Consider the following 44940-nt stretch of genomic DNA (forward strand, 5'->3'; position numbering starts at 1 on the left):
TATGGCGGCGCGCATCGCCCACCATCTGCTCCCATTTCGCCCATTGGTTTGACAAGATGACGATCAATAGAAATGTCAGTCGTGCCGGGACCAGGTTCAGGACATCGTCCAACCGCGCAGCTGCCCATCCGAAATCACGGTATTTATCCGTGCGATAGCCGACCATGCTGTCGGCGGTATTGATCGCCTTGTAGACCAGAAGCCCTGGCAGGCCACCCACCAGAAACCAGAAGGCCGGCGCGATGACTCCGTCGCTGAGGTTTTCAGCCGCGCTCTCGATCGCGGATCGGGCGACCTGTGCTTCGGTCATGTCCTTGGTGTCGCGTGACACGATCATGGCGACCTTCGCGCGCCCATCGACCAGCGAGGTCTGCAAACCCTCGCCAACAGCGCGAACATGTTCCACCAGCGATTTTTGTGCCAACAGCACAGCGCAGATGATGGTGCCGATGATCGGGCCAAGCAAAGACAGAAGCCCCCCAAGCCCAGCGGCACCTGCGACCAGCAGCGCGGCAACAGCTGTGCCCTTAAGGCGACGGTACGAGCCATGGTTCAGGCGGTCGTCAAGCCACCCGATAAGTTTACCGATCATAACGGCGGGGTGCCGGACGCGCGACCACAGCCAATCCGGCTCGCCCAGTGCCGCATCCAGACACATCGCACAGATCAAGATAAAGGCGGTGCTCACAGGGCCGCCTCAAGCCGCGCCCAGCCATCTGCCGGTGGCAGGCCAAGGCGCAGATAGGTTTGCGAATAGGGGAATACACGACTCCAGATATGTGCGCGGGCCAGACGGTCTTGCCAGGCGCTGGCGTCGTTGACCTGATAGAGCCGGAACAGGCTGGTGCCGCCGATCAGCTGCGCGCCTTTCTGCGTTACCATCCGATCCATCCGGGCGGCATCGGCCGCCAAAAGCAGGCGGGTCTCGTCAGCCCAGGCCGTGTCGCGCAGCGCTTGCTCTCCGATCCGCAAGGCGGGACCTGAGACCGCCCAAGGCCCGGTCAGATCGTTCAAACGTGCGATTAGACCGGAGCGTGCGATGGCAAATCCCAGCCGAACCCCCGCCAGCCCCCAGAACTTGCCAAAGCTTTTTAGCACGATAACACCGGGCCGGTCGGCAAGATGGATCAGCGAGGCATCGGGCGTGACGTCGCAAAAGCTCTCGTCGATAATCGTCAGGGGGGCATCCACATCGCCCACGCTCCAGATGCGCCCATCTGGGTTGTTGGGGTGCACGATCACGCGTGCCTCAACTGGGCCGGAGTTCTGTAGCGCCCAGCCCTGCGCGGCAAAGGCGGCGGCATGTTCGTTATAGGTCGGAGTGGTAATCTGAACCCGGCCGGTTGCAGCCAGCGCAGGAATGCGGGCGATCAGAGCAGATGCGCCGGGTGCAGGCAGGATCTCTGCACCTTCGGGAACAGACCAGAAACTGCGGGCCGCATCGGTCAGCCGTTCAAATGCGCCATGGTCTGGCAGTTCCGTCCAATCCGATGGGGTGAGCCCGGCAACCTCGTAGGGAACCGGGTTGATTCCGGTGGACAGGTCGATCCAATCGTTGCGCTTGCCGCCATAGACAGACATGGCCCCATCCAGCCCACCGCCATGGTCCCGGGCGGCCCGCGGATTCAAATCTCTGTTTTCGCGCGCCATCGGGCCCCTCGCCGGAATCACCAAAATTTGCTTGTTTCAAGCGGATTTCTGCCGGTTTTACAAGCAAATCCGCGTGATCAGAGGTGTGCTCAGGCCTGGTTAACACTTTGTTAATGAATTCGCGTGAACACAAACCTTAGGGGTCGGCACCACTCACCAATATAAGTGCCGAGGTTGTTGATGATGAATGTACTGATTGTTGAGAGTAACCCTGATTTAGGTCGGGTCTGGAAAAGGCATCTTGAGCGACAGGGTGCCGAGGTCACGCTTGTGACCGGGCAAGAGGATGCGATCCTTGCCCTTTATGGTGCCGAATTTGAGATCATCGTGATGGATCTGGTGCTGGAAACCGGTAGCGCCTTGGCTGTGGCTGACTTTGCCAGCTATCGCAGGCCCGAGGCCCGGGTGATCTTCGTGACCAACACCACTTTCTTTTCGGATGGCTCGATCTTTGCCCATAGCCCGAATGCCTGCGCTTATGTGCAAAGCGGCACGCCGCCAGAGGATCTGGCGGCGATGGTTGAGCATTACGCGGCGGGGCGCTGATCGCGCCCATGGGGCTCCAGATAGTTCAGGATCGGGTTCGTCGGGATGATCCGGTGCGGGTTAATGCTCTCATGGCTGTAGTGATAGTGGCGCACGATATGGTTTAAGTTCACGGTCCGCGCGACACCCGGCCACTGGTACAGCTCGCGGGTATAGGCCCACAGGTTGGGATAGTCGATCAGACGCCGCCGGTTGCATTTGAAATGCAGATGGTAGACCGGATCAAACCGGATCAGCGTGGTGAACAACCGCCAGTCGGCCTCGGTGATGCGGTCGCCCATCAGATAGCGGCTGGTGGACAGCCGGTCTTCGAGCCAGTCCAGCGTGTCAAAGAGCGGGCCAACGGCTGCGTCATATGCCGCCTGGCTGGTGGCAAAGCCGGATTTGTAGACCCCGTTATTGATGTCGGAATAGACGCGGGCATTGACCTGTTCGATTTCGTCACGCATCGCCTCGGGCCAGTAATCATCGGTGTTCCCGGTGATCCCGTCAAAGGCCGAGTTGAACATCCGGATGATTTCCGAACTTTCGTTTGAGACGATGGTTTCCTGTTCCTTGTCCCACAGGATCGGAACGGTTACGCGCCCCGAATAGGTCGGGTCAGCCTTGGTATAGATTTGGTGGGCATAGTCCATTCCGTACAGTACGTCGCCCGCCGCCCCGTGTTCGTCGGTTGCAAATGTCCATCCCTTGTTCAGCATGTCTGGGTGTACAACCGAAACCGGGATCAGATCGGACAGCTCTTTCAGTTCGCGGAATATCAGTGTCCTGTGGGCCCAGGGGCAGGCATGGCTGACATAAAGATGGTACCGGTCAGGTTCGGCTTTGAAGCCGCCCGTGCCCGAGGGTCCGGCGCTGCCATCAGCGGTCAACCAGTTGCGAAATTGCGCCGCGCTACGCTTGAAAGCGCCGCCTGTGGATTTGGTATCATACCATGTGTCGTGCCATTTGCCGTCGACCAATAAGCCCATGCTTGGATCCTCCGTAATGCGGTTTCCCGGAACATACGCTTTGAAGGGGACCGATCCTATGCGAGCCGCCGCGCATTGTGCCTGCGTTTTCGCACAGGTTGGAATGGGATTTCCGTGCAACAGGTTTGGATTCGACCGCGTTGAGTGATCGGCTTCACTGGATTTTTACAGTCTACGTTCCAAAATAGAGTCCGCTGCGGGGGAGTTTTGATATGAGTACCTATGTTTCCAAAGAAATCAGCGCCGAATTGGATGCTGCGCGAATCGCGAGTCTGAAGAAAACCAGCCGACTTCGTGTCGAATTGGGTGACAATACCTACAAAATTCTCCGATTGTGGAAGGATGGCTTCACCGTAGAGGCCGCGACCACGCCTCGATTGCGCGGTTTGGTCGATATCTACGATGGCGCGCGTCACTTATATCAATGCCTGATCATTGCCGATGAATGTGAGGCAGGCGAAATGCGTTATGAATTCAAGCGCAGCACGGCCGCCTCCGACAAGGCCCCATTGGATTTCTATCGATCTCCGGACGCGCCCATCGCGCTGCTTGGAAACAAGGACTAGGCTTTTGCCCATCGGGTCTGCCGATGGGCATCCCGCTATTGCAGATCGGAAAACGCGTGTTTCAGCCGTTTGCTGGCCTCTTCGACACGCCCGCGTTGCGTCGCAAGATTGAACCGCTCGAATGTCTCTCCACCCGCACCAAAGCCGGGGCCGGGCGAGGTGGCGATTTTTGCATCCTCGCGCAGACGTCGGGTAAATTCTGCGTGGTCCATTCCGGTGCCCGAGAAATCAATCCAAGCCAAATAGGTTGCCTGTAGGGGCATTGACCACAGGCCAGGGATTTCTGCGATTGCAGCGTCAAAGATTTTTCGATTGCTATCAAGATGGGCGATCTGTTCATCCACCCAAGCGGCCCCTTCAGTCGAATAGGCAGCGGTGATCATTGCGACTCCCAATGCGCTGGGATCATAATCCAGTGTCTGGATTCGGCGACGCATCGCGGCGCGCAGATCCGGGTCGGGGATGATCATATTCCCCGTCCGTTGACCGGCGATGTTGAAAGTCTTGGACGCTGCCGTCAGTGTCACGGTCCAGGGCCGCGCATCCGGCGCGGCGACATCCATCGGAACAAAGGTCGTGCCGGGATAGACCAGATCGTGGTGAATCTCGTCCGAAACCAGAATAAGGTCGTTCCGTTCCGCAAATGCCGCGACTGCGCGCAATTCCTCTGGCGTCCAGACCCGGCCCGAGGGGTTCTGAGGCGAACACCACAAAAGCATCTTCTCGGTTCCATCCAGCCGCGACTGCGCGTCTTCCAGATCAAGGCCATAGCCGTCGCCGTCGCGCATCAAGGGGCATTCCACCACGCGCCGACCCGACTTTTTCACCTTATGTGCAAACTCATGGTAGACGGGTGTAAAGATGACCACTCCGTCGCCCGGACTGGTCCAGACATCGAGGCAGAGCGCAATCGCATTTCCCAGACCCTGCGACGTCAGAATCCAATCAGAATCGATCTCCCACCCGTGGCGGTTCTTCATCCACCATTGGATGGAATTCAGGTAGTCCGGGTGCATCCAGGAATATCCGAAAACACCGTGATCCGCCGCGTTACGCACAGCGTCGATCACACAAGGCGCCGTAGAATAGTCGGAATCGGCCGTCCACATTGCCAGACCGTCATCCGGCGAAAGGCCATACAGCTTTTCAAGCTTGTCCCATTTCGAACTGTTAGTGCCGCGGCGGTCGATCAGGTCGTTGAATGTCATATCTGCTCCATCTGTCCGGATGAAAGCTAGCCGCAAATTCGGCAGGTGCAAGGGGGGCGTTGCGGCTTAGGGCGTGATGGCCTAAATCAACCTCATGAAACGCAATATACTGATCCATCCCGACCCCCGCCTGAAAAAGATCTGCTCTCCCGTAGTGGATCTGACGGACGAATTGCGCCAGCTGGCTGATGACATGCTTGAGACGATGTATGATGCGCCTGGTATCGGGCTGGCAGCGCCTCAGATTGGGATGCTGGACCGGCTGATCGTTATGGACTGTGTCAAGGAAGAGGGCGAGGCTCCACGCCCGCTGATTATGTTCAACCCCGAAGTGGTCGCATCGTCGGACGAGACGAATGTCTATGAAGAAGGTTGTCTTTCGATCCCCGAACAATTCGCCGAAGTCACGCGCCCAAAGATCGTGGACGTGGCTTGGATCGATCGTGATGGTAACGCGCAGCGGGAAACATTCGATGGCCTTTGGGCAACCTGTGTCCAGCATGAGATTGACCACCTGAACGGGAAGCTGTTCATCGATTATCTTAAGCCTATGAAACGCCAGATGATCACCCGAAAAATGCAAAAGCTGAAACGCGAGCAGGCGCGCGAATGACCGTTCGTACCTGCCTGCCATGGCCTGATAAGCGTCTGCGGACTAAAGCCGAAGATATCACCGAAATTACTGACGAGGTTCGTGCCATCTGGGATGACATGATCGACACAATGGAGGCGATGCCCGGCGTCGGCCTTGCCGCACCGCAGATCGGCGTGATGCTCCGGCTGGCGGTGGTCGATGGCTCGACCGAGAGGGGGCGGGCTGTGCGGCTGGCAAACCCTGAGATCCTGCACAGATCGGTCGAATTGCGCGAGCATGAAGAAGCCAGCCCAAACTTGCCTGGCGTGTCGGCCAATGTGAAACGTCCCCGGGCTGTGACGGTAAAGTTTCTCAACGAAAAAGGCATCATCGACCGCCGTGACTTTGTCGGGATCGAAGCCACCAGCGTGCAGCACCAGATCGACCATCTAAACGGGCAGATGTATTTCGACAGGCTCAGCAAGGTCAAACGAGACATTCTGCTGCGCAAAGCTAAAAAGCTGGGGTAGGCATGCGGCTGATCTTTTTGGGGACACCCGATTTCTCGGTTCCGGTGCTGGACGCGCTGATTGATGCGGGGCATGAGGTTGCCGCCGTCTACTGCCAGCCTCCGCGCCCAGCGGGCAGAGGCAAAAAGGATCGTCCAACCCCCGTTCATGCTCGGGCCGAGGCATTGGGACTGACCGTTCGGCATCCGGTCTCATTGAAATCAGCGGAAGAACAGGACGCCTTTGCCGCGTTGAATGCGGATGTGGCTGTCGTCGTGGCCTATGGTCTGTTGTTGCCACAACCGATTCTGGATGCGCCTACGCAGGGATGTCTGAACATTCATGCAAGCCTGTTGCCGCGCTGGCGGGGGGCTGCGCCGATCCATCGGGCGATCATGGCGGGTGATGCGCAAACCGGTATTTGCATCATGCAGATGGAGGCTGGTCTGGATACCGGGCCAGTCCTGTTGCGGCGGGCCACCGACATTGGTGCGCAGGAGACCACAGGGCAGTTGCATGACCGGCTGTCTGAAATGGGCGCTTCTCTGATCGTCGAGGCACTGTCCAAACTGCCGAACCTGACGCCCGAGCCTCAACCCGACGTCGGCGTGACCTATGCCGCCAAGATCGACAAGGCTGAGGCGCGTGTTGACTGGGCCAGACCCGCGGTCGAAATTGACCGTCAGATCCGTGGCCTGTCCCCCTTTCCCGGCGCCTGGACCGAGATGAATGGCGAGCGGATCAAGCTGCTTGGTTCCAAATTGGCCGAGGGGCAGGGTGTTGCAGGAGAGGTTCTTGACGACCAACTGAAGGTTGCCTGTGACGATGACGCGATCGAGCTGCTGCGCTTGCAACGGGCGGGTAAAGGGGCGCAGGATAGGGAAACTTTTCTGCGGGGGTGGCCGATTGCCGTTGGTACCCGCCTGTCATCGGAGTAGGCCGCCATGTTCATGATCCTGATGGGGACTGTCGTTATTGCTGGGATTGTCGGCTATCTGTCCGAGAAATCCGGCTTTACCCATAATGGCATTCTGCAGTCGATCATCATCTGCGTAGGTGGTGCATTCCTGTTCTATTTCGTGCGCATCATGTTCGGGGTCAGCTTTGGCCCGCCCGGTCTGGATGCAGTGCTGTCCTCGATCGGGGCGCTGATCATCGTTCCGACCCATTGGAGGAAGTGACATGCCCGTCATCGCCCTGATCGTCATCGGCGCCGCTGCGGGTTTTCTGGCCACCCGCCTGATGCGGATTGAGGCAGATATTCCCACCACCATGCTGATCGGTATCATTGGTGCCTTGGTTGGTGGGTTTCTCCTGCGGGCATTGCTCACGATGATGGGCTGGCTGTCCGGGTTTGTCGGCGCTGTGCTGGGGGCGCTTCTGGTGATCTGGATCTGGCAGACCTATATGCGCCGCTAAGCCTTGATCAAGGCCGACTGCGTGGCGGGCGGCTTTTGTAGACGGGCAGTTTCCAGCCGAACAGCAGCGATCCTGCCCGCAATGCCCAGCAGATCAGGGCGCAGGCGGCAAGCACGGTCAGCTCCTCGAACCCCATCCGTTTGGCAATAACGGCCGCTACCGAGCCTGCAAGGGCGCAAGACACATAAAGCTCACCCTGTTTCAGCACCAGCGGAACCTCGTTGCAGACCACGTCCCGCATCAGGCCGCCAAAGCATCCGGTGGTGACACCCATCAATACCACGATCGTGCCGGATTGGTCCAAGGATAATGCGACGCCCGTGCCGGCAGCTACTGCAATGGACAGGGCGAAACTGTCCAACCAAACCAGCCAGTTATATCGGCTTTCGACCAGATGGGCTGTAAAGAACACAAGCACCGCCGCACTGCAGGCCATCAGGACATAGCTGGGCTGGCCAACCCAGAACACCGGATTCCGATCCAACAGCAGGTCACGCACCGTGCCGCCGCCAACGGCGGTCAGGCAGGCGATAAAGGCAAACCCTACAAGATCAAGCTGCGCGCGACTGGCGACCAATGCGCCAGTCAGCGCAAAAACCAGAACCGAGGCATAATCGAGCAGGTCCAAACCGCTCATGTCTGTGCCTTCTTTGGTTTGAATGGGGCCATGCCTGCGCGGGCAAGTTCATCGGCCTTTTCGTTTTCCGGGTGACCCGCATGGCCCTTGACCCATTCCCAAGTCACATCATGGCGCATCTGCGCCTCATCCAGCCGTTGCCACAGATCGACATTCTTAACCGGCTTCTTGTTCGAGGTCTTCCAGCCATTCTTTTTCCAGCCGAAGATCCAACCGGTGACGCCGTTTTTCACATAGGCGCTGTCAGTGATTACGGTGATTTTAGAGGCACGTTCAAGCGTTTCAAGCGCGCTGATCGCGGCCAGCAGTTCCATTCGGTTGTTGGTGGTTTCAGCTTCGCCGCCGCTCAGTTCACGCTGTTTCAGGACGGTGTCGCCTTCCATTGCACGCAGCAACACGCCCCAGCCACCCGGGCCTGGATTGCCGGAACAAGCACCGTCAGTATAGGCAAACAGTTCAGGCATGGGCCAGCACCAGAATGAAGCCATCGTAAGAACCCGCCAGACCTTCGCCGATCCCGGTCCTAATCCCGTCGATGGTAAAGCCGGCATCTGCCAGGGCCTCCTCGATCTCTGTCTGCGAGAAGTAGCTATAATAGCGATCCAGATGATCGCGATGTTCGCCCGTGCCCAGTTTGAGGCCCAGGAAAAAAACGCCCTGCGGTTTCAGCGCCCGGTGGATGGCCGCCAAATGGCGTGGGAAATCCTTGCGAGGCGCGTGCAGCAGCGAGAAGCTGGCGTAGATGCCGTCATATGCGGCCACTTCGGTCACGTCGTCGAAAGTACCCAGATGCGCGTCCACGCCATTGGCGCGCGCATAGTCAACAAAAGCGGGCGTCGCATCCAGCGCATGCACGCTCAGGCCCTGGCGTAGAAAGAACGCGCTGTCTGACCCGGGGCCCGAGCCCAGATCCAACACATGCCCCTTACCGACGGCATCGGCAAATTCCTGACGCGATGTCAGCTGCTCCGGTGGTAGAGGAACCTTGAGGTATTCGGCCACGTTGTTGGTATAGGCGTTGATAGTTTTGGGATCGCTCACAGATAGACTCCGACGGCAAGGCAGGCCAATACGACTGCGGTCAGCAAAATGCGCAACCGCATCCACCAGACCGGTGTAAGCCGCCAATACGAAAAGATGGCATCCAACATCAGTAGCCCGCCAAACCCCCACATCAGATTTGTGCCAGTGCTGACAGGCCCGCTGCCGGTTTTGAGAAAGGCCCACAGGGCGGGTAATGTGGACAGCGCATAACAGGTCGCGGCCTTGCTGCCAGAGGTTTTACTGGAAAACCCCCACAGCACGCCGGACATAAAGCTGAGGATGATCGCCCCATAATACAACTGGATATACGGACCGACAAAACGTGCGCCCAGCGCCTGTCGGCCCCAGTCGTTCAGATCGCCGTTCAGATAGGTCAGCGCGCCCCAGATGAAGGGGATCAGCCCGGCCAACCCCAGAAACAGCGGCGCCCTTGGTATGCCGCTCATGCGGGTTGGCGCAGGACGCGCGGGACTTTGAATTCGACATTCTCGGTCGCTGTTTCAACCATTTCGACCGTCACATCGTAATGCTGCCTGAACGCATCGATAACTTCGTTGATCAGAACCTCGGGGGCAGAAGCGCCTGCTGTCAGAGCGATCGAAGAGATACCTTCGAGTGCGCGCCAGTCGATGTCGGTCGCGCGCTGCACCAGTTGGGCATAGCTGCATCCAGCGCGTGCCGCGACCTCGACCAAACGGCGTGAGTTAGATGAATTCGGCGCCCCCACAACCAACAGGGCATCGGACTTCCGGGCCACAACCTTGACTGCTTCTTGCCGGTTGGTTGTAGCGTAACAGATATCTTCTTTGTGAGGGCCGACGATAGATGGAAATCGGGTCTGAAGCGCTGCAATGATATCCTTTGTATCGTCAACCGACAGGGTCGTCTGAGTGACAAAGGCCAGTTTGTCAGGGTCGCGGACCTGGACGTCTGCGACGTCTGCAACGGTTTCGACCAGCAAAACCTCTCCTTCCGGTAGCTGTCCCATCGTTCCGATAGTTTCGGGATGGCCCTTATGTCCGATCATGATCATCTGCAGCCCGGCTTCGGCGTGGCGCTGTGCTTCGACATGGACTTTGGAGACCAGCGGGCAGGTGGCGTCGACATAGACCATCTGGCGCTGCGCCGCCGTCGCGGGTATCGATTTGGGAACCCCGTGCGCCGAGAATATTACCGGGCGATCGTCGGGGCAGTCTTCCAGTTCATCGACAAAGATCGCACCTTTGGCGCGCAATCCATCGACCACGAATTTGTTATGGACAATCTCGTGCCGAACATAGACCGGGGCGCCCCATTTCTGCAGCGCCATCTCGACAATCTTTATGGCCCTGTCGACACCAGCACAGAACCCGCGCGGGGCGGCAAGATAGAGGGTCAGGGGGGGCTTGGTCATGTCGCGTTCTCCTTACCGACACAGGTAAGTCTTTTCACGGCCATGGTCCAGTCAGGACAATGTCATTGATCCGACATGGTTCAATGCTAGCCAATAGGTGTTTTCAGCACCTGATCTTTGTTTAAAAAGCGCGGCCAGGGTTTCCCCTGACCGCGCTTATTTTCAACCGAGTTTGCTTTGGGGCCAGGTTATTACCCGCCTGCGGCAACGGTGCGCGGTTCCATCGGCATTTCGCGCGGCGGGCGACCGATCACGTCGCGGAGATCTTCCAGCTCGATGAAGTTGTCGGCCTGGCGGCGCAATTCGTCCGAGATCATGGGTGGCTGGCTGCGGATGGTCGACACCACAGAAACGCGTACCCCCTGACGTTGCAGGCTTGCAATCAGCGGGCGGAAATCCCCATCGCCGGAAAACAGCACGATATGGTCTACACGTGGTGCAAGCTCCATGGCATCGACGGTCAGTTCGATATCCATGTTACCTTTGACTTTCCGACGCCCCATGCTGTCGGTGTATTCTTTTGCCGGTTTCGTAACCATGGTGAAGCCATTGTAATGCAGCCAATCAACCAGTGGACGGATGGGCGAATACTCGTCATTTTCAAGTAGCGCTGTGTAATAGAAAGCTCTGAGCATCTTACCGCGGCGCATGAATTCCTGGCGCAGCAGTTTATAGTCAATGTCAAACCCCAGTGCTTTTGCGGCTGCATAAAGATTCGAGCCGTCGATGAACAGCGCTAGCCGTTCGTCTTTATAAAACATAAATAGATCCTTCCGGTACAAATCAGCGCGCTGCGTGTTACGTGAGTGAGGCTTGGGAAAATACAGCGCATTGATATCCCCATAATTAGGGGTTTTATGGTGTATCGCAAGTATGCAATTCGCCGAATATAGGGAGTAGGATGCGCAAAACCACCTCAAAAGCAGTGCTTGCCCTCGGCGCAAATCTCAAAGTGAGAGGTTTTGAGCCCCATCTGACGCTACGGCATGCCATTGACGCGATTTTGCGCCAGGGGCTGTTGATTCGGGCTGAAAGCCGCTTTTATGCGACCCCTTGTTTTCCTGAGGGCGCGGGCCCGGACTATGTGAATGCGGCCGTGTTGATCGAGACTGAAAGGTCACCCTTTGAGTTGCTGCAGATATTGCATGGAATTGAACATGATTACGGGCGTGAGAGGATTCAGCGCTGGGGAATGCGGACGTTGGATCTGGACCTGGTCTGTTACGATGATCTGGTTCTGCCCGACCGCGAGGTTTTTCAAAGCTGGTTATCTCTGCCACCCGAAGATCAGAAACAGCAGGCGCCGGATCAGTTGATCCTGCCGCACCCAAGGGTACAGGATCGTGCGTTTGTGCTTGTTCCCATGGCGGATGTTGCCCCGAACTGGCGGCATCCGATACTGGACCAGACCGTCATGGAAATGCTTGCGGGGCTTCCTTCGGACGATATTGCGGCAGTTACCCCGTTATGATTGGTGCATTTGCAGCATTTCCTGCTTGTCAAGGCAGGGATTCGCCCTTAGATAAACCTCTTCCTGACATGGATTCAGTAACGGAGAGCGCCCCATGGCCCGCGTGACGGTTGAAGATTGCGTAGACAAGGTCCCGAACCGGTTTGAACTGGTGATGCTTGCCGCCCATCGTGCGCGCGAGATTTCCGCCGGTGGTCCGATCACCGTTGACCGTGACAACGACAAAAACCCGGTTGTTTCTCTGCGTGAGATCGCTGACGAGACTCAAAGCGCTGATGAGCTGCGCGAGCGGCTGATTGAGGCCAACCAGACCCAAATCGAGGTCGACGAGCCTGAAGAAGACCAGATGGCGCTGCTGATGGGTGCGGAAACAGACAAGCCTGCGGATGACGACATGTCCGAAGAAAAGCTGCTGCGCGCTCTGATGGAGGCTCAAGGCCAGGGGTAATCCCCACAAATGAAGGTGCGGACCGGATGATTTCTGCTGAAGACCTGATTGCGCTGGTCCGCAACTACAATCCAAAAACGAATGCAGACCGCATTGCCAAGGCGTATGAGTTCGGCAAGCAGATGCATGATGGGCAGTTCCGCCATTCTGGCGAGCCCTATTTCACCCACCCCGTTGCCGTTGCCGCCATCCTGACCGAACAGCGTCTGGATGATGCGACTATTATCACGGCGCTACTGCACGATACGATCGAAGACACCAAGGCCAATTACGGCAAAGTGTCTGAGCTGTTTGGCGAAGAAGTCGCCAAGCTGGTTGATGGGGTCACCAAACTGACAAACCTTCAGCTGTCCAGCCGCGAAACCAAACAGGCCGAGAACTTCCGCAAGCTGTTCATGGCGATGTCCAAGGATTTGCGGGTCATTCTGGTTAAGCTCGCAGACCGTCTGCACAATATGCGCACAATCAAGGCGATGCGGCCCGAAAAGCAGATCGTCAAAGCGCGCGAGACGATGGATATCTACGCGCCGCTCGCAGGCCGTATGGGTATGCAATGGATGCGGGAAGAGCTGGAAGACCTCGCTTTCCGCGTTCTCAACTCTGAAGGCCGCCAGTCCATCATCCGCCGCTTCATCACGCTGCAGCGCGAAACGGGTGACGTGATCCACCGGATCACCGGCGACATGCGGCACGAACTTGAAAAGGCCGGGATTGAAGCCGAGGTTTTTGGCCGTGCCAAGAAACCCTATTCGATTTGGCGTAAAATGCAGGAAAAGGACCAGGGGTTCTCGCGTCTGTCCGACATTTACGGGTTCCGCATCATTACGCAAAGCGAAGAAGACTGCTATCGAACCCTTGGAGCGATCCACCAGCGTTGGCGCGCCGTACCGGGGCGGTTCAAGGATTATATCAGTCAGCCGAAATCGAACGGTTATCGGTCGATCCACACCACCGTTTCAGGCCGTGACGGCAAGCGGGTCGAGGTTCAGATCCGCACCCGTCAGATGCATGATGTCGCCGAAACCGGCGTGGCCGCGCACTGGTCCTATCGGGATGGCGTGCGTTCGGAAAACCCCTTTGCCGTCGACCCGGCTAAGTGGATCGCCAACCTGACTGAACAATTCGACAGCGAAGAGGATCACGAGGATTTCCTCGAGGCAGTCAAGCTCGAGATGTATTCGGACCAGGTCTTTTGTTTCACGCCTAAGGGGGACGTGGTGAAACTGCCGCGTGGTGCGACGCCGATTGACTTTGCCTATGCCATCCACACGCGCATCGGGCACGCCTGTGTAGGGGCCAAGGTTGATGGTATTCGCGTGCCACTTTGGACCCGGATCAAAAACGGTCAGTCGGTGGATATCATAACAGCTGACGGTCAGACTCCCCAAGTCACGTGGTTGGAAATTGCCGTCACCGGCAAAGCCCGTACAGCCATTCGTCGCGCCCTGCGCGAGGTTGACCGAGAGCGGTTCATCAAGCTGGGCAAAGAACTCGCGCGATCGGGATTTGAACATGTCGGGCGCAAAGCGACCGACAAGGCGCTGGACACTGCTGCCAAGCATCTGCGCCTGAAAGACCGGCATGAGCTGCTGGCGCGCCTGGGCAGTGCAGAACTAACTGCCCATGATGTGGTCAGCGCCGTCTACCCGGAACTGACGCAAGATGATGGTGATGCCATTCCGATGCGCCGGGCCGTGATCGGTCTTGAGCCGGGGCAGAAGTTTGACCGCGCCCCTTGCTGCCAGCCATTGCCGGGTGAACGGATCGTCGGGATCACTTATCGCGGCAAAGGTGTTGTCGTGCATGCAATCGACTGTGATCGCCTGAGCGAATACGAGAGTGAGCCCAAACGCTGGGTCGATCTGCACTGGCACTCGGGAACTCACCCGGCTGTTTACGGGGCAACGATTGATGTTACGATTGGCAATGACGCAGGTGTGCTGGGTCGCATTTGTACATTGATCGGCGAGAAAAAGGCCAATATCTCGAACCTAGAATTTGTGGATCGCAAACCGGATTTTTACCGCCTGCTGGTCAACGTAGAGCTGCGCGACCTTGAGCAGTTGCATTCGTTGATGTTGATGCTTGAGGCCGAAAGCGATGTTGCAGCGGTTGAACGTTTCAGAGACAGAGCTAAATCCGCAGTTGCGGCTGGCTGAGAAGGGGTGATCAGGAGTGGTATTCAAGCGCCGAGATCGACGCTCGCCTGTCCAGATCGCATCGGAATTCGTCTATCCTCGTGGTGGCTGGACCCGGGCCTTTCACTATGTGAAACACCGCGTCCGGCGATTGCCGGATTCACCTGAACGCATCGCCCGCGGGGTAGGGTTTGGAGTGTTTGCGGCCTTTACACCTTTTTACGGGCTGCATTTTGGCATTGCCGCCCTGGCTGCGCGATTGTTCAACGGCAATATGCTGGCTGCACTCAGCGGTACGTTTTTCGGAAACCCTTTGACCTATGTGCCCATCGGGGTGGTTTGCCTTCAGACCGGGCATTTCCTGTTGGGCACCGAGTTTGAAGAGGGCGACACCCATGGGCTTATGGGGAAGTTTGCCAATGCGATCGGTGATCTCAAAGACAACCTGATTGCAGTATTCACTGACCGGGTAGCTGACTGGCACGGGCTGGGAATTTTCTACGACGAGGTTTTCTTTCCGTACCTGATTGGCGGCATTCTTCCCGGATTGCTGGCTGGGGTGGTTTGCTACTATCTCAGCCTGCCGCTGGTCCACACCTATCAGCAACGGCGTCGCGACAGGATCAAAAAGAAGTTTGAAGAAATCAAACGTCTGGCTGAATCCGAGGCTGCCGTTCCAGAGTCAAACCAACTAGGCTCGAGCCAGGATTTGGGAAAGGAATCAAAGGATGTCTGAGAACCGTTTGCGTCTCGGTGTGAATATCGACCATGTGGCCACAGTGCGGAATGCACGTGGTGGGGTCTATCCCGACCCTTTGCGCGCGGCCACGCTGGCCGAGCAGGCCGGTGCAGATGGCATTACTGCCCATCTGCGCGAAGATCGCAGGCATATTTCGGACGCAGATATTGACGGGTTGATGGAGGTTCTTTCGGTACCTCTGAATTTTGAAATGGCAGCCACGCCCGAGATGCAACAAATCGCTTTGCGCCATAAGCCGCACGCGGTCTGCATCGTCCCCGAAAAGCGCGAGGAACGGACCACCGAAGGCGGGCTGGAAGTCGCGCGCGAAGAAAACAAACTGGCCCATTTCATTGCACCTTTGCGTGATGCGGGCTGTCGCGTGTCGATCTTTATCGCCGCCGACCGTCGCCAGATCGAGGCCGCGCATCGCATCGGCGCCGAAGTGATCGAACTGCACACAGGCGCCTATTGTGACGCCCATGCCGAAGGCAAACTGGATGAGGCAGCGCAAGAGCTGGAAGGCCTGCGCGACATGTCCGCCTTTGCCCATTCGCTTGGCCTCGAAGTGCATGCCGGACATGGTCTGACATACGACACGGTCAAACCTGTCGCTGCTTTTCCCGAGGTGCGCGAGTTGAACATTGGTCACTTTCTGATTGGCGAATCGATCTTTTTGGGCATGACCCCCGCCATTCAGGAAATGCGCCGCCTGATGGATGAGGCGCGGGGATGATAACCTCGGGTTTCATAGCAATCTGGATCGCCTGGTTGATGGCCGGAGGCTCACCCGGTCCGGCAACCATGGGCATCGCCGGAACTGCAATGAACGAAGGCCGCCGCGCCGGTCTGGTCTTTGCACTGGGCATCTGTGCTGGGTCCGCTGCCTGGGGCATCGCCGCCGCGCTGGGCCTGTCGGCGATCATGCTGGCCAATGTCTGGGTGTTCGAAATGATCCGCTATGTCGGTGTAGCCTATCTGGGCTGGCTGGCGCTCAAGGCCCTGAAACGGGCGCTGTCGTCGGATGAGATGGCGTTGGGCAACCCGGTCACCGGCTCGCTACGCGCCATCTTTGCCAAAGGCGCGGCGATCCACCTGACCAACCCCAAGGCGATCCTCAGCTGGGGCTCGATCTACGCTATCGTTGCCCCGAATGACGCCAGCTTGCCGATGCTGCTTGGCTATTTCGGCCTACTTTACGCGGGCTCGCTTCTCATTTTCATCAGCTATGCATTCCTGTTCTCTTCCGAACGCACAGTCCGCGCCTACCGCCGCGCCCGCCGCTGGTTCGATTTTGCCTTTGCCGGGTTCTTTGGGGTGGCAAGTTACAAGATTTTGACGGTGCGGTTGTCATGATCCTAGGCATCGGCACAGACCTCGCAAACATAGACCGCATTCAGGGCACGCTCGACAGGTTTGGTGACCGATTCCGTAACCGCGTTTTTACCGACACTGAACAACGCAAGGCCGAACGCCGCGCCGACACAGCAGGCACATACGCCAAGCGCTGGGCCGCGAAAGAGGCGTGCTCCAAGGCGCTGGGCACCGGGCTTCGTATGGGGATTTCCTGGAAGGACATGGCTGTCACCAACCTTAAAACCGGCCAGCCAGTGATGCATGTGACCGGTTGGGCGGCGGAACGGCTCAACGATATGACCCCCGAGGGTCATGCGGCGATCATCCACGTCACCCTAACCGATGACCACCCCTGGGCGCAGGCCTTCGTGGTGATCGAGGCGCGCCCAATTCGCGAACGCAGCGCTCTGTCTTGACTAACCCCGCCGCGCCGCGCATGTAGCACCCCAACAAACCAAGGACCGGAGAGCAGTATGGCCGAGGACGTCAAAACCGGAAATCCCGTGTGGGAGACGATCAAAACCATCGTCTATGCGCTGTTGATCGCGGGCGTTTTCCGTACCCTGTTCTTTCAGCCGTTCTGGATTCCGTCGGGGTCGATGAAACAGACCTTGTTGATCGGGGATTTCCTGTTCGTCAACAAAATGGCCTATGGCTATTCCTATGCCTCTTGCCCCAGTCTGATTATTCCTAGCGTCGGCCTCAATATCGACGCCGAGGATGTTTGTGGCTGGATGCAAAGTGATGACAACACCCGTATCTGGGCCGGCGATCCCGAGCGCGGTGATGTGATCGTATTCCGTCATCCGGTAACGGGTCGCGATTATATCAAACGCCTGATCGGCCTGCCCGGCGATCGTATCCAGATCATCGAGGGCCAGATCATCCTGAACGGTACTCCGGTTCCGCAGCAACCCGATGGCGTCTTCACCGAGGTAGCGGCGCCGCAAGGTCCGCAAGGGTTGCGCCCGCGCTGTGAAAATGGCCCGGTTGGCCGTGGTGGCATTTGTGAGAAATCCCGCATGATTGAAACCCTGCCCAACGGGGTGTCCTATGATGTGCTGAATATCGGCAATCAGGGGTCGGACAATACCGGCGTCTATACAGTGCCCGAAGGCGAATTCTTCTTTATGGGCGATAACCGCGACAATTCTAGCGACAGCCGCCTGCCGCAATCGGCCGGGGGTGTCGGATATGTACCCTATGAAAACCTGATTGGTCGTGCAGATCGTATCATGTTCTCATCCGCTGGCCGGTCGATGCTGTTCTTCTGGACCTGGCGCGGAGACCGCTTCTTTAAGGCTGTGAATTGAAGCTTTCCGCCGAAATAAAGGCGTTTCAAAAGCGTCTGGGGCATGAATTTGCCAACCCCGAGCTGTTGGTGCGCGCGTTGACCCATGGATCGGTATCCTCGGCTACGCGCCCGGACAACCAGCGGCTCGAGTTTCTGGGCGACCGGGTGCTGGGTCTGGTGATGGCAACGGCCTTGCTGGAGGCGGACAAAAAGGCCAGCGAAGGTCAGCTTGCACCCCGGTTCAATGCGCTTGTGCGCAAAGAGGCCTGTGCAGATGTGGCGCTGCAGATTGATTTGGGTGCTGTACTGAAACTGGGCCGGTCTGAAATGCTGTCCGGTGGGCGGCGCAAACAAGCTTTGCTTGGCGACGCGATGGAGGCGGTCATCGCTGCAGTTTATCGCGACGCCGGGTTCGAGGTCGCCAGCGCCGTTATCCTAAAACTCTGGGGTGATCGCATCCACGATGTCGAGGCCGACGCCCGTGACGCCAAAACGGCGCTTCAGGAATGGGCGCAGGCACGGGGCCAGAAACCGCCCAGCTATGTCGAAGTCAGACGCTCTGGCCCGGACCATGCGCCGGTCTTCACCATTGCTGCGCGTCTTCAGGACGGGGCAGAAGAGCAGGCAACAGCAGGGTCAAAGCGTCAGGCCGAACAGGCGGCTGCCAAGTCGTTGCTGGACCGTTTGCAGAATTAGTCTACCGGGTAAAAATAGTCGGTCTCCTGAGGGCTGGCCGGAGATGCCTATTGGTCGAACACGGATCCTATCCGGTGATGGGTCGCTCACCATACCCCACCCAATGCCATCCTGAACGCAAGTGCCAAAGCTGCAAATCGCTCTGGTCCGCTGCCTCTTTCTGCGATAGGGAGGCCCATCTGCAAACAGGATCAAACCCCAGATGACGACACGCGCCGGATTTATCGCCCTGATCGGAGAGCCCAACGCAGGCAAATCCACCCTTCTGAATCGCATGGTCGGGGCCAAGGTCTCGATCGTGACACATAAGGTTCAGACGACCCGCGCCCGCATCCGGGGCGTGGCGATGGAAGGTGATGCACAGCTGGTCTTTGTGGACACGCCGGGCCTTTTCAAACCGCGCCGCCGTCTGGATCGGGCAATGGTGGCCGCCGCATGGGGCGGGGCCGCGGATGCCGATGTGGTTGTCCTGATGGTCGAAGCGCATCGTGGCATCACCGAGGGCGTAGAGCGCATCCTTGAAGGTCTGAACGAGATCGGTCCGGGCCGCACCGTCGCGCTGGCCATCAACAAGATCGACAGGGTGCAGTCCGAAGTTCTGCTGGCCCTGACCAGCGACCTCAATTCGCGCTACGCGTTTGCCGAGACCTTCATGATCTCGGCCGAGAAAGGCCATGGGGTTGACGATCTGCGTAAATGGCTGGCAGGCGAATTGCCCGAAAGCCCGTGGCTGTATCCCGAAGACCAGATCGCTGATCTGCCATTGCGTATGATTGCGGCGGAAATGACACGCGAAAAGCTGACCCTGAGGCTGCATCAGGAACTGCCCTATCAGCTGACCGTCGAGACCGAGAATTGGGAAGAGCGCAAGGACGGGTCGGCAAAGATCGACCAGATCATCTATGTCATGCGCGACGGCCATAAAGGTATCGTTCTGGGCAAAAAGGGCGAGACCATCAAGGCCGTCAGCCAGGCGGCACGGGCCGAGCTGGAAGAGTTCCTTGATCGCAAGATCCACCTGTTCCTGCAGGTCAAAGTCCGGCCAAACTGGCTGGAGGAATCTGAGCGCTATTCGGAAATGGGTCTGGAATTCAAAGACGGAAACGCATGACGCGACTGACGGCAGACTTCTGGGTTCACGCCTATCTGGCACGGTTGCGATTTCAGGAAATACCGGCCTTTGTTGTGGCCCATGGTGACGACACAGCCGGCGCGGTTTTGATCAAGCTCAACACGTTGGACGGTCAGGCCACAGCCTTTCAGCGCAGCTTTGATCTGATGAGCGGTGAGCGCAAGTGGGTTGAACTCTCCTCTGGTCCCGAGGTCGATGTGGACGAGGCTATCCAACGCCAGCGCAGCTTTGACCCTGACCTCTGGGTGATTGAGGTCGAAGACCGGCAGGGGCGCCATTTGCTGGGTGAGGACGGTCTGGATTAGCGGTAGTAGCACAGACGCGGTGCAGGCCTCTGCCAAAGTTATGTCATAGGTCTAGGTAAGATGGCCCATTTTCGCTATTTGTATGCGTATTTATCGGATGGTGCTGAAACGGGTTGTTGCGGCCTATGGCAAGGATAGAGGTCTTACGTTGGCTGAAACATTTGGTCAGAAGTTCATAAAGTCAAACCTTGGTCTTGTGATGAAGCACTTCGAGGGTTTCATGGTATTTGTCGGCATTTTAGGCCCGTTTGCCACGCTTCCACAGCTTGTGAAGCTCTTCTTTACCCACTCTCAACATGCGTCGGGCCAATCGCTGTTAACATGGTCGCTCTATGCGGCGTTGTCTTTGCTTTGGTTCATCTACGGTCTGATCGTCAAGAAGTTGCCCATCTATGTTGGCAACGGCATTTCTATGGTGCTGAACCTTCTTATGGTCCTGGGTATCCTGATCCACGCGGGGGTCACGTTCTGACAATAGGTCGACGATTTCCCGGTCTCTCTTGCAGTGGTCCCGGCTTTGCGTTCTTTTGCTCGGGCAGGACTGACCCCACAAGATTGGACACGCTTTGGACTGGCGCGACCACGGCATACTTCTGACCTCACGCCGCCATGGCGAAACGGCGGCAATTATCGAGGTCTTTACCGAAGGCCACGGTCGTCATGCCGGCGTCGTACGTGGTGGAACCAGCCGCAAGATCGCGCCGATCCTGCAGCCCGGGGCGCAATTAGATGTGCTTTGGCGCGCACGGCTCGAGGAGCATATCGGCACTTTTCAGGTCGAGCCCCTGCGGTCGCGGGCGGCGGCGGCGTTTTCGGGTAGGCTTGCGCTGGCCGGATTGAATGCGGTGGTGGCCCTGCTCTCGTTCTGTTTGCCTGAGCGCGAAGCGCATCCGCGCATCTATAAACAAACCGAACAGTTGATGGATCTGCTGGGTCAGGACGAAATTTGGGTGCTTGCCTATCTGCGGTGGGAATTGTCGCTGCTGGAAGAGCTGGGGTTTGGCCTTGACCTGACACGCTGTGCCGTGACGGGTGTAACAGAAGGTTTGGATTATGTTTCTCCGAAAACAGGTCGTGCGGTCAGCGTTGATGGGGCAGGGGACTGGGTGGATAGGTTGCTTCCCTTGCCACCTTGCCTGCGTGGCGTGGGCGACGCTCCGGATACCGAATTGGTGCAAGGATTGTTGACCACCGGACATTTTCTAGAGAATCATGTCGCTCCTTCGTTGGGGAACAACCCTCTGCCCGGCGCACGGGCGCGGTTTATTGATCAGATCAATCGGCAGCTTTGAACACCATTTCCTGCCCGTCCTCATTGCGCAATATCAGCAGGTTCCCTGATACTTCGGATTGGGTCATGGCAAGCAGGGCGGCGAAATAGATCCCTTCTGCCTCAAGCCCGGCACAGGCGGCACGGGTTGCTGTCAGGCCGGTCAGCTCAAACCATGGATAGGGCGCGTTAAGCCTGCCCGTGTAGCTGTTGCAGGGGGCGTTGCCCGCTACTTTGCCTTCTTCCAGAAATCGCAATAAGGCACTGGCATTGTAGGGTTGACCGTTGATCTCTTGCAGGGCCCATTCCCGTTCGGCAGCACCATAGGCCGCAACGGTTTCATCCTTCTGACATTGGAGTAATCCGGAAAGGGAAAGCAGCATTATGTAACGCAACATGGCAGAATTCCTGAAATCAGCGAAGAACAGTTTCCTGGGCTTGGACGCATTGTTTTGAACCGACTAGGTAAAGGATCGGATACAATGGTGACCGTTGACTTGCAAAACATCTTGGACATATTGAAAGCGAATAACGGGCCTTTCCTAAGATTTGGGCAGTTAGGTGGAATTTTTACACCGGTATATACGCCAGGTTTATTTGATTTTGACCTGATAGAATTGGAGCTTCGTAGTGAGCGGAAATGATGATGTTGGCATGGGGCGGATGCGACCTGTAACCAAGTTTTTTATGATTTTGATCTATGCCCTCTTTCTCTTCCTGCTGGTTGAACTGCTTTCGTATTTCACCGTGGTTTATGTGTATGACAACACGCTGGGCAATACGGCAGAGCGACATCTATACTCTTCGATCCGTGGTCACAAACTGAACCCAGACTATCAGCGAGGATTTGATACTGGCGGACAGCGTATCCATTCCGATCAAGGGTTCCGCCACGATACGCTGATTGAACAGCCAAAACCCGACGACACGTTCCGCATTTTTCTGATGGGTGGCTCAACTGCTTATGCCATCGGATCGCAGGGCAGTATTTATCCTGACCACCCAACGCTCACCAATCAGGAAACGGTTGCGTATTTCCTGCAGCAGGACCTGCGCGAGCGGTTGGGCGATCAGATGCCCGGTGTGACGATTGAGGTGATCAACGCCGGAGTTGTTGCGTATCACAGTTTTCAACATGTGTTGTACCTGTACGAGACGCTATATGAGTACAGCCCGGACATGATTGTGTTTCTGGATGGCCACAATGATTTTTACAATGTTGGGGTCGATAATCCGGTCCAAAGTTATGCTTACTCGTCCGCACGCATGATTGACGCCTTGAATGATCGCAAACCCTTCTTTTCAGCCTATGCGTTCCTGCGGTACCCGGCGCAGTATTCCTATACCTTCAAACTGGCTTCGAAATTTACGCAAGGCTTGTTCGACCGCTATGAAATCCCCAAAAATATCACGTATGGGGATGTTACCGCCTTGCAAAGAGACTTTTCAGCAGAGCTTGCGCAGACTGCAAAGGTCGGATTTTTGCGCAATTACAAGCTGATCGAAACATTCGGCGACTACCACGGGTTTTGCTATCACGTCTTTTTGCAGCCTGAGGTCGTCTATGAGGACACCAATGTCCTAAGCGAGACCGACCGCGAAATCGCCCAGCTCACGCGGGATTGGTACAAGCCGGGACGCGAAGATCTGATGCATCGCGCGCGGGTCGATTTCCCTGCTTTGTTTGAAGAGGCCAATGTGCCTTTCACCGATATTGCCGAGATCGGCGGTCCCCTCCACAAAGACAAGGTGCTGTATGTCGATTACACGCATCTGACGCCCGAAGGGTCAAAGCTGGTGGCTGCGCGGATGCTGCCGGTGGTGGCGGAACGGATCAGCCAGTGTAAGACCCCGTCCTGACCTCAGTAGGGTTGCTCTCCGTTTAGCAAAGCGGTGCGCACCTCCATGCGGGTACGCCAGTTGTATCGCGTATCTTCGCGCGTTGGCGCCCATGTCAGCGCGCCACTGTTGCGCCATGGGTCAAGGATGATGCCTTCGAACATCGTGTCGCCCTTTGCGCTGATCACTGCGGAATGGTGGATGATCCTCAGCGGCGTTGGCGGTGATGTAGCCCAGTGCATTTCCAGGGTGCGGAAGTTTTCGGCCCTTAAACGGCTGGTCATCGCTTCGGCCCAGTCGTTGCACAGGCCGCGCTCACGAAATCCGTTAATGACCTTGGCGTTGTGGATGATGGCCGGGTCGGTGACCTGCCATTCTCGGGCCAGACGCTGCGAATAGGTATAGGCAATGTTGGCCGCCTTCTGTGCCTCGGCTGGATCAACCGCGGGACCCATGGAACGGATGGCCAACGCCAGTTCGTCTATGTCGTTCTGCGTTGCTGTCGGCTGAGAGGTGGTGGCACAGCCAGCAAGGGCCAAGGCCGCAAGCGTGGCCAGAAGGGCAAGAATGGATCGGGTCATGTGGTTCGCCGCTGGTTCGTGATCGCACGCTGATCTACCGGGAATATCGGCGCTGCGATAGGGGGAAGTTTCTGCCGTGGCTGGTCATGGCTGAACGTAGACAGCAGGGAAGGTAAGGGCAGGATTTCGAGGAACTGAGGGCTGCAGTAGTTTGGGCAAAAAAAGACCCGGCGCGCGCGCCGGGTCAAGTCGGGGAAACAGGGTTGCCGTTACAGGTTAGCTCAGCAAACGCCGCGCGATCACCTGTGCCTGAATTTCGGCAGCCCCTTCAAAAATATTGAGAATACGTGCGTCACACAGCACGCGACTGATCTTGTATTCCAGTGCAAAGCCGTTGCCGCCGTGGATCTGCAGGCCGTTATCGGCAGCAGCCCAGGCCACGCGGGCGCCCAGCAGCTTGGCCATCCCGGCCTCAAGATCGCAGCGATGACCGTTGTCTTTTTCCCAAGCCGAGAAATAGGTCAGCTGTCGTGCGATCATGATCTCGACTGCCATCATCGCCAGCTTGCCGGACACGCGGGGGAAGTTGATCAGCGACTTGCCGAACTGTTTGCGGTCCTGCGCATATTGCATGGCGATGTCCAGCGCGCTTTGGGCCACACCGATGGCGCGGGCTGCGGTCTGGATACGGGCGGATTCGAAGGTTTCCATGAGCTGCTTAAAGCCTTTGCCTTCTTCGCCGCCCAGTAGGTTCTCACCCTTGACCTTGAAGCCATCAAAGCCCAGCTCGTATTCTTTCATCCCGCGATAACCCAGAACTTCGATCTCGCCACCGGTCATGCCAGGGGTGGGGAAGGGGTTGTCGTCCGTGCCGGGCGTCTTTTCCGCCAGGAACATCGACAGGCCGCGATGATCGGAAGTTTCAGAGTTGGTGCGCGCCAGCAAAGTCATCACATGGGTCCGGGCCGCATGGGTGATCCAGGTTTTGTTGCCGGTGATCTCGTAATCACCTTCGGCATTCTTGACTGCTCGGGCGCGCAAGCTGCCCAGATCAGAGCCTGTGTTGGGTTCAGTGAAAACTGCTGTCGGCAGCATCTCGGCGCTGGCGATCTTGGGCAGCCACTGCGCTTTTTGCTCATCCGTTCCACCGGCAATGATCAGCTCGGCCGCGATCTCGGACCGGGTGCCCAGCGATCCGACGCCGATATAGCCGCGCGACAATTCTTCGGACACCACGCACATCGAGGCCTTGGAAAGGCCAAGCCCTCCGAACTCTTCGGGGATGGTCAGGCCAAATACACCCATCTCGGCAAGTTCCTCGATGATCTCCATCGGGATCAGCTCATCCTTGAGGTGCCAATCATGGGCGTTTGGTTCGACCTTTTCCTGGGCATAGCGGCGGAACTGGTCGCGGATCATTTCCAGTTCTTCGTCCAGGCCCGACATTCCGAACATCGTGGCACCGGCCTGTTCTTCCATCAGTTCAACCAAGCGACTGCGTGCAGCCTGTGAATTGGCCTGTGCCATCAGTGTCTGAACTTCAGCGCATTGGAAACCGGACAGCGCGTCCCAGCCCAGACCCATGTCCTGAAGACGCAAAATCTCACCCTGGTTCATTGGGATGCCGCCCGCGACCTGATGCAAGTATTCACCAAAGGCGATTTGGTGCAGCAGCTGCTCGATCTCGCCGAATTTGCCTTCTGCCTCCAAAGCATCGGCCCAGCGTTGCATTTGCTGCAGCGACTGGTTGTATGTCGCCAGCCATGCCAACCCATGAGCGGCGGTCTGATTGGCCTCGATCAGAGCGCCGGACACGCGACCATCTTCTGTCACCATCGCGCGGACCGACTCGCGGGCGCGTTCGAATACGGTGTCCACAGCCGGCAGAGCCGCACGTGTCAGCGTCAGAAGCTCGGGCAAAATCGCGGATGCAATCATCTGGGTCATATCCTGTCCGTCATGGGCCATGAATCAGCTTTCTCCTAAAGTCGTCTGGTCATACCATGCTGCACGTGCAGCGCAACAAAAATACGAATTATGCGACTAAAAAGTTCTAAAGTTGCTTGATCATTTTTGCAGTGCAGCACCTGTCAGGAGTGATATCAGGGGGACATGACGTTGTTTTCTATGCTCTCTGCCCAAGAACTGCTGCTGGCCTGTGGGGTTGCCTTCATTGCCGGTTGGGTCAAAGGCATGGTCGGGTTCGCCATGCCAATGGTTCTGATCTCGGGGCTGAGCATGTTCCTTTCGCCGGATATGGCGATCGCGGGGCTTATCCTGCCAACCCTGGTGACAAATGGGGTGCAGGCATTGCGCGGGGGTGTTCCGGCCGCCGTGTCCTCGATCCGTCAGTTCCGTGTATTTCTGGTTGTCGGGTTGGTGTTTCTGCTGATTGGTGCTCAGTTGGTCAGCGCAGTGCCAGCATCAACTTTTTTGTTGATGATTGGCATCCCGGTGACAGTCTTTGCATTGATCCAGGTATTGGGGCTGCGTCTGAAATTGGCCAGCCCATCTGCCCGAATAGAGGGCATGATCGCCGCGGTTGCAGGCTTTGTCGGGGGGATGTCTGGAATTTGGGGACCACCAACCGTGGCTTATCTGACCGCCTTAAACACCCCGAAAGCGGTGCAGATGCGTGTGCAGGGGGTCATCTATGGTTTGGGGGCGCTGGCGTTGCTGTTCGCGCATATGGGCTCCGGGATTTTCCGCGCCGAAACCGCTCCGTTCTCGGCTGCTCTGGTGCTGCCGGGGCTGGCGGGCATGTGGGTGGGGTTGCAACTGCAGTCGCGCATAGATCAGGCGCTGTTTCGCAAGATCACCCTGTTCGTGCTGCTTATCGCAGGGCTGAACCTGTTGCGGCGCGGGCTGATGGGCTAGGCATGCCGATCTATCGCGCGCAGCGTGAAATAGAGCCCCAGCATCAGAAAGAACAGGCCCGAGATATCGCCGATCAGGAAGGCGATATATTCCAACCCACCGCTGCCAAAAGCCAGGTTGGTCAGCACGGACACCAATATTGACGTGACGATCCCGACCCCCATGACGCAGGACCAGCATGGTTTGCGGTCCGGGTGGGGAAACAGATCGAAGCCGACCCATTTGCATAGGTAAAATACAGCAGGAACGGTTGTGACGGCGATTGCAATGGCGGCCAGACGGTTGGGCAGGAAGACGTCGCTTCCGCCGAGAAAGGCAAACACAAGAAAGACACCGGGCAAGAGCGCAAAAATCGCCCGCCACCCCAACAACCAAGCAGAGAGCACACGCACACCATGCGGGAGAAACAGCAAGCTGGCCTTGCTGGGATATTCGGGGAAGAATACGTTCTGCAGTGGCATCAGAACCTCGAACGTAAGGAACGAGGCAATCACGTAGGCCAGTGAGGCAAAGAACGTTTCAGAGGCCCATCTGCGCACGGCGGTCAGCCAGCAATGCGCAGATCAAACGCTTTACTACTTAGGCGCATGCACAACATACCGTCCACGGTTCGCGCTACCGCTTTGTGACAAATACCCCTTCTGCACCAGCGACTTCAGCGCACGAAAAAAGGTCGGGCGCGAGACGCTTTGCACAAGCGTGTGTTCAATCAACCCAAATGTCCGAACTTCCTGGTCAGCTTTGGACAGTTCTTCGGCGGCGTAATAGATATCGCGCTCTACCGGTGAGAGTTGTTCCAGCCCCAGCGTGCGCTCCATGCTTTGCATCAGTTTGCGCAGTTCGGTCAGTTTCAAGATTTCAGTCATTTCGTTACCTGTCGTTTCCCATGTCACGCGCTGCGACAAAGCAGCGGTATGAGACGAACTGAAATCTGAATGTTCAGAAAGTCTCATATTGACACTCATCCCCATTGGCATACACTTGCTATCTGATTAGGTTTCTCAATTCGCGAATGTGAGTGCGCGGCTGAGTTACCCAAGGTATTTTTAAACAACGCCCGGCGCGATTGCGTCGGGCGAATTTGTCTTAATGACATCATTGGATAGCTTAAACCGGCAAATCGGGCAACGAATTTGTAAGGACACCTTACGTTAGACGTATAAGGACGATTGCCAACAGATGTGCTGTCCGAAAAAAGGGGAGAGGTTTGCCCCCCTTTTGCAACATTAACCGATTGCTACGGCTTTGATGTCTTCATCGATAAAAGGCAGATACTGCTCAAAGTTTTCAGCAAACATCTGAACCAGCTTCTCAGCCTGTTTATCGAAAGCGGCCTGGTCGTCCCAGGTGCGTCGCGGATCCAGCAGAACTTCGGCGACACCGGGGACGGAAACCGGCACATCAAAGCCAAAATTCGCATCCTTGCGGAATTCCGCATCCCGAAGCGATCCATCCAGAGCGGCAGTCAGCAAACCGCGGGTCGCACGGATCGGCATCCGGCTGCCAACGCCATAGGCGCCGCCAGTCCAGCCGGTATTCACCAGCCAGCAGGTCGCGCCGTGCTGGGCGATCTTGTCGCGCAGCAGGTTGCCATAGACTTCTGGGCGACGCGGCATGAACGGCGCGCCAAAGCATGTCGAGAATGTGGGTTGGGGCTCGGTCACGCCGCGCTCTGTGCCAGCAACCTTCGAGGTGAAGCCCGACAGGAAGTGGTACATCGCCTGAGCGGGGGTCAGCCGCGCAATCGGGGGCAGAACACCAAACGCGTCACAAGTCAGCATGATGATGTTCTTCGGATGCCCGCCCAACGCGCTTTTCGAGGCATTGGAGATATACTCGAGCGGATAGGCGCAACGCATGTTTGCGGTCAGCGAGTCATCTTCGAAATCCAGCTCCTTGGTCTCGGGATCGAAAACCATATTCTCGATCACGGTGCCGAATTTGCTGGTGGTTGCATAGATCTCGGGTTCGGCCTCGGCGTTCAGGTTGATCGTCTTGGCATAGCACCCGCCCTCGAAGTTGAAAGTGCCACGGTCTGACCATCCATGTTCGTCATCGCCAATCAAGGTGCGGGCCGGATCAGCGGACAGGGTGGTCTTGCCAGTTCCCGAGAGGCCAAAGAAGACTGCGGTATCAACGGGATTGCCGACCGCATGGTTCGCCGAGCAATGCATCGGCATCACGCCTTTTTCGGGCAGCATGTAATTCAGCAGGGTGAAGACGGATTTCTTGTTTTCACCGGCATATTCTGTGCCGCCGATCAGAATCAATTTGCGGTCGAAGTTCAGTGCGATCACTGTCTCGCTACGGCAGTTGTGCTTGGCCGGATCAGCCTGGAAGCTGGGACAGTTGATGATTGTGAAATCCGCGATGAACTCATCCAGGTCTTCACGATCCGGGCGGCGCAGCAAGTGACGGATGAACAGATTATGCCATGCCAGTTCGGTGACCATGCGCACGTTGATCGAATAAGCGGGGTCGGCGCCACCGACCAGATCCTGCACAAAATAGTCACGACCCTTCATGTGCTCGATCATATCGGCATAAAGCGTTTCGAAACCCTCGGGGCTCATCTCGGCGTTGTTTTCCCACCAGATCGAATCGGCGACACTGTCGGTGCGGACAACATGCTTGTCCTTGGGAGAACGGCCAGTGAACTTGCCGGTACTGACAAGAAAAGCTCCGCCATTGCCAAGTGTACCTTCACCCCGCTTGAGAGCTTCTTCAATCAGTGCCGGTTCCATGAAGTTGTAATAGACATTGCCCAGACCCTCGATGCCCTGATCTTCGAGGCGGAATTGCGGGTTCACCCGTCCAGATGTCATGTGTGTCTTCTCCTGTGGCGGCGCGGCGGCAGATTGGCCAAGGTGCGCTCTTGGGGCAGTGTACCGGGAAAACCGGCGATTGGGCGGGTCTTATCATGGTCGTTTAGGGCGTGAACAGGACGGTTTGGCGCAGTTAGCGCAACCAAGTTCAGGTTTAGCGCCACCATGTTTTTTCTGCCGGAAATACAGACACTTTTCGAAGACCATTAACGGCTTTTTTGCCGCATGTGTGTGACAACAATCGCACGATTCGTAGATGGTGATTGATTCGCGGCCATAAAAACGACAAAAATGCTCTACAAATAAGCGAATTGTTTCGTATGAGAGCAGGAATAGGGGTTAACCCGATGTCAAAGATTGCACTGGTGGATGACGACAGGAACATTCTGACGTCCGTATCCATGACGCTCGAAGCCGAGGGTTTCGAGGTAGAAACGTATAACGACGGGCAGGCTGCTCTGGATGCGTTTAACAAGAAGCTGCCCGATATGGCAGTGCTGGATATCAAGATGCCGCGTATGGATGGCATGGATTTGCTGCAGCGACTGCGGCAGAAGACCCAGATGCCGGTGATCTTTCTGACTTCGAAAGATGACGAGATCGACGAAGTTCTGGGTTTGCGTATGGGTGCTGATGATTATGTCAAAAAGCCCTTTTCGCAACGGTTGCTGGTAGAACGGATACGGGCCTTGCTGCGCCGTCAGGAAGCGACCTCGGGTGATCCCGTGGCTGCCAACACAGGCGACGCCAAGGTGATGGAACGGGGCGAATTGCGGATGGACCCCTTGCGCCACGCGGTGAGCTGGAAGGGATCGGATGTCTCTTTGACAGTGACCGAGTTCCTGCTGCTGCAGGCCTTGGCGCAGCGTCCGGGATTTGTCAAAAGCCGCGATCAGCTGATGGATGTTGCCTATGACGATCAGGTCTATGTAGATGACCGCACGATCGACAGCCACATCAAGCGTCTGCGCAAAAAGATGCGCGCTGCTGATCCGGAGTTTTCGGCCATCGAAACGTTGTATGGTATTGGGTATCGGTACAACGAAGAATAAGCGTGGCCTAAGTTAAGGGGTTACTGGGTCTCGTGCGCGATACTGAGCAAGAAAACGAGTTACGCGACGGTGACGTCGTTCTGGGGGATGACTGGGTCATCCCCCAGAGCGACGATGCCGCCGAACTCAGGGCCACACGCGGCCGCCGCAATCTGTTTTCCCTGCGGGGCTCGCCTCTGGCGCGCAAGATCATCACATTCAACATGATTGCATTGGTGATTCTGGTCACCGGATTGCTATATCTGGATAATTCGCGAGAAGAACAGGTGCAGCAGACCGCCCGGAACCTAGTTGGGGATGCGCAGTTGGTCAGCAACGTATTTGAAACCCAACTGCGACAGAATGTGACTGGCATTACCCGCGACGCGGCCATCCTGGATGTCAAAGATACGTTGGCTGGTCTCAGCCTGCCGGTCGGCGGTGAAGTCTTTGTTTACGATGCTCGTGGGACGCTGATTGGTTGGACGCGCGGCGCGCCTGCGGTCTCAGAGATGCCGGTCATGCTGCGCTCAGAAGCTGATGCGCAGACTGGAAGCACACTGATCAGTGATGCCTTGAACGCGGTTTGGACCGGGCTGTCCAAAGTGTTCAAGCAAGATGAAACCAGCGAAGCGCCAACCTTGGCCCAACGCGTTCAGGCCATCATTCCACAGGCGCTGACCGGGCATATTCAGGTTCAGGCGGTTCAGGATGACGCAGGCGAAACGGTTATCGTTGCTGCGGCCCCGATCCAACTGGATGGAAAGCCCGTTGGCGCAGTTGCCATGGCCGGTCCCGCCGGAGAAATCGACGCATTGGCCCGCCGTGATCAAGAGCGGATCCTGCGCATGTTCGTCGTGGCGCTTTTGGTTTCCGTTGGCTTGAGCCTTGTCCTTGCATCGACCATCGCCAACCCGCTGGCCGATCTGGCATCCGCCGCCGAGATGGGCAAAGACCGCGGTGCGGGGGTCAACCCGGGCCGCATCCGCATCCCCGATCTGAGCGCGCGACCGGACGAAATCGGACGACTCAGCCGAGCTTTGCGCGGCATGGTTACAGCGCTGTACAACCGGATTGATGCAAACGAACAATTCGCGGCAGATGTGGCGCATGAGATCAAAAACCCCCTAGCCAGCCTTCAATCTGCTGTGGGCACGTTGCGCATGGTTAAAAGAGACGACCAGCGCGACAAGCTGTTGGGGGTGATCGAACATGATGTCCGTCGGCTGGATCGTCTGGTCAGCGACATTTCGAACGCCTCGCGCCTGGACGCCGAACTGGTCAAGGAGGAAGAACAGCCATTTGATTTGTTGAACCTGATCGGAAACCTCGGTCAGTATCTGGGCGAGGATGCGCGCGCCAAGGGAATCGATTACATCACTGATCTGCCGCCCGAACCAATCACCGTGACCGGGCTTGAGGCGCGATTGGCGCAGGTGTTCGTAAACCTGATCACCAATGCGATTTCCTTCTGCGAAGAAAGCGATGCCATACGTGTGTGGGTACGCCGGCGCGAGGATCGGGTTCTGGTTGTTGTTGAAGACACCGGCCCAGGCATCCCCGAGCAGGCCCTGACCAAAGTGTTCAAACGGTTCTATTCCCAACGTCCCGTTGAGCATTTCGGCAATAACTCGGGGTTGGGTCTGGCGATCTCGAAACAGATTGTCGAGGCGCATGGCGGGGTGATTTGGGCCGAGAATATCCGCCCGACCGAAGCGGACATAACTTCAGACCCTCAGGGCGCGCGATTCGTCGTGGGCCTGCCGGTTTGACGCGGTGAGCACGTCCGCACTCTCCTCTGTTGAACACAAAGATACTGCCATCGTTCACGCCTCTTGCGTCGCGATAGCAGACCGTGCTGTTTTGATCGTGGGGCCTTCGGGCACCGGGAAGTCAGCGCTGTCTTTGCAGATGATGGCGTTGGGGGCCGATCTGGTCGCGGACGATCGGGTTCGGTTGTATATGGATGGCAATCTCGCCTTGGCAGAGGCGGCTCCAAATATCGGTGGACTGATCGAGGCAAGAGGTCTTGGCCTGTTGCGGGCAGTCTCGGTTGGGCCGGTGCCGGTTGGCTTTGTGGTGGACATGGCGCAAGAAGAACCCGAGCGCCTGCCAGAACCCCGTTCAATTCTTATCCTGAGGCAAACTGTTCCCTTGCTTCGGGGCGCTGGCGTCTCCAATTTACCAGCAGCGCTATTGCTACTGATGAAAAACGGGTGCGCAGACCCGGAATGGCCCAATCAATGACGACCCAAAGACGCATCGTACTTGTCACCGGCCCATCCGGCGCAGGCCGGTCCACCGCAATCCGTGTCTTAGAGGATCTGGGGTTCGAGGCCATCGACAACCTTCCCATGGGTCTTTTGCTGCGTCTATTAGACGGGCCAAAAACCGACCGTCCCATGGCGCTTGGTATTGATGCGCGCAACCGCGATTTTTCCACGATTGGCGTCATCGAATTGCTGGCTAAGCTTCGGTGGATGGAACAGGTTGACCTGACCACGCTTTATCTCGATTGCAGCGATGAAGTCCTGCTGCGCCGGTATTCGGAAACCCGCAGACGTCACCCGGTGTCTGCGGATGCCAGCCCTGAAACCGGCGTGCGCCAGGAAAAAGAGTCGCTGGCCCCAATTCGTGAACTTGCAGATACGTTGATCGATACCACGCCACTGAATGTTCACCAACTGCGCGAAGAGGTAGAGCGTTGGTTTGCACCTCAGGGTGGGCGGCATCTGGCGGTAACCATCGAATCATTTTCCTATAAGCGTGGTTTGCCTCGCGGATTGGATATGGTCTTTGACTGCCGTTTTCTCACCAACCCGTACTGGCGTCCCGAGCTTCGGGCCGAAGATGGTCGCAATTCGGATGTGGCGAGCTATATTCAAACCGACGCGAACTATGCGCCTTTCTTCGAAAGGGTGGTTGACCTGCTGACTTTGTTGTTGCCCGCCTACCGGGCCGAGGGCAAAGCCTACCTGTCCGTGGCCTTTGGCTGTACCGGAGGGCAACACAGATCGGTTGCAATGGCCGAAGCGGTTGCAAGGGCCCTTGCAGAGGGGGGGCAGCAAGTGGCAATTAGGCATCGCGAAATGGAAAGACGATCGTTGAATGTGAGGCCGGATTGATCGGGATCGTACTCGTAGCACATGGTGGGCTGGCCAAAGAATATTTGGCCGCGATGCAGCATGTGGTCGGCAATCAGCCCGGCCTGGCCGCGATCTCGATCGAGGCCGATCATGATCGCGAAGCGAAGCAATCGGAAATCTGTGCGGCCGCCGACAGTGTTGATGTTGGTGACGGTGTTGTCGTCGTGACCGATCTGTTTGGCGGAAGCCCGTCGAATCTCAGCCTGCGTGCCTGCGCGCCGCAGGATCGCCGTATCCTTTACGGCGCAAATCTTCCCATGTTGATAAAACTGGCCAAATCCCGCCACCTGCCGATTGGCGAAGCCGTGCGGCAGGCAATGGAAGCTGGACGTAAGTATATCAATGCGCAAAATGTGACGTTTGACGAGAACCGGACAGATAAAGAATGACCACCCGAAGCTTGAAAATTATCAATGAAAAGGGCCTGCATGCCCGCGCCTCGGCCAAGCTGGTTGAGTTGGTAGAAGGGTTCGACGCTCAGGCCGAGGTGTCGAAAGACGGGCTTTCCGCATCCGGCGACAGCATTATGGGTCTTTTGATGTTGGCAGCGTCTCGCGGAACGACTATTGACGTCGAGACGTCCGGACCGGATGCTGAGGCGTTGGCTGATGCGTTGGAGACTCTGGTGAACGACAAGTTCGGAGAAGGTTTCTGACCGCACCCGCCGTGATACGAAGAACGGGATAACCAGGAATTGGCGGAAACAACGCACGAGACCAAGACAGGCCCGGTGGTGGATGGGACCAAGGACCAGGGCGAGATCTATGATCGTAAGACCCTGACCTACGCAAACTCGTTCGACGACCCTTGGACTGCAACAGCGATTCGCACCATTGAATGGTGTACGGGTAAGTTGACCATTTTGGGTATGGTTAACAAGTTCGAGAAGCAGAATGAACAATTCCGCGGCCAACGGTTCTGGGCAGGTGCGCTTAACATAATGGGCATCGACCTGACCACGCCAGAGGAACAGATCGCGCGTATTCCGAAAACGGGGCCCGTGGTCGTCGTAGCCAACCATCCCCATGGCATGGTCGACGGCATGATTTTGGCAGAGCTGATCGGCAGGGTCCGCAGCGACTATCGGATCTTGACCCGTTCGGTTCTGACAGGTTTGGACGAGGCGGCGACGTCGTTCATGATTCCGGTGCCCTTCCCGCACGATCCCGAGGCACAGGCCAAGATGCTTGAGATGCGCGGCAATGCGATGGAGCATCTGAAAAACGGGGGCGTTGTGGCCTTGTTCCCTTCAGGCGTTGTGATGTCTTCGGATGACTGGTTCGGGCCGGTGATCGAGCGTGAGTGGAACGTGTTCACGGCCAAAATGATCCGTCGATCCGGCGCGCAGGTCCTGCCGATCTTTTTCCCTGGCAGGAATTCGCGTGCCTACCAGATCGCCAACAAACTTTCTGCGATTCTGCGCCAGGGTTTGTTGCTGCACGAGATCGTTCGATCCTGCAACAAACCGCAATCCCCGGTGATCGGAGAACCGATCTCGAATGAGGATATGCAGCTGCTGGAGCGAGATCCGCGCGGCTTTATGGCTTGGCTCAGAAAGCACACGCTGGGTCTTGGGCAGGCAACCAAGCTCTGACCTGCAATTTCACCTGATCAGGACAATCTCGTGGCTGCGCCCGGATGAATTCCGGGCGGTGGCCTTTACCGGGTCGGCACTGGCGCCTCGCCCCGATAGTCATAAAAACCACGCTGCGTTTTACGTCCCAGCCAGCCCGCTTCGACATATTTCGTCAACAGCGGACAAGGGCGATATTTGGTATCGGCCAATCCATCATGCAGCACGTTCATAATGGCTAAACAGGTGTCCAGACCGATAAAGTCAGCCAGTTCTAGTGGTCCCATCGGGTGGTTTGCGCCCAATTTCATCGATTGGTCAATCGACTGAACATTCCCCACGCCTTCATACAGGGTGTATACGGCCTCGTTGATCATCGGCATCAGGATGCGGTTGACAATGAAAGCCGGGAAATCTTCGGCGCTGGCGGCGGTTTTGCCCAGGCGGTCTACAACGGCCTTACAGGCAGCAAATGTTGGTTGATCCGTAGCAATGCCCCGGATCAGTTCAACCAGTTGCATCACCGGAACTGGGTTCATGAAGTGAAAACCCATAAAGCGTTCGGGCCGGTCTGTTCGGCTCGCCAAACGTGTGATCGAAATAGATGACGTATTTGACGTCAGGATTGTATGCGGTTGCAGATGTGGCAGCAAACTTTCGAAAATGGCTTGTTTGACGGTTTCACGCTCGGTTGCGGCCTCGATCACCAGGTCAGTCTGGCCCAGCTGTGGCAGCTCCATTGTGGTCGTGATGCGTTTCAGCGCGGATTGCATCTCCTCATCCGAAATTTTTCCGCGCGATGCCTGGCGCGCCATATTTCCTTCAATCGTCGCCATGGCGCTGTTCAGCGCGTCCTGGCTAACGTCGTTCAGCAGAACGTCATATTCCGCCAAAGCCAGTACGTGGGCGATACCATTGCCCATTTGGCCTGCGCCAATCACTCCGACTGATTTTACATCCATTTTTTGATGCCTCTGTGCCACGGGGTAGGATGACACTATCGGCAGATCGGGGCGGGCGGCAAGGGGATCAGGCCGTTCGACTTTGCTTCAAATGCGCACATTAGGAGATTCTCAAGGCTTGCGGCTGCAAGATGGCATCCGGGTGAAAATTGGGTGAGTGATATGAGCTATCATCAAGCTGGCTCAGGAAGACTCGAGCATGACGTGTGCCAATACGGTGAGTCACGATTGTGGTTTCGTGGGCCAATGCGTTCGCTGGAGAAGTCATTTGTGGCCTGCGCAGGTGGGACCGAAACATTCGGGCGATTCGTCGAGCAGCCATTCGCGGCAGTTCTCGAAGAGAGGTTGGACAGACGGTGCCTGAATTTCGGAAGCCTTTTTTGCGGCGTAGATGCGCTGTGCGATGACACGGAGTTGAGGGGTTTACTGAACCAAGCAGAGCTCTGCGTGGTGCAGCTTAGCGACATATTGGGGCAGTCCAATCGATTCTACCGGGTTCATCCCCGACGCAACGACCGTTTTCTGGCTCCGACAGAGGATCTGAAATCTCTCTATCCCGAGATCGACTTTGCCGATGTCCATTTCGTACATCACCTGATGATTTTGTTGCAGGGCCGCAATGATGCGCGGTTCGAGGTAATCGCAGAAGAGCTGCGGCGGAATTGGATCGACCGCATTGGGGGGCTTGTTGAGGCGCTTGAAGCGCCTGTTGTCTTGTTGAATTTGCAGGTCCTGCGTGAGGCAGAAAGTGATCAGCCCAAGCACGGTGCTGATATTCGGATCACGCCACAGATGATCGAGGCCCTGCGCCCTCTCAGCGCCGAGATCGTTGAGGTGACGGTCAGCGTGTCGGGGCAGTCCGATGAGCTTGAAGATATGCTGTTTGGAACACTGCAACAGCCCATGGCGGAATATATGATAGGTCCTGCAGCACACAGGTCGATTGCTGACGCCTTGGTCGGTCCGATCAGAAACCTGCAATGAAAAGGGCCCGCCGATGGCGGGCCCAATGCAAGATTCTTCGTGGAAAAGTCTATCCCGTTGATCAGCCGAGTTTCTCGGTCAGTTCCGGAACGGCCTGGAACAGGTCGGCGACCAGACCGTAATCGGCAACCTGGAAGATCGGCGCTTCTTCGTCTTTGTTGATCGCCACGATGATTTTCGAGTCTTTCATACCGGCCAGATGCTGAATCGCACCCGAGATGCCGACAGCGACATACAGATCCGGGGCAACAACCTTGCCGGTCTGACCCACCTGCCAATCGTTCGGAGCATAGCCCGAGTCGACTGCGGCGCGCGATGCGCCAACTGCGGCCCCCAGCTTGTCAGCGAGACCTTCGATCAGCTTGAAGTCCTCTTCAGAACCGACACCACGGCCACCCGACACAACAACGCCAGCCGAAGTCAGCTCGGGGCGGTCGCTTGTAGCTACCTTGTCTTCGACCCAGGACGATAGACCGGGGTTCTCGCCGACCGAGATGGTCTCAACGGCTGCCGAGCCATCTTCGCCCGCAGCATCAAAACTTGCGGTTCGAAAAGTGACGACTTTTTTGGCGTCCACAGATTTGACGGTCTGGATCGCGTTGCCCGCATAGATTGGGCGTTCGAAGGTCGAGCCGTCGACGACACCGGACGCGTCCGAGATGACCATGACGTCCAGCAGCGCGGCAACGCGCGGCATAACGTTCTTGGCATCGGTGGTGGCGGGGGCAACGATGTGTTCATAACCATCAGCCAGACCTACGATCAGCGCAGCAGTGGATTCTGCCAGGCGATGGCCCAGCGATTCGTCCTCGGCGACCAGAACCTTTGAGACGCCGGTGATCTTGGCGGCAGCTTCACCGGCAGCAGCAGCGGAACCGCCTGCGGCCAGAACGGTTACATCACCCAGTGCCTTTGCTGCGTTTACAGCTTTGGCGGTTGCGTCTAGCGCCAGTTCACCATTGTTGACTTCGGCGAGAAGAAGAACAGCCATTACACAGCCCCCGCTTCTTTGAGTTTCGCGACAAGCTCGTCTACCGAGCCGACGATGATGCCAGCGGCACGTGCCTGTGGTTCTTCGGTTTTGACGACTTCCAGGCGCGGCGAGACGTCGACGCCGTAATCAGCGGCGGTTTTCTCGTCCAGCGGCTTTTTCTTCGCCTTCATGATATTGGGCAGCGACGCGTAACGGGGCTCGTTCAGGCGCAGGTCCACGGTCACGATTGTCGGCATTTTGACGCTGATGGTTTGCATGCCGCCATCGACTTCGCGGGTGATCTTTGCGCTGTCGCCGTCGATGTCGATGTCGGACGCAAAGGTGCCTTGTGACCAGCCCAAAAGAGCTGACAACATCTGACCAGTTGCATTCATGTCGTTGTCGATAGACTGCTTGCCGCACAGAACGATACCGGGCTGCTCTTCCTCGACCACTTTGGCCAGGATCTTGGCAACGGCCAGAGGTTCTATGTCCTGATGGACATCATCTGCAGCAACGACCAGGATGGCACGGTCCGCGCCCATGGCCAGCGCAGTGCGCAGTGTTTCCTGGGCTTGTTTTACGCCGATAGAAACAACGACGACTTCGTCTGCCTTGCCTGCTTCTTTCAGGCGGATTGCCTCTTCGACAGAAATTTCGTCGAACGGGTTCATCGACATTTTGACATTGGCGAGATCGACACCGCTGCCATCCGCTTTGACGCGAACTTTAACGTTATAGTCAATCACGCGTTTGACAGGCACGAGTACCTTCATTTTGCGCTAGCTCCTCACAAAAAACGGCAAGCCGCGTCGCGACTCCACCAATGTTCATGAGGGCTTGAATAGCGATTCAATTCAGGCGGCAACAGGGCAAAATCGTCACGTCATCTGCAACGGACGTCGCGTTTTGCTATTTTTGACGTGACCAAGCACCAGACATCCACCCAAAAGGCAGAAAGCTATCGGTTTGCGCCCGCCCGTCGGGCCGGGGCTTCGCCCTTCCGGTCGCCGCCGCGTCCACTGGACGCGACGCCGCTTTCAGCGGTTCGCGCCCGGAACCCACAGAACATCTTGGGTTCCGTTTTCATTGGCACAACGGGCTGCGACGAAGAACCAGTCGCTCAGACGGTTCAGGTACTTGACTGCGGTTTCGTTGACCGGCTCCATGTTGGTCAGCTCAACCGCAAGCCGTTCGGCCCGGCGCGATACGGTTCGACATACATGCAGATGCGCCGCAAGACGCGAGCCACCGGGCAGGATGAAACTGCGCAGCGGTTCCAAGGCTTCGTTCATCGCGTCGATTTCAACCTCCAGCCGGTCAATCTGCGAGGGCACGATGCGCAGAGGCGGATAGTCTGCTTCGGCATCCTTTTCCATGTCGGGACGACAGAAATCTGCGCCCAGATCAAACAGGTCATTCTGAATGCGGGCGAGTGCAGCTTCGACATCCCCATCTGCCTCGGTCCGGGCGACGCCGACAAAGGCGTTCAACTCGTCCACGGTGCCATAAGCGGTCACGCGGCCCGAGTATTTGGCGACGCGTTCGCCATTGCCGAGTGCGGTTTTGCCATCATCACCGGTGCGGGTGTAAATCTTGTTCAATACGACCATTTACTGACCTCCCTGACCGCGCAGCCAGACGTAAAGCACGATCAGAATCACGGCGATGAACTGAAACAGGATACGCAGGCGCATATACTTGTTGCTTTTCAGTGCCGCGTCCCTGCCGCTTTTGCCAAAATTCGAGATGCCAAGCGCCAATACGACGACAACCGCCGCCATGGCCAAAAGCAAAATGACCATCATTAGGTCCATGAGTACACCGTCCGTGTTTCTGTTTGCCTAGGGCTATCATCTAGCCCCGTGCGTGCCAAAAGCGAACGGGTTATTTCGCCTCAGACCCCTGCAAGGATGCGGTCAATCGCACGTGTCGATAGAATGCGGCGCAAACAACCGGCGATAAATGTAGGTGTTGTCACATAGTATCGGGGGCGCGGGCGCTTGGATTCTACGGCGTGGGCCAGCTTGGTCGTAACCGCTGATGCGGGCAGTTCAAACCGATCCGGCCCCGACGATTCGTACAGTCTTTTCAACAAAGAGGACTCATACCGCTCGCGCAGGGCCGAGTTTTGCCAGTTGATGAACCGCTCGAAGAATGGGATTGAGTTTTCGCGGATTTTAGATGTGATCGGGCCAGGTTCGATCAAAATGACCTTGATCCCCGTATCAGCCAGTTCCAGGCGCAGTGTATCCGTCAGCCCTTCGATTGCATATTTCGTGGCCACATAGGCGCCGCGCCACGGATAGGCCACCAGACCCAGCACCGAAGAGTTCTGAACGATTCGCCCGTGTCCTTGACTGCGCATAATCGGGATGACCTGCCTGGTCAGTTCGTGCCAGCCAAAGAAGTTCGCCTCGAAAATCTGACGCAGGCCTTCGGTCGGCAGGTCCTCGACCGCGCCGGGCAGGCCATGTGCGCCATTGTTGAACAGCGCGTCCAGGGTGCCTCCGGTGGCCTCCAACACTTCGTTCAAACCCGAGGATATGCTGGCCGTGTCGGTATAATCAATGCACGGGCTTTCAAACCCCTGCGCCCGCAACCGGTCGCAATCGCGCTGTTGTTTGCACGAGGCAAACACGCGCCAGCCCCGCGCGCGCATCCCATGCGCCGCATCCAGTCCGATGCCCGATGAGCAGCCAGTAATTAGAATGGTTTTCTGCATGATTTTCCCGATTCTGAACCAGCCCCAAGCTAGGGTGCACAGAGTATGGGGACAATCATTGCTCCACGTCAGTCTGGTGTTTTTCTGACCAAAGAGGTCGAAATCCACCCCACCTGTTGCTGCGGCAACACGCGCAGTCGCAACCATCCGGTGCCCGAGTCACTTAGCACCTCGACCTTCTGGCCGATGCGCGCTTTGCCAACAATCGGGTAGATCGTTCCAGGGCCGTCACGCATGTTCACGCGGGTCCCGGAGATTTCCCGGATATCTTTCCTGGGTTCAGGCTGGGCGGCGGGTTCAGGCTGCACGTCCTTGGTGATTTGCTTCAGGCCAGTTACACCGTCTTCCAGGGACGCAAGCGTGATGCTGGCAGTCTGATCGTCAAACACCGAAAGCGCGTTGAAAGTGTCCAGACTGGCGGGTTCTGCGACAATCGCTGCGACTGCTGGCTGGGGATCAATCGGGCGCTCGCGCACGACCGGCGAGCGCATAGCGACATTTGTCACAAGCTCTTTTGCCGGAGACGGTGCTACGGTTTTGGGGGCCGCTTTCGAGGCGACTCGCACAGGCTGTTCTGACCGCACACCGCGCGGCTCGAAATTAGGCCCGCCACTCATGACGTAAAAGCACCAGCCAAGTGCAGCGAAACTCATTACAATCAGGCGCGTCATGGCGCATCCCCCGGTCGATCAATCAAAACAAAAAAAGGCAGCAGACTAATGTCAGACATCCTAGCATAATTCGCGACCCAAGTCGAAAAACGGGGGAAATCGGGGGGTTGCCTCCCCCTGTTGCAAAAAGCGCCACTTGTCCCCAGTAAAATATGTCTTGCTTGCTTTACCCGCGCGCCCTTGCGTCGTATCACATCATCTATGAATGATACGATCGACGACCCCAATATGGTGGCCCCCGAGAACGGGGGCGAAGTAGCCGAACCGCTGCGCCGCGCGATTGGTGAACGTTATCTGACCTATGCGCTGTCCACCATCATGCACCGGGCCTTGCCCGATGCACGGGATGGTCTGAAGCCGGTGCATCGGCGAATCCTCTATGCGATGCGCGAACTGCGACTCAGTGCAACGGGCGGGTTCCGTAAGTCGGCGAAAATCTCGGGCGATGTGATGGGTAACTATCACCCGCACGGCGATGCCGCGATTTATGACGCGATGGCGCGTTTGGCGCAGGATTTTAATGTGCGCTATCCGCTGGTCGACGGGCAGGGGAATTTCGGCAATATCGACGGCGATAACCCGGCGGCCTCTCGTTATACCGAAGCTCGGATGACCATCGTGGCCGAGGCTCTGCTTGAGGGTCTGAACGAGGATGCTGTCGATTTCCGTGACAACTATGACGGCACGCTGACCGAACCGGTGGTTCTGCCCGCGCTATTTCCGAATCTGCTGGCCAATGGCTCCAGCGGTATTGCGGTGGGCATGGCGACGAATATCCCGCCACATAACATCTCGGAACTGTGTGACGCCTGTTTGCATCTGATCAAGACGCCGGATGCGCGCGACGATACGCTTCTGAACTACGTGCCCGGACCGGATTTCCCAACCGGCGGCGTAATCGTTGAACCGCCTGCGAATATCGCGCAGGCCTATCGCACCGGGCGCGGGTCATTCCGCCTGCGCTGTAAGTTCGAGGTCGAGGATCTGGGCCGCGGTCAGTGGCAGATCGTCGTCACCGAGATTCCCTATCAGGTTCAGAAATCGAAGCTGATCGAAAAGATCGCCGAGCTGATTCAGACCAAGAAAATCCCGATCCTTGGCGACGTTCGTGACGAATCCGCAGATGACATCCGCCTGATCCTTGAGCCGCGTTCCAAGAATGTGGACCCCGAGGTTCTGATGGGCATGCTCTATCGCAACTCGGACCTTGAGGTGCGGTTCAGCCTGAACATGAACGTGCTGATCGACGGGGTGACACCCAAAGTCTGCTCGATGAAAGAAGTGCTTCGCGCCTTCCTTGATCACCGGCAAGAGGTTCTGCTGCGCCGGTCGCGCCACCGGATGGCCAAGATCGACCATCGGCTGGAGGTGTTGGAGGGCTTTATCGTTGCCTTCCTGAATCTTGACCGCGTGATCGACATTATCCGCTATGACGATGACCCCAAGGCTGCGCTGATGCGCGAAGACTGGGGCATCGACCATGTCCGCGCCACCAATGAGGCCGACTATGTCTCGCCCAAACCGGGCGAGGGCGAGCTGTCCGAGGTCCAGGTCGACGCAATTCTCAACATGCGTCTGCGCAGCTTGCGCCGTCTGGAAGAGATGGAGCTGGTTCGCGAACGCGATGAGCTGATGTTGGAACGTGCCAATCTCGAAGATCTGCTAGCCGACGAAAGCCTGCAATGGGCCAGCATCGCCGAGCAACTGAAAGAGACCAAGAAAACCTTCGGCAAGGACTATGAGGGCGGAGCGCGGCGCACCCAGTTTGCCGAAGCCGGTCAGGTCGAAGAGGTCCCGCTTGAGGCGATGATCGACCGCGAACCGATCACGGTTGTCTGCTCTCAGATGGGCTGGATTCGCGCCATGACCGGCCATATCGACCTGAACCGCGAGTTGAAGTTCAAGGATGGCGATGGGCCACGGTTCATCTTCCATGCGGAAACCACCGATCGGCTGCTGGTCTTTGCCTCGAACGGTCGATTCTATACGATCAGTGCCGCGAATCTGCCCGGCGGTCGGGGTATGGGCGAACCGCTGCGCCTGATGGTCGACCTGCCGAATGAGGCGCAGATAATCGACATCCTGATCCACAAGCCGGGGCGCAAGCTGCTGGTGGCCTCGGATGCGGGTAACGGCTTCACCGTGCCCGAGGATGATGTGCTGGCGCAGACCCGAAACGGCAAACAGGTGCTGAACGTCAAAGGCGACGAAACAGCGATTATCTGTAAACCGATCGAAGGTGACCACGTTGCAGTGGTTTCTCAGAACGGCAAGTTTCTGGTCTTCCCGACCGAGGAACTGCCTGAAATGACCCGCGGCAAGGGCGTTCGCCTGCAAAAATACAATATGGCGCGCGGGCGGCAGGGGACGCTGGAATTGGACGGCGGGCTGTCAGATATCACCACCTTCAACTGGGAAGAGGGCCTGAAATGGTCCATGGGTGGCGACAAAACCCGGCACGAGGCAGATCTTTCGCAATGGCTGGCCAAGCGCGCCAGCGTCGGGAAAAAGCCGCCATACGGCTTCCCGCGTGATTTTAAATTCTCCTGATCAGGCCCGGTCACAGAGGATTTATGCCGATACCGCTTGGCACAAGCCGTATCGGTGCGTTAGATCAAAGAAAAACAGGCCTATCGAGACGAGATATGTTGCGCATTTTGACACTGATCACCGGATTGGCCCTGATGGGCGCCTGCACCCAAACGCAGGTTTACGAAGAGCCTGAGTCGCTGGGCGAATTCAAGTTGCGGGTAAACTATGCCTTTGCCGATAAGGCGGTGCAGGGACCGGTAAGCCGGGATGCGACGCCCGACGAATGGACTGCTGCCATTCAAAACGCGTTGGACATCCGCCTTGGGCGCTATACGGGCGCTCAGGAATACGACATCGGCATCAGCCTCGAGGGCTACATGCTGGCCCCTCCCGGCATTCCGGTGATCTATAACCCCAAGAGCACTGCGATTGTTCTGGTCAACGTTTATGACGTGAACAAGAAAGAGTTTCTTGCCAAAGGTAAGCAATTCCAGGTGCTGGAAGACACAACCGGCGGCAGTGCCCTGAAAGGGTCGGGCCATGAACGGACAAAGCAAGAGCAAATGAGCGGGCTGGCTCTGAAAGTTGCGGACCGAGTCGAAGAATGGTTGGCCGAGGAACATTTGGAAAACGGTTGGTTCGACCGGCGTCCCGAACTGATCCAGCCACTCGATTCAGGTGTAGCAACGCAAAATCCGGCTTAAAGAACGGCATTTCCCGCAGGATGTGCTTGATTTTCTCCTTTGAACCCAATATCTCGCGCGCGCAGATGTAACCACGGGACCAAGGGTCCCCCAAAGCACAAAAGGGCGCCTGAGGAATGGCAAAGGAAAAGTTTGAGCGTAATAAGCCGCACGTCAACATCGGCACGATTGGCCACGTTGACCACGGCAAGACGACGCTGACCGCAGCAAT

At 57.1% G+C, this 44940-nt stretch carries 56 protein-coding genes (1 of these 56 running past the window's edge); 33 read left to right on the plus strand and 23 right to left on the minus strand.

From position 1 onward, the window contains the following. On the minus strand, positions 1-688 hold the 5' portion of the coding sequence (cbiB, locus tag FN806_RS16670; RefSeq protein WP_142639199.1) for an adenosylcobinamide-phosphate synthase CbiB. It extends 233 nt beyond the left edge of the window; the window shows 688 of its 921 coding nt (coding positions 1-688); its start codon is at positions 686-688; its stop codon lies beyond the left edge, outside the window. Then, entirely contained in the window at positions 685-1650 is a 966-nt protein-coding gene (locus FN806_RS16675) for a threonine-phosphate decarboxylase (protein ID WP_142639201.1), read from the minus strand. The genes cbiB and FN806_RS16675 overlap by 4 nt, the downstream gene beginning before the upstream one ends. A gap of 183 nt (positions 1651-1833) precedes the next feature. On the opposite strand from FN806_RS16675, the gene FN806_RS16680 reads away from it, so the two are divergent. Continuing rightward, positions 1834-2196 carry a response regulator transcription factor gene (locus FN806_RS16680; RefSeq protein WP_142639202.1) on the plus strand — a complete coding sequence of 121 codons (363 nt, stop codon included), beginning with the start codon at positions 1834-1836 and terminating at the stop codon, positions 2194-2196. Here the strand turns inward: FN806_RS16680 and FN806_RS16685 are convergent. Further along, on the minus strand, positions 2178-3167 hold the full coding sequence (locus tag FN806_RS16685; protein ID WP_142639204.1) for a glutathione S-transferase family protein: 990 nt from the start codon (positions 3165-3167) through the stop codon (positions 2178-2180). The genes FN806_RS16680 and FN806_RS16685 overlap by 19 nt on opposite strands. A gap of 212 nt (positions 3168-3379) precedes the next feature. Here FN806_RS16685 and FN806_RS16690 point away from each other — a divergent pair, with 212 nt between their 5' ends. Then, positions 3380-3733, plus strand: coding sequence for a hypothetical protein (locus tag FN806_RS16690; RefSeq protein ID WP_142639206.1), 354 nt, complete (start codon positions 3380-3382; stop codon positions 3731-3733). A gap of 35 nt (positions 3734-3768) precedes the next feature. On the opposite strand, the gene FN806_RS16695 is transcribed toward FN806_RS16690, so the two are convergent. Then, positions 3769-4941 carry a MalY/PatB family protein gene (locus tag FN806_RS16695; RefSeq protein ID WP_142639208.1) on the minus strand — a complete coding sequence of 391 codons (1173 nt, stop codon included), beginning with the start codon at positions 4939-4941 and terminating at the stop codon, positions 3769-3771. 94 nt (positions 4942-5035) lie between these two features. On the opposite strand from FN806_RS16695, the gene def (FN806_RS16700) reads away from it, so the two are divergent. Genes def (FN806_RS16700) through FN806_RS16720 form a run of 5 tightly spaced genes read left to right on the plus strand, consistent with a single transcriptional unit; the run spans position 5036 to position 7443 of the window. Further along, on the plus strand, positions 5036-5554 hold the full coding sequence (gene def, locus FN806_RS16700; protein WP_142639210.1) for a peptide deformylase: 519 nt from the start codon (positions 5036-5038) through the stop codon (positions 5552-5554). Beyond that, positions 5551-6045, plus strand: a complete 495-nt coding sequence (def, locus tag FN806_RS16705; protein ID WP_142639212.1) for a peptide deformylase — start codon at positions 5551-5553, stop codon at positions 6043-6045. The genes def (FN806_RS16700) and def (FN806_RS16705) overlap by 4 nt, the downstream gene beginning before the upstream one ends. 2 nt (positions 6046-6047) lie before the next feature. Continuing rightward, positions 6048-6962: a methionyl-tRNA formyltransferase gene (gene fmt / locus FN806_RS16710; protein WP_142639213.1), complete on the plus strand. Its 915-nt coding sequence runs from the start codon at positions 6048-6050 to the stop codon at positions 6960-6962. Positions 6963-6968: 6 nt separating this feature from the next. Beyond that, on the plus strand, positions 6969-7205 hold the full coding sequence (locus tag FN806_RS16715; RefSeq protein WP_142639214.1) for a hypothetical protein: 237 nt from the start codon (positions 6969-6971) through the stop codon (positions 7203-7205). Between the two features lies 1 nt (position 7206). Continuing rightward, complete coding sequence (locus FN806_RS16720; protein WP_142639215.1) at positions 7207-7443, plus strand: GlsB/YeaQ/YmgE family stress response membrane protein; 237 nt, start codon at positions 7207-7209, stop codon at positions 7441-7443. A gap of 7 nt (positions 7444-7450) precedes the next feature. Here the strand turns inward: FN806_RS16720 and FN806_RS16725 are convergent, their stop codons facing one another. From FN806_RS16725 to FN806_RS16750, 6 genes are all read right to left on the minus strand, one after another. Continuing rightward, entirely contained in the window at positions 7451-8080 is a 630-nt protein-coding gene (locus FN806_RS16725; protein ID WP_142639216.1) for a trimeric intracellular cation channel family protein, read from the minus strand. Beyond that, a complete protein-coding gene (gene rnhA, locus FN806_RS16730) occupies positions 8077-8544 on the minus strand; it encodes a ribonuclease HI (protein WP_142639217.1) in 468 nt (155 codons plus the stop codon). Before rnhA ends, FN806_RS16725 begins: the two co-directional genes overlap by 4 nt. Next, positions 8537-9121: a class I SAM-dependent DNA methyltransferase gene (locus tag FN806_RS16735; protein ID WP_142639218.1), complete on the minus strand. Its 585-nt coding sequence runs from the start codon at positions 9119-9121 to the stop codon at positions 8537-8539. The genes rnhA and FN806_RS16735 overlap by 8 nt, the downstream gene beginning before the upstream one ends. Next, the gene (locus FN806_RS16740) at positions 9118-9570 is read right to left on the minus strand and encodes a DUF3429 domain-containing protein (protein ID WP_142639219.1); all 453 of its coding nucleotides are present in this window, start codon (positions 9568-9570) and stop codon (positions 9118-9120) included. Before FN806_RS16740 ends, FN806_RS16735 begins: the two co-directional genes overlap by 4 nt. Then, a complete protein-coding gene (gene ispH, locus FN806_RS16745) occupies positions 9567-10517 on the minus strand; it encodes a 4-hydroxy-3-methylbut-2-enyl diphosphate reductase (RefSeq protein WP_142639221.1) in 951 nt (316 codons plus the stop codon). Before ispH ends, FN806_RS16740 begins: the two co-directional genes overlap by 4 nt. A gap of 191 nt (positions 10518-10708) precedes the next feature. Beyond that, complete coding sequence (locus FN806_RS16750) at positions 10709-11278, minus strand: LabA-like NYN domain-containing protein (RefSeq protein WP_142639223.1); 570 nt, start codon at positions 11276-11278, stop codon at positions 10709-10711. Between the two features lie 140 nt (positions 11279-11418). Here FN806_RS16750 and folK point away from each other — a divergent pair, with 140 nt between their 5' ends. The 13 genes from folK (at position 11419) to recO (ending at position 21388) form a co-directional block, all read left to right on the plus strand. Further along, positions 11419-11988 carry a 2-amino-4-hydroxy-6-hydroxymethyldihydropteridine diphosphokinase gene (gene folK / locus FN806_RS16755; RefSeq protein ID WP_142639232.1) on the plus strand — a complete coding sequence of 190 codons (570 nt, stop codon included), beginning with the start codon at positions 11419-11421 and terminating at the stop codon, positions 11986-11988. A gap of 94 nt (positions 11989-12082) precedes the next feature. Then, on the plus strand, positions 12083-12436 hold the full coding sequence (gene rpoZ / locus FN806_RS16760; RefSeq protein WP_142639234.1) for a DNA-directed RNA polymerase subunit omega: 354 nt from the start codon (positions 12083-12085) through the stop codon (positions 12434-12436). 26 nt (positions 12437-12462) lie between these two features. Next, a complete protein-coding gene (locus FN806_RS16765) occupies positions 12463-14595 on the plus strand; it encodes a RelA/SpoT family protein (protein ID WP_142639236.1) in 2133 nt (710 codons plus the stop codon). Between the two features lie 16 nt (positions 14596-14611). Further along, positions 14612-15310: a DUF2062 domain-containing protein gene (locus FN806_RS16770; RefSeq protein WP_142639238.1), complete on the plus strand. Its 699-nt coding sequence runs from the start codon at positions 14612-14614 to the stop codon at positions 15308-15310. Further along, complete coding sequence (locus FN806_RS16775; protein WP_142639241.1) at positions 15303-16049, plus strand: pyridoxine 5'-phosphate synthase; 747 nt, start codon at positions 15303-15305, stop codon at positions 16047-16049. The genes FN806_RS16770 and FN806_RS16775 overlap by 8 nt, the downstream gene beginning before the upstream one ends. Further along, positions 16046-16669, plus strand: a complete 624-nt coding sequence (locus FN806_RS16780) for a LysE family translocator (RefSeq protein ID WP_142639243.1) — start codon at positions 16046-16048, stop codon at positions 16667-16669. Before FN806_RS16775 ends, FN806_RS16780 begins: the two co-directional genes overlap by 4 nt. Further along, positions 16666-17085, plus strand: coding sequence for a holo-ACP synthase (acpS, locus tag FN806_RS16785; RefSeq protein WP_142639245.1), 420 nt, complete (start codon positions 16666-16668; stop codon positions 17083-17085). Before FN806_RS16780 ends, acpS begins: the two co-directional genes overlap by 4 nt. 57 nt (positions 17086-17142) lie before the next feature. Continuing rightward, a complete protein-coding gene (gene lepB, locus FN806_RS16790; protein WP_142639247.1) occupies positions 17143-17982 on the plus strand; it encodes a signal peptidase I in 840 nt (279 codons plus the stop codon). After that, positions 17979-18659 carry a ribonuclease III gene (rnc, locus tag FN806_RS16795; RefSeq protein WP_142639249.1) on the plus strand — a complete coding sequence of 227 codons (681 nt, stop codon included), beginning with the start codon at positions 17979-17981 and terminating at the stop codon, positions 18657-18659. Before lepB ends, rnc begins: the two co-directional genes overlap by 4 nt. Before the next feature lie 202 nt (positions 18660-18861). Next, positions 18862-19770, plus strand: a complete 909-nt coding sequence (era, locus tag FN806_RS16800; protein WP_142639251.1) for a GTPase Era — start codon at positions 18862-18864, stop codon at positions 19768-19770. Then, on the plus strand, positions 19767-20096 hold the full coding sequence (locus FN806_RS16805; RefSeq protein WP_142639253.1) for a DUF1491 family protein: 330 nt from the start codon (positions 19767-19769) through the stop codon (positions 20094-20096). Before era ends, FN806_RS16805 begins: the two co-directional genes overlap by 4 nt. A gap of 82 nt (positions 20097-20178) precedes the next feature. Then, on the plus strand, positions 20179-20568 hold the full coding sequence (locus FN806_RS16810; protein ID WP_246097298.1) for a SemiSWEET transporter: 390 nt from the start codon (positions 20179-20181) through the stop codon (positions 20566-20568). Positions 20569-20662: 94 nt separating this feature from the next. After that, a complete protein-coding gene (recO, locus tag FN806_RS16815; protein WP_142639255.1) occupies positions 20663-21388 on the plus strand; it encodes a DNA repair protein RecO in 726 nt (241 codons plus the stop codon). Here recO and FN806_RS16820 read toward each other — a convergent pair. Further along, on the minus strand, positions 21372-21764 hold the full coding sequence (locus FN806_RS16820; RefSeq protein WP_142639257.1) for an META domain-containing protein: 393 nt from the start codon (positions 21762-21764) through the stop codon (positions 21372-21374). The genes recO and FN806_RS16820 overlap by 17 nt on opposite strands. A gap of 232 nt (positions 21765-21996) precedes the next feature. Between FN806_RS16820 and FN806_RS16825 the strand changes: the two genes are divergently transcribed. Beyond that, entirely contained in the window at positions 21997-23226 is a 1230-nt protein-coding gene (locus tag FN806_RS16825) for an SGNH/GDSL hydrolase family protein (RefSeq protein WP_142639259.1), read from the plus strand. Between the two features lie 2 nt (positions 23227-23228). Here FN806_RS16825 and FN806_RS16830 read toward each other — a convergent pair whose 3' ends face one another. Both FN806_RS16830 and FN806_RS16835 read right to left on the minus strand, forming a co-directional pair. Continuing rightward, on the minus strand, positions 23229-23786 hold the full coding sequence (locus tag FN806_RS16830; RefSeq protein ID WP_142639261.1) for a hypothetical protein: 558 nt from the start codon (positions 23784-23786) through the stop codon (positions 23229-23231). A gap of 216 nt (positions 23787-24002) precedes the next feature. Further along, positions 24003-25694, minus strand: a complete 1692-nt coding sequence (locus tag FN806_RS16835; protein WP_142639263.1) for an acyl-CoA dehydrogenase family protein — start codon at positions 25692-25694, stop codon at positions 24003-24005. A 144-nt stretch (positions 25695-25838) separates the two neighbouring features. Between FN806_RS16835 and FN806_RS16840 the strand changes: the two genes are divergently transcribed. After that, positions 25839-26603, plus strand: a complete 765-nt coding sequence (locus FN806_RS16840) for a sulfite exporter TauE/SafE family protein (protein WP_142639265.1) — start codon at positions 25839-25841, stop codon at positions 26601-26603. On the opposite strand, the gene FN806_RS16845 is transcribed toward FN806_RS16840, so the two are convergent. The 3 genes from FN806_RS16845 to FN806_RS16855 form a co-directional block, all read right to left on the minus strand. Next, positions 26600-27142, minus strand: a complete 543-nt coding sequence (locus FN806_RS16845; protein ID WP_246097300.1) for a hypothetical protein — start codon at positions 27140-27142, stop codon at positions 26600-26602. The genes FN806_RS16840 and FN806_RS16845 overlap by 4 nt on opposite strands. Before the next feature lie 36 nt (positions 27143-27178). Continuing rightward, positions 27179-27556 (minus strand): hypothetical protein, encoded by a 378-nt coding sequence (locus FN806_RS16850; protein ID WP_246097302.1) that lies wholly within the window; start codon positions 27554-27556, stop codon positions 27179-27181. Between the two features lie 273 nt (positions 27557-27829). Further along, positions 27830-29428 carry a phosphoenolpyruvate carboxykinase gene (locus tag FN806_RS16855; protein ID WP_142639267.1) on the minus strand — a complete coding sequence of 533 codons (1599 nt, stop codon included), beginning with the start codon at positions 29426-29428 and terminating at the stop codon, positions 27830-27832. Between the two features lie 347 nt (positions 29429-29775). Between FN806_RS16855 and FN806_RS16860 the strand changes: the two genes are divergently transcribed. Genes FN806_RS16860 through FN806_RS16890 form a run of 7 tightly spaced genes read left to right on the plus strand, consistent with a single transcriptional unit; the run spans position 29776 to position 35199 of the window. Next, on the plus strand, positions 29776-30480 hold the full coding sequence (locus FN806_RS16860) for a response regulator transcription factor (protein WP_142639269.1): 705 nt from the start codon (positions 29776-29778) through the stop codon (positions 30478-30480). 32 nt (positions 30481-30512) lie between these two features. Next, positions 30513-32231, plus strand: a complete 1719-nt coding sequence (locus tag FN806_RS16865; protein WP_142639271.1) for a sensor histidine kinase — start codon at positions 30513-30515, stop codon at positions 32229-32231. A gap of 4 nt (positions 32232-32235) precedes the next feature. Then, a complete protein-coding gene (locus FN806_RS16870; protein WP_142639273.1) occupies positions 32236-32706 on the plus strand; it encodes an HPr kinase/phosphorylase in 471 nt (156 codons plus the stop codon). After that, positions 32691-33584 (plus strand): RNase adapter RapZ, encoded by an 894-nt coding sequence (gene rapZ, locus FN806_RS16875; RefSeq protein ID WP_246097304.1) that lies wholly within the window; start codon positions 32691-32693, stop codon positions 33582-33584. Before FN806_RS16870 ends, rapZ begins: the two co-directional genes overlap by 16 nt. Beyond that, positions 33581-33994, plus strand: a complete 414-nt coding sequence (locus tag FN806_RS16880; RefSeq protein ID WP_142639275.1) for a PTS sugar transporter subunit IIA — start codon at positions 33581-33583, stop codon at positions 33992-33994. Before rapZ ends, FN806_RS16880 begins: the two co-directional genes overlap by 4 nt. Then, positions 33991-34260, plus strand: coding sequence for an HPr family phosphocarrier protein (locus tag FN806_RS16885; RefSeq protein ID WP_142639277.1), 270 nt, complete (start codon positions 33991-33993; stop codon positions 34258-34260). The genes FN806_RS16880 and FN806_RS16885 overlap by 4 nt, the downstream gene beginning before the upstream one ends. A 39-nt stretch (positions 34261-34299) precedes the next feature. Next, positions 34300-35199 carry a lysophospholipid acyltransferase family protein gene (locus tag FN806_RS16890; protein ID WP_142639279.1) on the plus strand — a complete coding sequence of 300 codons (900 nt, stop codon included), beginning with the start codon at positions 34300-34302 and terminating at the stop codon, positions 35197-35199. Between the two features lie 65 nt (positions 35200-35264). On the opposite strand, the gene FN806_RS16895 is transcribed toward FN806_RS16890, so the two are convergent. After that, the gene (locus FN806_RS16895; RefSeq protein ID WP_142639281.1) at positions 35265-36140 is read right to left on the minus strand and encodes a 3-hydroxybutyryl-CoA dehydrogenase; all 876 of its coding nucleotides are present in this window, start codon (positions 36138-36140) and stop codon (positions 35265-35267) included. A gap of 162 nt (positions 36141-36302) precedes the next feature. On the opposite strand from FN806_RS16895, the gene FN806_RS16900 reads away from it, so the two are divergent. Next, positions 36303-37124, plus strand: coding sequence for a DUF6473 family protein (locus FN806_RS16900; RefSeq protein WP_246097305.1), 822 nt, complete (start codon positions 36303-36305; stop codon positions 37122-37124). A gap of 61 nt (positions 37125-37185) precedes the next feature. Here the strand turns inward: FN806_RS16900 and FN806_RS16905 are convergent, their stop codons facing one another. From FN806_RS16905 to FN806_RS16930, 6 genes are all read right to left on the minus strand, one after another. Beyond that, positions 37186-38115: an electron transfer flavoprotein subunit alpha/FixB family protein gene (locus tag FN806_RS16905; RefSeq protein ID WP_142639283.1), complete on the minus strand. Its 930-nt coding sequence runs from the start codon at positions 38113-38115 to the stop codon at positions 37186-37188. Continuing rightward, positions 38115-38873: an electron transfer flavoprotein subunit beta/FixA family protein gene (locus FN806_RS16910; protein ID WP_142639285.1), complete on the minus strand. Its 759-nt coding sequence runs from the start codon at positions 38871-38873 to the stop codon at positions 38115-38117. Before FN806_RS16910 ends, FN806_RS16905 begins: the two co-directional genes overlap by 1 nt. 264 nt (positions 38874-39137) lie before the next feature. Next, positions 39138-39710: a cob(I)yrinic acid a,c-diamide adenosyltransferase gene (locus FN806_RS16915; RefSeq protein WP_142639287.1), complete on the minus strand. Its 573-nt coding sequence runs from the start codon at positions 39708-39710 to the stop codon at positions 39138-39140. Further along, positions 39711-39914: a twin transmembrane helix small protein gene (locus tag FN806_RS16920; RefSeq protein WP_142639289.1), complete on the minus strand. Its 204-nt coding sequence runs from the start codon at positions 39912-39914 to the stop codon at positions 39711-39713. It abuts the gene before it with no gap. Between the two features lie 80 nt (positions 39915-39994). After that, positions 39995-40822, minus strand: coding sequence for an SDR family NAD(P)-dependent oxidoreductase (locus FN806_RS16925; RefSeq protein ID WP_142639291.1), 828 nt, complete (start codon positions 40820-40822; stop codon positions 39995-39997). A gap of 68 nt (positions 40823-40890) precedes the next feature. Continuing rightward, on the minus strand, positions 40891-41493 hold the full coding sequence (locus tag FN806_RS16930) for an SH3 domain-containing protein (protein ID WP_246097307.1): 603 nt from the start codon (positions 41491-41493) through the stop codon (positions 40891-40893). A gap of 201 nt (positions 41494-41694) precedes the next feature. Between FN806_RS16930 and FN806_RS16935 the strand changes: the two genes are divergently transcribed. The 3 genes from FN806_RS16935 to FN806_RS16945 form a co-directional block, all read left to right on the plus strand. Then, a complete protein-coding gene (locus FN806_RS16935; RefSeq protein WP_142639294.1) occupies positions 41695-44043 on the plus strand; it encodes a DNA topoisomerase IV subunit A in 2349 nt (782 codons plus the stop codon). Between the two features lie 95 nt (positions 44044-44138). Next, complete coding sequence (locus FN806_RS16940; protein ID WP_142639296.1) at positions 44139-44729, plus strand: hypothetical protein; 591 nt, start codon at positions 44139-44141, stop codon at positions 44727-44729. 116 nt (positions 44730-44845) lie between these two features. Further along, a partial coding sequence (locus tag FN806_RS16945) for a GTP-binding protein (protein ID WP_034866829.1) occupies positions 44846-44940 on the plus strand: 95 nt, incomplete at its 3' end.

The sequence above is a fragment of the Ruegeria faecimaris genome (assembly GCF_900182615.1).
Taxonomy (GTDB): domain Bacteria; phylum Pseudomonadota; class Alphaproteobacteria; order Rhodobacterales; family Rhodobacteraceae; genus Ruegeria; species Ruegeria faecimaris.

What these genes read in the sequence shown, in the direction of transcription:
- FN806_RS16675 (WP_142639201.1), bottom strand. Translation starts at nt 1,650, where the DNA reads ATGGCGCGCGAAAACAGAGATTTGAATCCGCGGGCCGCCCGGGACCAT.
- FN806_RS16680 (WP_142639202.1), top strand. Translation starts at nt 1,834, where the DNA reads ATGAATGTACTGATTGTTGAGAGTAACCCTGATTTAGGTCGGGTCTGG.
- FN806_RS16685 (WP_142639204.1), bottom strand. Translation starts at nt 3,167, where the DNA reads ATGGGCTTATTGGTCGACGGCAAATGGCACGACACATGGTATGATACC.
- FN806_RS16690 (WP_142639206.1), top strand. Translation starts at nt 3,380, where the DNA reads ATGAGTACCTATGTTTCCAAAGAAATCAGCGCCGAATTGGATGCTGCG.
- FN806_RS16695 (WP_142639208.1), bottom strand. Translation starts at nt 4,941, where the DNA reads ATGACATTCAACGACCTGATCGACCGCCGCGGCACTAACAGTTCGAAA.
- def (WP_142639210.1), top strand. Translation starts at nt 5,036, where the DNA reads ATGAAACGCAATATACTGATCCATCCCGACCCCCGCCTGAAAAAGATC.
- def (WP_142639212.1), top strand. Translation starts at nt 5,551, where the DNA reads ATGACCGTTCGTACCTGCCTGCCATGGCCTGATAAGCGTCTGCGGACT.
- fmt (WP_142639213.1), top strand. Translation starts at nt 6,048, where the DNA reads ATGCGGCTGATCTTTTTGGGGACACCCGATTTCTCGGTTCCGGTGCTG.
- FN806_RS16715 (WP_142639214.1), top strand. Translation starts at nt 6,969, where the DNA reads ATGTTCATGATCCTGATGGGGACTGTCGTTATTGCTGGGATTGTCGGC.
- FN806_RS16720 (WP_142639215.1), top strand. Translation starts at nt 7,207, where the DNA reads ATGCCCGTCATCGCCCTGATCGTCATCGGCGCCGCTGCGGGTTTTCTG.
- FN806_RS16725 (WP_142639216.1), bottom strand. Translation starts at nt 8,080, where the DNA reads ATGAGCGGTTTGGACCTGCTCGATTATGCCTCGGTTCTGGTTTTTGCG.
- rnhA (WP_142639217.1), bottom strand. Translation starts at nt 8,544, where the DNA reads ATGCCTGAACTGTTTGCCTATACTGACGGTGCTTGTTCCGGCAATCCA.
- FN806_RS16740 (WP_142639219.1), bottom strand. Translation starts at nt 9,570, where the DNA reads ATGAGCGGCATACCAAGGGCGCCGCTGTTTCTGGGGTTGGCCGGGCTG.
- ispH (WP_142639221.1), bottom strand. Translation starts at nt 10,517, where the DNA reads ATGACCAAGCCCCCCCTGACCCTCTATCTTGCCGCCCCGCGCGGGTTC.
- FN806_RS16750 (WP_142639223.1), bottom strand. Translation starts at nt 11,278, where the DNA reads ATGTTTTATAAAGACGAACGGCTAGCGCTGTTCATCGACGGCTCGAAT.
- folK (WP_142639232.1), top strand. Translation starts at nt 11,419, where the DNA reads ATGCGCAAAACCACCTCAAAAGCAGTGCTTGCCCTCGGCGCAAATCTC.
- rpoZ (WP_142639234.1), top strand. Translation starts at nt 12,083, where the DNA reads ATGGCCCGCGTGACGGTTGAAGATTGCGTAGACAAGGTCCCGAACCGG.
- FN806_RS16765 (WP_142639236.1), top strand. Translation starts at nt 12,463, where the DNA reads ATGATTTCTGCTGAAGACCTGATTGCGCTGGTCCGCAACTACAATCCA.
- FN806_RS16775 (WP_142639241.1), top strand. Translation starts at nt 15,303, where the DNA reads ATGTCTGAGAACCGTTTGCGTCTCGGTGTGAATATCGACCATGTGGCC.
- FN806_RS16780 (WP_142639243.1), top strand. Translation starts at nt 16,046, where the DNA reads ATGATAACCTCGGGTTTCATAGCAATCTGGATCGCCTGGTTGATGGCC.
- acpS (WP_142639245.1), top strand. Translation starts at nt 16,666, where the DNA reads ATGATCCTAGGCATCGGCACAGACCTCGCAAACATAGACCGCATTCAG.
- lepB (WP_142639247.1), top strand. Translation starts at nt 17,143, where the DNA reads ATGGCCGAGGACGTCAAAACCGGAAATCCCGTGTGGGAGACGATCAAA.
- era (WP_142639251.1), top strand. Translation starts at nt 18,862, where the DNA reads ATGACGACACGCGCCGGATTTATCGCCCTGATCGGAGAGCCCAACGCA.
- FN806_RS16805 (WP_142639253.1), top strand. Translation starts at nt 19,767, where the DNA reads ATGACGCGACTGACGGCAGACTTCTGGGTTCACGCCTATCTGGCACGG.
- FN806_RS16810 (WP_246097298.1), top strand. Translation starts at nt 20,179, where the DNA reads ATGCGTATTTATCGGATGGTGCTGAAACGGGTTGTTGCGGCCTATGGC.
- FN806_RS16820 (WP_142639257.1), bottom strand. Translation starts at nt 21,764, where the DNA reads ATGTTGCGTTACATAATGCTGCTTTCCCTTTCCGGATTACTCCAATGT.
- FN806_RS16830 (WP_142639261.1), bottom strand. Translation starts at nt 23,786, where the DNA reads ATGACCCGATCCATTCTTGCCCTTCTGGCCACGCTTGCGGCCTTGGCC.
- FN806_RS16835 (WP_142639263.1), bottom strand. Translation starts at nt 25,694, where the DNA reads ATGGCCCATGACGGACAGGATATGACCCAGATGATTGCATCCGCGATT.
- FN806_RS16840 (WP_142639265.1), top strand. Translation starts at nt 25,839, where the DNA reads ATGACGTTGTTTTCTATGCTCTCTGCCCAAGAACTGCTGCTGGCCTGT.
- FN806_RS16850 (WP_246097302.1), bottom strand. Translation starts at nt 27,556, where the DNA reads ATGAGACTTTCTGAACATTCAGATTTCAGTTCGTCTCATACCGCTGCT.
- FN806_RS16855 (WP_142639267.1), bottom strand. Translation starts at nt 29,428, where the DNA reads ATGACATCTGGACGGGTGAACCCGCAATTCCGCCTCGAAGATCAGGGC.
- FN806_RS16860 (WP_142639269.1), top strand. Translation starts at nt 29,776, where the DNA reads ATGTCAAAGATTGCACTGGTGGATGACGACAGGAACATTCTGACGTCC.
- rapZ (WP_246097304.1), top strand. Translation starts at nt 32,691, where the DNA reads ATGGCCCAATCAATGACGACCCAAAGACGCATCGTACTTGTCACCGGC.
- FN806_RS16885 (WP_142639277.1), top strand. Translation starts at nt 33,991, where the DNA reads ATGACCACCCGAAGCTTGAAAATTATCAATGAAAAGGGCCTGCATGCC.
- FN806_RS16895 (WP_142639281.1), bottom strand. Translation starts at nt 36,140, where the DNA reads ATGGATGTAAAATCAGTCGGAGTGATTGGCGCAGGCCAAATGGGCAAT.
- FN806_RS16900 (WP_246097305.1), top strand. Translation starts at nt 36,303, where the DNA reads ATGAGCTATCATCAAGCTGGCTCAGGAAGACTCGAGCATGACGTGTGC.
- FN806_RS16905 (WP_142639283.1), bottom strand. Translation starts at nt 38,115, where the DNA reads ATGGCTGTTCTTCTTCTCGCCGAAGTCAACAATGGTGAACTGGCGCTA.
- FN806_RS16910 (WP_142639285.1), bottom strand. Translation starts at nt 38,873, where the DNA reads ATGAAGGTACTCGTGCCTGTCAAACGCGTGATTGACTATAACGTTAAA.
- FN806_RS16915 (WP_142639287.1), bottom strand. Translation starts at nt 39,710, where the DNA reads ATGGTCGTATTGAACAAGATTTACACCCGCACCGGTGATGATGGCAAA.
- FN806_RS16920 (WP_142639289.1), bottom strand. Translation starts at nt 39,914, where the DNA reads ATGGACCTAATGATGGTCATTTTGCTTTTGGCCATGGCGGCGGTTGTC.
- FN806_RS16925 (WP_142639291.1), bottom strand. Translation starts at nt 40,822, where the DNA reads ATGCAGAAAACCATTCTAATTACTGGCTGCTCATCGGGCATCGGACTG.
- FN806_RS16930 (WP_246097307.1), bottom strand. Translation starts at nt 41,493, where the DNA reads ATGACGCGCCTGATTGTAATGAGTTTCGCTGCACTTGGCTGGTGCTTT.
- FN806_RS16935 (WP_142639294.1), top strand. Translation starts at nt 41,695, where the DNA reads ATGAATGATACGATCGACGACCCCAATATGGTGGCCCCCGAGAACGGG.
- FN806_RS16940 (WP_142639296.1), top strand. Translation starts at nt 44,139, where the DNA reads ATGTTGCGCATTTTGACACTGATCACCGGATTGGCCCTGATGGGCGCC.